The sequence below is a fragment of the Pseudomonas sp. R4-84 genome (assembly GCF_054130985.1).
Map to the genome: position 1 here is coordinate 849,700 of NZ_CP096390.1, position 55,973 is coordinate 905,672.

49 protein-coding genes, 4 tRNA genes and 1 pseudogene (2 of these 54 only partly in view) are annotated in these 55,973 nt (G+C 61.0%); 23 read left to right on the top strand and 31 right to left on the bottom strand.

Features of this window, described 5'->3' with window-relative positions; translation table 11 throughout:
- The 5 genes and pseudogenes from M1D68_RS03935 to M1D68_RS03955 form a co-directional block, all read left to right on the top strand.
- A protein-coding gene (locus M1D68_RS03935; RefSeq protein ID WP_457969351.1) for a pilus assembly protein crosses the window boundary here: on the top strand, positions 1-1,053 show its 3' end. The gene continues 2,040 nt to the left of window position 1, outside the view; 1,053 of the gene's 3,093 nt are visible here — the last part of the coding sequence; the start codon falls outside the window, past its left edge; it ends in the stop codon at positions 1,051-1,053.
- Between the two features lie 10 nt (positions 1,054-1,063).
- The gene (locus M1D68_RS03940; protein WP_434562242.1) at positions 1,064-1,468 is read left to right on the top strand and encodes a type IV pilin protein; all 405 of its coding nucleotides are present in this window, start codon (positions 1,064-1,066) and stop codon (positions 1,466-1,468) included.
- Positions 1,469-1,524: 56 nt separating this feature from the next.
- Positions 1,525-2,625 (top strand): glycine oxidase ThiO, encoded by a 1,101-nt coding sequence (thiO, locus tag M1D68_RS03945; RefSeq protein WP_457969353.1) that lies wholly within the window; start codon positions 1,525-1,527, stop codon positions 2,623-2,625.
- A gap of 186 nt (positions 2,626-2,811) precedes the next feature.
- Positions 2,812-2,910: pseudogene (locus tag M1D68_RS03950) on the top strand (nucleoid-structuring protein H-NS); the annotation flags it as partial.
- 788 nt (positions 2,911-3,698) lie between these two features.
- Positions 3,699-3,767 carry a hypothetical protein gene (locus M1D68_RS03955; RefSeq protein WP_457970681.1) on the top strand — a complete coding sequence of 23 codons (69 nt, stop codon included), beginning with the start codon at positions 3,699-3,701 and terminating at the stop codon, positions 3,765-3,767.
- 185 nt (positions 3,768-3,952) lie between these two features.
- Here M1D68_RS03955 and M1D68_RS03960 read toward each other — a convergent pair whose 3' ends face one another.
- From M1D68_RS03960 to M1D68_RS03975, 4 genes are all read right to left on the bottom strand, one after another.
- Positions 3,953-5,230, bottom strand: coding sequence for a sigma-54-dependent transcriptional regulator (locus tag M1D68_RS03960; protein WP_434611518.1), 1,278 nt, complete (start codon positions 5,228-5,230; stop codon positions 3,953-3,955).
- Between the two features lie 65 nt (positions 5,231-5,295).
- Complete coding sequence (locus M1D68_RS03965; protein WP_434562248.1) at positions 5,296-6,885, bottom strand: two-component system sensor histidine kinase NtrB; 1,590 nt, start codon at positions 6,883-6,885, stop codon at positions 5,296-5,298.
- Complete coding sequence (locus M1D68_RS03970; RefSeq protein ID WP_434562250.1) at positions 6,875-7,108, bottom strand: PP0621 family protein; 234 nt, start codon at positions 7,106-7,108, stop codon at positions 6,875-6,877. Before M1D68_RS03970 ends, M1D68_RS03965 begins: the two co-directional genes overlap by 11 nt.
- A 122-nt stretch (positions 7,109-7,230) precedes the next feature.
- Positions 7,231-8,247 carry an outer membrane protein assembly factor BamD gene (locus M1D68_RS03975; RefSeq protein ID WP_420767628.1) on the bottom strand — a complete coding sequence of 339 codons (1,017 nt, stop codon included), beginning with the start codon at positions 8,245-8,247 and terminating at the stop codon, positions 7,231-7,233.
- Between the two features lie 150 nt (positions 8,248-8,397).
- Between M1D68_RS03975 and rluD the strand changes: the two genes are divergently transcribed.
- The 8 genes from rluD (at position 8,398) to M1D68_RS04015 (ending at position 15,283) form a co-directional block, all read left to right on the top strand.
- Positions 8,398-9,360 carry a 23S rRNA pseudouridine(1911/1915/1917) synthase RluD gene (gene rluD, locus M1D68_RS03980; protein ID WP_420767627.1) on the top strand — a complete coding sequence of 321 codons (963 nt, stop codon included), beginning with the start codon at positions 8,398-8,400 and terminating at the stop codon, positions 9,358-9,360.
- Positions 9,357-10,082: a peptidoglycan editing factor PgeF gene (gene pgeF, locus M1D68_RS03985; protein WP_457969356.1), complete on the top strand. Its 726-nt coding sequence runs from the start codon at positions 9,357-9,359 to the stop codon at positions 10,080-10,082. Before rluD ends, pgeF begins: the two co-directional genes overlap by 4 nt.
- Positions 10,083-10,212: 130 nt before the next feature.
- Positions 10,213-12,777 (top strand): ATP-dependent chaperone ClpB, encoded by a 2,565-nt coding sequence (gene clpB / locus M1D68_RS03990; protein WP_420767625.1) that lies wholly within the window; start codon positions 10,213-10,215, stop codon positions 12,775-12,777.
- A 315-nt stretch (positions 12,778-13,092) separates the two neighbouring features.
- Positions 13,093-13,168, top strand: a tRNA-Asn gene (locus M1D68_RS03995).
- A gap of 7 nt (positions 13,169-13,175) precedes the next feature.
- Positions 13,176-13,252: transfer RNA gene (locus M1D68_RS04000), tRNA-Pro, on the top strand.
- A 5-nt stretch (positions 13,253-13,257) separates the two neighbouring features.
- Positions 13,258-13,333 (top strand) — tRNA-Lys (locus tag M1D68_RS04005).
- A gap of 94 nt (positions 13,334-13,427) precedes the next feature.
- Positions 13,428-13,504 (top strand) — tRNA-Pro (locus M1D68_RS04010).
- Between the two features lie 153 nt (positions 13,505-13,657).
- A complete protein-coding gene (locus M1D68_RS04015; protein ID WP_457969358.1) occupies positions 13,658-15,283 on the top strand; it encodes a methyl-accepting chemotaxis protein in 1,626 nt (541 codons plus the stop codon).
- A gap of 60 nt (positions 15,284-15,343) precedes the next feature.
- Here M1D68_RS04015 and M1D68_RS04020 read toward each other — a convergent pair whose 3' ends face one another.
- The 3 genes from M1D68_RS04020 to M1D68_RS04030 all read right to left on the bottom strand — a co-directional run bounded on the left by M1D68_RS04020 (position 15,344) and on the right by M1D68_RS04030 (position 17,600).
- Positions 15,344-16,642, bottom strand: coding sequence for an NAD(P)/FAD-dependent oxidoreductase (locus M1D68_RS04020; RefSeq protein WP_420767624.1), 1,299 nt, complete (start codon positions 16,640-16,642; stop codon positions 15,344-15,346).
- A gap of 69 nt (positions 16,643-16,711) precedes the next feature.
- Positions 16,712-16,885: a DUF3094 family protein gene (locus tag M1D68_RS04025; protein WP_039593877.1), complete on the bottom strand. Its 174-nt coding sequence runs from the start codon at positions 16,883-16,885 to the stop codon at positions 16,712-16,714.
- Positions 16,886-16,973: 88 nt separating this feature from the next.
- A complete protein-coding gene (locus M1D68_RS04030; protein ID WP_030140261.1) occupies positions 16,974-17,600 on the bottom strand; it encodes a DUF1780 domain-containing protein in 627 nt (208 codons plus the stop codon).
- Between the two features lie 144 nt (positions 17,601-17,744).
- On the opposite strand from M1D68_RS04030, the gene M1D68_RS04035 reads away from it, so the two are divergent.
- On the top strand, positions 17,745-18,431 hold the full coding sequence (locus M1D68_RS04035) for an energy-coupling factor ABC transporter permease (protein WP_420767623.1): 687 nt from the start codon (positions 17,745-17,747) through the stop codon (positions 18,429-18,431).
- Positions 18,432-18,440: 9 nt separating this feature from the next.
- On the opposite strand, the gene yacG is transcribed toward M1D68_RS04035, so the two are convergent.
- From yacG to pilB, 5 genes are read right to left on the bottom strand one after another with little or no spacing between them, the layout of a single operon-like run.
- Entirely contained in the window at positions 18,441-18,647 is a 207-nt protein-coding gene (gene yacG, locus M1D68_RS04040) for a DNA gyrase inhibitor YacG (RefSeq protein ID WP_030140256.1), read from the bottom strand.
- The gene (coaE, locus tag M1D68_RS04045) at positions 18,644-19,267 is read right to left on the bottom strand and encodes a dephospho-CoA kinase (RefSeq protein ID WP_434675395.1); all 624 of its coding nucleotides are present in this window, start codon (positions 19,265-19,267) and stop codon (positions 18,644-18,646) included. Before coaE ends, yacG begins: the two co-directional genes overlap by 4 nt.
- Entirely contained in the window at positions 19,267-20,136 is an 870-nt protein-coding gene (locus M1D68_RS04050) for a prepilin peptidase (protein WP_457969362.1), read from the bottom strand. The genes coaE and M1D68_RS04050 overlap by 1 nt, the downstream gene beginning before the upstream one ends.
- Position 20,137: 1 nt before the next feature.
- Entirely contained in the window at positions 20,138-21,355 is a 1,218-nt protein-coding gene (locus tag M1D68_RS04055) for a type II secretion system F family protein (protein WP_420767620.1), read from the bottom strand.
- 2 nt (positions 21,356-21,357) lie between these two features.
- Positions 21,358-23,058 carry a type IV-A pilus assembly ATPase PilB gene (gene pilB / locus M1D68_RS04060; RefSeq protein WP_434649994.1) on the bottom strand — a complete coding sequence of 567 codons (1,701 nt, stop codon included), beginning with the start codon at positions 23,056-23,058 and terminating at the stop codon, positions 21,358-21,360.
- Positions 23,059-23,283: 225 nt separating this feature from the next.
- Between pilB and M1D68_RS04065 the strand changes: the two genes are divergently transcribed.
- Positions 23,284-23,715 (top strand): pilin, encoded by a 432-nt coding sequence (locus M1D68_RS04065; RefSeq protein ID WP_420767618.1) that lies wholly within the window; start codon positions 23,284-23,286, stop codon positions 23,713-23,715.
- A gap of 306 nt (positions 23,716-24,021) precedes the next feature.
- The gene (locus tag M1D68_RS04070) at positions 24,022-24,375 is read left to right on the top strand and encodes a BON domain-containing protein (RefSeq protein ID WP_420767617.1); all 354 of its coding nucleotides are present in this window, start codon (positions 24,022-24,024) and stop codon (positions 24,373-24,375) included.
- 317 nt (positions 24,376-24,692) lie between these two features.
- Here M1D68_RS04070 and M1D68_RS04075 read toward each other — a convergent pair whose 3' ends face one another.
- From M1D68_RS04075 to dksA, 15 genes are all read right to left on the bottom strand, one after another.
- The gene (locus M1D68_RS04075) at positions 24,693-24,992 is read right to left on the bottom strand and encodes a DUF2845 domain-containing protein (RefSeq protein WP_420767616.1); all 300 of its coding nucleotides are present in this window, start codon (positions 24,990-24,992) and stop codon (positions 24,693-24,695) included.
- 1 nt (position 24,993) lies between these two features.
- Positions 24,994-27,927 (bottom strand): DUF748 domain-containing protein, encoded by a 2,934-nt coding sequence (locus M1D68_RS04080; RefSeq protein ID WP_457969365.1) that lies wholly within the window; start codon positions 27,925-27,927, stop codon positions 24,994-24,996.
- A 118-nt stretch (positions 27,928-28,045) separates the two neighbouring features.
- Positions 28,046-29,062 carry a class I SAM-dependent rRNA methyltransferase gene (locus tag M1D68_RS04085; protein ID WP_434562260.1) on the bottom strand — a complete coding sequence of 339 codons (1,017 nt, stop codon included), beginning with the start codon at positions 29,060-29,062 and terminating at the stop codon, positions 28,046-28,048.
- Positions 29,063-29,278: 216 nt separating this feature from the next.
- Positions 29,279-31,216 (bottom strand): acetate--CoA ligase, encoded by a 1,938-nt coding sequence (acs, locus tag M1D68_RS04090; protein WP_434609514.1) that lies wholly within the window; start codon positions 31,214-31,216, stop codon positions 29,279-29,281.
- A 191-nt stretch (positions 31,217-31,407) separates the two neighbouring features.
- Positions 31,408-33,072 (bottom strand): glucose-6-phosphate isomerase, encoded by a 1,665-nt coding sequence (gene pgi, locus M1D68_RS04095; protein ID WP_457969367.1) that lies wholly within the window; start codon positions 33,070-33,072, stop codon positions 31,408-31,410.
- 283 nt (positions 33,073-33,355) lie between these two features.
- The gene (panD, locus tag M1D68_RS04100) at positions 33,356-33,736 is read right to left on the bottom strand and encodes an aspartate 1-decarboxylase (RefSeq protein ID WP_003228271.1); all 381 of its coding nucleotides are present in this window, start codon (positions 33,734-33,736) and stop codon (positions 33,356-33,358) included.
- A gap of 214 nt (positions 33,737-33,950) precedes the next feature.
- Positions 33,951-34,811 (bottom strand): pantoate--beta-alanine ligase, encoded by an 861-nt coding sequence (panC, locus tag M1D68_RS04105; RefSeq protein WP_434562266.1) that lies wholly within the window; start codon positions 34,809-34,811, stop codon positions 33,951-33,953.
- Positions 34,808-35,608, bottom strand: a complete 801-nt coding sequence (gene panB, locus M1D68_RS04110; protein WP_420767610.1) for a 3-methyl-2-oxobutanoate hydroxymethyltransferase — start codon at positions 35,606-35,608, stop codon at positions 34,808-34,810. The genes panC and panB overlap by 4 nt, the downstream gene beginning before the upstream one ends.
- A 328-nt stretch (positions 35,609-35,936) precedes the next feature.
- On the bottom strand, positions 35,937-36,422 hold the full coding sequence (gene folK, locus M1D68_RS04115) for a 2-amino-4-hydroxy-6-hydroxymethyldihydropteridine diphosphokinase (protein ID WP_434675390.1): 486 nt from the start codon (positions 36,420-36,422) through the stop codon (positions 35,937-35,939).
- Positions 36,423-36,425: 3 nt separating this feature from the next.
- Complete coding sequence (locus M1D68_RS04120; protein WP_457969370.1) at positions 36,426-37,823, bottom strand: polynucleotide adenylyltransferase PcnB; 1,398 nt, start codon at positions 37,821-37,823, stop codon at positions 36,426-36,428.
- 715 nt (positions 37,824-38,538) lie between these two features.
- The gene (locus M1D68_RS04125) at positions 38,539-39,972 is read right to left on the bottom strand and encodes a sigma-54-dependent transcriptional regulator (RefSeq protein WP_457969371.1); all 1,434 of its coding nucleotides are present in this window, start codon (positions 39,970-39,972) and stop codon (positions 38,539-38,541) included.
- A 22-nt stretch (positions 39,973-39,994) separates the two neighbouring features.
- Positions 39,995-42,949, bottom strand: a complete 2,955-nt coding sequence (locus M1D68_RS04130) for a sensor histidine kinase (RefSeq protein WP_457969372.1) — start codon at positions 42,947-42,949, stop codon at positions 39,995-39,997.
- Positions 42,933-43,109 carry a hypothetical protein gene (locus M1D68_RS04135; RefSeq protein ID WP_003176118.1) on the bottom strand — a complete coding sequence of 59 codons (177 nt, stop codon included), beginning with the start codon at positions 43,107-43,109 and terminating at the stop codon, positions 42,933-42,935. The genes M1D68_RS04130 and M1D68_RS04135 overlap by 17 nt, the downstream gene beginning before the upstream one ends.
- A 77-nt stretch (positions 43,110-43,186) precedes the next feature.
- Complete coding sequence (gene gluQRS / locus M1D68_RS04140) at positions 43,187-44,068, bottom strand: tRNA glutamyl-Q(34) synthetase GluQRS (RefSeq protein ID WP_457969380.1); 882 nt, start codon at positions 44,066-44,068, stop codon at positions 43,187-43,189.
- Positions 44,069-44,296: 228 nt separating this feature from the next.
- A complete protein-coding gene (dksA, locus tag M1D68_RS04145) occupies positions 44,297-44,740 on the bottom strand; it encodes an RNA polymerase-binding protein DksA (RefSeq protein ID WP_420767603.1) in 444 nt (147 codons plus the stop codon).
- A gap of 333 nt (positions 44,741-45,073) precedes the next feature.
- On the opposite strand from dksA, the gene M1D68_RS04150 reads away from it, so the two are divergent.
- Positions 45,074-46,246 carry a pyridoxal phosphate-dependent aminotransferase gene (locus tag M1D68_RS04150; RefSeq protein WP_457969382.1) on the top strand — a complete coding sequence of 391 codons (1,173 nt, stop codon included), beginning with the start codon at positions 45,074-45,076 and terminating at the stop codon, positions 46,244-46,246.
- Positions 46,246-47,004, top strand: coding sequence for a DNA/RNA nuclease SfsA (gene sfsA, locus M1D68_RS04155; RefSeq protein ID WP_445571309.1), 759 nt, complete (start codon positions 46,246-46,248; stop codon positions 47,002-47,004). Before M1D68_RS04150 ends, sfsA begins: the two co-directional genes overlap by 1 nt.
- On the opposite strand, the gene M1D68_RS04160 is transcribed toward sfsA, so the two are convergent.
- A complete protein-coding gene (locus M1D68_RS04160; RefSeq protein WP_457969383.1) occupies positions 46,960-47,277 on the bottom strand; it encodes a Rieske (2Fe-2S) protein in 318 nt (105 codons plus the stop codon). The genes sfsA and M1D68_RS04160 overlap by 45 nt on opposite strands.
- A 169-nt stretch (positions 47,278-47,446) precedes the next feature.
- Here M1D68_RS04160 and M1D68_RS04165 point away from each other — a divergent pair, with 169 nt between their 5' ends.
- The 4 genes from M1D68_RS04165 to M1D68_RS04180 are packed head-to-tail and all read left to right on the top strand — an operon-like array spanning position 47,447 to position 50,987.
- The gene (locus M1D68_RS04165) at positions 47,447-48,316 is read left to right on the top strand and encodes a heme/hemin ABC transporter substrate-binding protein (protein WP_420767599.1); all 870 of its coding nucleotides are present in this window, start codon (positions 47,447-47,449) and stop codon (positions 48,314-48,316) included.
- A gap of 50 nt (positions 48,317-48,366) precedes the next feature.
- Entirely contained in the window at positions 48,367-49,350 is a 984-nt protein-coding gene (locus M1D68_RS04170) for a FecCD family ABC transporter permease (protein ID WP_420767662.1), read from the top strand.
- Positions 49,350-50,117: a heme ABC transporter ATP-binding protein gene (locus M1D68_RS04175; RefSeq protein WP_434701211.1), complete on the top strand. Its 768-nt coding sequence runs from the start codon at positions 49,350-49,352 to the stop codon at positions 50,115-50,117. The genes M1D68_RS04170 and M1D68_RS04175 overlap by 1 nt, the downstream gene beginning before the upstream one ends.
- A gap of 21 nt (positions 50,118-50,138) precedes the next feature.
- Positions 50,139-50,987, top strand: a complete 849-nt coding sequence (locus M1D68_RS04180; protein WP_457969386.1) for a ChaN family lipoprotein — start codon at positions 50,139-50,141, stop codon at positions 50,985-50,987.
- 220 nt (positions 50,988-51,207) lie between these two features.
- On the opposite strand, the gene M1D68_RS04185 is transcribed toward M1D68_RS04180, so the two are convergent.
- The 3 genes from M1D68_RS04185 to M1D68_RS04195 all read right to left on the bottom strand — a co-directional run bounded on the left by M1D68_RS04185 (position 51,208) and on the right by M1D68_RS04195 (position 53,679).
- Complete coding sequence (locus M1D68_RS04185) at positions 51,208-51,480, bottom strand: TfoX/Sxy family protein (RefSeq protein ID WP_420767596.1); 273 nt, start codon at positions 51,478-51,480, stop codon at positions 51,208-51,210.
- 210 nt (positions 51,481-51,690) lie between these two features.
- Positions 51,691-52,032: a pentapeptide repeat-containing protein gene (locus tag M1D68_RS04190; RefSeq protein ID WP_420767595.1), complete on the bottom strand. Its 342-nt coding sequence runs from the start codon at positions 52,030-52,032 to the stop codon at positions 51,691-51,693.
- A 90-nt stretch (positions 52,033-52,122) separates the two neighbouring features.
- A complete protein-coding gene (locus M1D68_RS04195; protein WP_457969388.1) occupies positions 52,123-53,679 on the bottom strand; it encodes a bifunctional aminoglycoside phosphotransferase/ATP-binding protein in 1,557 nt (518 codons plus the stop codon).
- A 116-nt stretch (positions 53,680-53,795) separates the two neighbouring features.
- Between M1D68_RS04195 and mrcB the strand changes: the two genes are divergently transcribed.
- A protein-coding gene (gene mrcB / locus M1D68_RS04200) for a penicillin-binding protein 1B (RefSeq protein ID WP_420767593.1) crosses the window boundary here: on the top strand, positions 53,796-55,973 show its 5' portion. 141 nt of this gene lie beyond the right edge of the window; the window shows 2,178 of its 2,319 coding nt (coding positions 1-2,178); its start codon is at positions 53,796-53,798; its stop codon lies beyond the right edge, outside the window.

Consider the following 55,973-nt stretch of genomic DNA (forward strand, 5'->3'; position numbering starts at 1 on the left):
AGCGCGCCGACGGTCGCCAACACAGCGCACCCCTTCAATGACCTGGGCTACGCCTACGCACGCCCCGAAGTGGCGCGGTTGGCGGATGGCCGTTGGGCCGCGTTTATCTCCAATGGTTACGGCAGCAACACCGGTGTGGCCGCGCTGTACGTGGTGGATATTCGCGACGGTTCGCTGATCCGGAAAATCATCGTCAACAGCAGCGAAACCAATAACGGGCTGTCGTCGGTCAAGCTTCGGGTCAATTCCCAGAATGTGGTTCAGGCCGCCTATGGCGGTGACCTGAGAGGGCGGATGTGGAAGTTCGACCTCAGTGGTGCCTCACCGAACACCTGGGGCCTGGCATTCGCCGGTCAGCCATTGTTCACCGCCCCCGGCGGGACGACCCAACCGATTACCGCCCAACCTTTGCTGGCGGAAAACCCCCAGGGCGGCATTCAGGTGTTTTTCGGCACGGGCAAATTCAACGAGTCCGTGGACAAGCTCAACAAGGATCTGCAGGGGTTCTATTCAATCTGGGACGCCACTGGCGGCACGGGGCAGATCGCCGTCTCGAGCCTGCAAGCCCAGTCAATCACGGGTATCTTTTCCGGCGCTACGGGGCAGTTCATAACGACCAGCGAGACCGACGTGGCCTATCCCACGAAGAAAGGCTGGTATCTGCCGCTGACATACAACAATGCGCTCACTGGCGAGCGTGTCATCAATCCGGCCAACCTGGTACTTGGTCGCGTTGTCTTCACCACGGCCGCCGTGGACACCACCGACCCATGCGCCAGCTTCGGTACCGGCAAATTGATCGAAGTGGATGCGTTCAACGGTAAGATGCTCAACTATGCGGTACTCGATACCAATAACGATGGTTCGCTCAACAGCCTCGACACGATTTCCGCCGGCGTGGTGTTCACGGGCGGGATCCCGACCCTAAGCGCGGTGGTCAGTGCCAACGGGGCTACTAATATGATCGTGAACGACTCCGGTGGTGGTATCACCGATCTGCTGGGCAAAGCCGTCGGCGGCAGCCGCCGCATCATGTGGCGACAAATACAGTGAGAGGCAAGGCATGCACAGATCCAACCGAGGTTTCACCTTGATCGAAATCATGATTGTCATCGCGATCATCGGTATCGTGATCACCATCGGCTATCCGAGCCTGACCGAATACATTAAAAAGGCCCGGCGTACCGAGATTGCCTCGCTGTTGTCGGAGCAGGCGCAGATCCTCGAGCGTCACTACTCGAAGAACAACGTCTATTCCAACGCGACCGGCCTGAGCACTGGGAATGACTTCTACACCATTATCCCTACGACCTTGACGGACCAGACCTTCACGTTGACGGCCGCGCGCAGGAGCGGCTCGTCCATGGCCGCGGACAAGTGCGGTGATTTCACGATCAACAACACGGGCAAGCGGGACATCACGAACGCCGCTGCCGGGGTGACCGTCAAGGACTGCTGGGGCCGCTGAGTTTTCTATTGATGGGCGCGGCGTTGCGCCCTTTGTCTAATGAGTCGAAACAGAACATGACCAGGCAACAGCAAGTGGTGATCGTCGGCGGTGGGGTGATTGGCCTGCTGACCGCATTCAATCTGGCCTGTGAGGGGCAGCGCGTCGTGCTGCTGGATCGCTCCGGCGTTGGGCAGGAGTCATCCTGGGCGGGTGGCGGTATCGTTTCGCCGTTGTACCCGTGGCGTTATAGCCCGGCGGTCACCGCGCTGGCCCATTGGTCACAGGATTTTTATCCACAGCTGGGCGAGCGCTTGTTTGCCGCCACCGGGATTGATCCACAGGTGCATGTCACCGGGCTGTATTGGCTGGACCTCGATGACCAGGACGAAGCGCTGGCCTGGGCCGAGCGGGAAGGGCGTCCGTTGCGCGCCGTGGATATCTCGGCGGTTCACGACGCCGTGCCGGTGCTGGGTTCAGGGTTTTCCCGGGCGATCTACATGGCCGACGTGGCTAACGTGCGTAATCCCCGGCTGGTGAAATCCCTCAAGGCTGCGTTGGCAGCGCTGCCCAACGTCACGCTCCATGAGCACTGCGAAGTCCGGGGATTCATACGCGACGGTGAGCGCGTGGTGGGAGTGGACAGCTCGGCTGGAGCGATTCGCGGCGATCAAGTGGTATTGGCGGCTGGCGCCTGGAGTGGCGAGCTGCTCAAGACATTGGGCTTGAAGTTACCGGTCGAACCGGTGAAGGGGCAGATGATCCTGTACAAATGCGCGGAGGATTTTTTGTCGAGCATGGTCCTGGCCAAGGGGCGCTACGCGATTCCACGTCGTGATGGGCACATCTTGGTTGGCAGTACGCTGGAGCGTGAGGGCTTTGACAAGACGCCGACCGATGCCGCGCTGGAGAGCCTCAAGGCTTCGGCGGTGGCGCTTATTCCTGAGCTTGCCGATGCCGAGGTGGTTGGGCACTGGGCGGGGTTGCGGCCTGGGTCGCCGAAAGGGATTCCCTATATTGGCGAAGTGCCAGGGTTTGCGGGGCTTTGGTTGAACTGTGGGCATTATCGCAATGGGCTGGTGCTGGCGCCGGCTTCGTGTCGGTTGTTTGTGGATTTGATGTTGGGGCGCGAGCCGGTGGTTGATCCTGTGCCTTATGCGCCGGCTGGGCGGTTGTAGTTGTGATCGGGTACATATCCATATCTGCGGTAATGGCTGCTTAGGGTTCCGCCCTTACGGCGGGTCACTTTTTTCAGACGCCAAAAAAGTAACCAAAAAGGCTTTGCCCCACCACTCGGTGCCTCGCCTAGGCTCGGCATGCCTTCACTCCGGCCTTGCGCAGCGGGCCGCCGCGAAGGGCCATCCATGGCCCAGCGCGGCTACCTCGGCATCCATGCCGAGGTGCCCACTGCGCAAGGCCTGCGTTCAGCCATCGTGGTTAACGGGGCGCCTCAGATCAAAATCAAAATCAACGGCAGTCACACTCCAATCCAAATTGTGGGATTTGCGGTGGCCCACAAATCTGTAGATCGTCATCAAGCTAATGCGGGTCCGTCCGCTGTTGCTGTTGCTGTTGCTGTTGCTGTTGCTGTTGCTGTTGCTGTTGCTGTTGCTGTTGCTGTTGCTGTTGCTGTTGCTGTTGCTGCTGCTGTTGCTCTGCTTTTGATTTTGATCTATACGCCCCGTTAAACCACGCTGGCCGAACGCAGGCATTGTGTAGTGGGCATTCCGGCATGGATGCCGGGATAGCCGCGCTGGGCCATGGATGGCCCTTCGCGGCGGGCCCACGGAGCAATGCCGGAGTGAGGGAACACCTCGCCTAGGCGAGGTGCCGAGTGGTGGGGCAAAAGCGCTTTGGTTACTTTCGCGCTTTTCGAAAGTGACCCGCCGTAAGGGCGGAACCCTAGGTAGCCGTTACCGCAAAAATGGATATATCCACTGCCCTCAGCCAACGAGCCTTTGTGGGAATGGTCGGCCAACCGCCTGACCCAAGCCGAATTATCCGACAAGGTCTGGCGGTTGCCGGGTGGGAAGAACTCTCGCTAACCTATTTCCGTCGCTGCCAATTCAGCGTCCGGGCGTCGCGGCCCGCTAACTTGGTAATCCATTCCTCTTTGGAGTACCGCAATGTATGACAAGCCTTCTTCACCTTCAGAAAACAATAAAGCCTCTCCTGACGCCAGCCTTAACCCAGAAGGGCTCGATGAAGCCACCAAGCGCACCATCGACAAATCGCCCTGGGCGTAAAGCAACTGATTGAACTGGGTGAATTGCTCGCCAATCGAGTGCTGGACGAGCAGGTGCCGGTTATCGGACGGTAGACGGCGCCTATGCGGTAATCACAACCCATGTGGCGAGGGAGCTTGCTCCCGCTGGGCAGCGCAGCAGCCCCAACAGCAACGACTCGGTCCGCCTGATACAGCGAGGTGCCAGATTAGGGCTGCGTTGCAGCCCAGCGGGAGCAAGCTCCCTCGCCACGGGATGAGCATGAACCCCAAGCTTTGAGCTAATCCAACCCCAACTTCTTCAACCGATATCGCATCGATCGAAACGACAACTTCAATCGTTGTGCCGCCGCCGTGCGATTCCAGCGGGTTTCCTCCAGCGCCTGGAGGATGACCTTGCGTTCAACGTCTTCGAGGTAGTCTTCAAGGTTGTCGACCCGCACCAGGTCGGCATTGGCCACGTCGCCACCCGCGTAGCTCTCGGCAAGGCGCAGGTCATCGGCCTCGATCTGATGGTGTTCGCAAAGGGTATAGGCCCTTTCCAGCATGTTTTCCAATTCCCGCACGTTGCCCGGAAAGCGATAGTTGCGCAGAGCCTCGAGTGCTTGTGGGTGCAGCTTCGCCACAGGGTTGCCAGTGCTGGCGGCCAGGCGCTGGAGCATGTGGTTGGCCAGCGGTTCGATGTCTTCACGGCGTTCGCGCAGGGGCGGGACGCGCAGTTCGATGACGTTCAGTCGGTAGTACAAATCCTGGCGAAAGCGCCCGGCGGCGACTTCAGCGTCCAGGTCTTTATGGGTGGCACAGAGGATTCGTACGTCCACCACTTCTTCCTGCTGGCCTCCGACGGCGCGAACGGCTTTCTCCTGGATGGCGCGCAAGAGTTTGACCTGCATCGCCAGCGGCAGGTCGGCCACTTCATCGAGGAACAGCGTTCCACCGTGCGCGGCCTGGAACAGTCCGGGTTTGTCTTCGATGGCGCCGGTAAAGCTGCCTTTTCGATGGCCGAAAAACTCGCTTTCCATTAGCTCATTGGGAATCGCCCCACAATTGACAGGCACGAAGTGCTGACTGGCACGGGGCCCTTGCTCGTGGATCAGGCGGGCGACCAGTTCCTTGCCGCAACCCGATTCGCCGCTGATGTACACCGGCGCCTGGCTGCGGGCCAGTTTTTCGATGTGCTTGCGCACGCTGCGCATCGGTGGCGAGTCGCCCAATAGACAGCGTTCGACGGTGGCGGCGGGCGGGATGCCGGCTGAAAGGCGCAGGGCGCTGCCGACCAGTTCCCGCAGGCGAGTCAGGTCCACGGGCTTGGTCAGGAAATCGAAGGCGCCGGCCTTGAGGGCGTCGATGGCGACGTCCAGGCTGCCGTAGGCGGTGATCATCGCCACGGGCAGTTGGGGATAACGTTGCTGGATATGTTTCACAAGTTCCAGGCCGGTGCCATCGGGCAGGCGCATGTCGGTCAGGCACAGGTCGAAGGCTTCGCCCGCCAGGGCGGATTGCGCCTCGGCCAGGTTCTTGGCGCTGCGGGTGTCGAGTTTCATCCTTCCCAGGGTCATTTCCAGGAGTTCGCGGATGTCCGGCTCGTCATCGACGACCAGGATTCGTTGCCGTGAGCGTGTATTCAAATCTGTTTCCGTCCGTGAGCAAAGGTGATGCGAAAGCAGCCGCCGCCTTGGCGTGGTTTGAAGTCTAGGCGGGCCTGGTTGCTTTCGCACAGCTCACGGGACAGATAGAGCCCAAGGCCAGTGCCCTGGTTGCTGGTGGTGAAGAACGGTTCGAACAGGTGTGTCTGCTGGTCAGGTGTCACGCCGGGGCCGTTGTCGCGGATGTCCAGTGTCGCCAGTTGACTGCGGGGATCGATGAATAGCTCCAGCCACGCCTCGGCCTGTTCATGGGCCATTGCGCTGTGGCGCCAGGCGTTGCGCAGCAGGTTATCCAGCACCTGGGCCAGCTGGCCGGGGTCCATCAGGGTGATGTAGTCGCCTGGAGCGATGTCCAGGTGCAACTGTTGGTGTTGCGCGGCGCTTTCCCTGGCCTGTTGGACGAATTGCTCCAACCAGGTGCGTAGATCCAGGCGTTGGGGCGCGGTTTGCTGGCGGCGTGACAGCTGCAGGACATTCTCGATGACGCGATTCATACGTTGGGAGTGATCTTGAATAATCTGCGTCAGACGCCGGTCCGCGTCGTTCAGTTCCTCGGACTCGCGCAGCAATTGCGCAGCGTGGCTGATCGCTCCCAGCGGGTTGCGGATTTCATGGGCGATACCGGCGGTGAGGCGACCGAGGGAAGCCAACTTCAGTTGCTGGGCGTGTTGGGCCACCTGGGCCAGATCTTCGAGAAATACCAGGATCTGCTGCTGATCCTGCGATCCCAGGGCGATAAAGCTTGGCTGCAACGTCAGGCCGCTGCCGCTGATGGTCAGGCTTTGCGGCCGCAGGCTGGGGTTGTTCAGCCATAGTTGCAGTCGTTCGACCAGGGCGCTCGATGAATCGTCGATTCGCTGGCCGATCAGGTCATGCATGCCCAGCAGGTTCAAGGCGCTTTCATTGGCCAGTTGAACCCTGCGTTGACGATCCAGGACCAGGATGCCGGTGCGCATGCGTTGCAGGATCAATGCGTTGAGCGCTTCGAGGCTGAGCACTTCGCTGGCCCTTTGCTCGGCGAGGATCTCGCTCGCTTCCAGTCGTCGGGTCAGGCGCTGCACGAGCAACGCGGCGGCAAAGCACAAGGCGCCCAGGGTGCCCGCCTGCAAATAACTGCTGGGCCGGCTCGAATCGCTGAGGCCGAGCACGAAAGTCGAGCCGACGATTCCGAGGGTGGCCACAGCGGCGAGCAGAAGGCCGATTCGGCCGCGCAGCAAGGTGTTGCCGATCGCCACCGACACTATGATCAGGTTGCCGATGGCGCTGGGGGCGCCGCCCGCGACGAAGAACAGCCACGACAGCAGCAATATGTCGGTCAATGCCAGGCCAAACAGTCGCGCGGGGTGGCGAGTGTTCTCCAGGAACACTACCAGCAGGATGTTCAATATCAGGTATAACCAACTGCCACTGCGTAGCAGGTCGTCGTTGGCGAACTCCAGCAGGCGGTTGTCCATGTTGCTGGAGATCAACAGCACCAGGGTGATGCCGATGCTGAGGCGGTACAGGTGATAAAGACGCAGCAGGCGCTGCGCCTGTTTGACGCGAGGGCGTTCGTCCTTAGCGATCACGAGTGCCCGGGCCTTGCTCGAGATGAGCCTGGCTGCAGTACCATTGTTGCTGGAGCTCCAGCGCCCGGTCCCGTGGCAAGTGAACGCCGCAATGGGCGCAGCGAACCATCGGCGGCGCGTCCTGCTCCCGGGGCGCGTTGGACGCGGAGGAGGCACCCTTGAACTTGCGCCACAGCCATATCGCGGCGGCAATCAGTACGATCCAAAACAATAGACGAAGCATGGTGGGCGACTTTTTGGCTAGAGATCAGGCAGTTTAGCCAAGGACAGGAACGGCGCACAGCGCAATAAAACCCAGGCACAAAAAAGGAGACTCGCGAGTCTCCTTTTTCATCGGGCCGTGTGTCAGTCGAACAGGCCGAAGGTCATGTAGCTGAACCAGGAGCGGTCGCTGGACTCGCTTTCAGGCTCTGGCTCTTCGATCACGTCGCCATTTTCATCCTTTGGCTTGAGCTCGTTCGGAATGGCTTCCTTGGCATCCTGGAACTGACGCTGTACGTCCTGGTTGGCGCGGGTTTCGCCCGGTGGCAGCGGAGGACGGGACTCGATCAGGCCAAGGGTCGCCTTGCTCAGCCACGAACGGTTGTCGGCTTCGTCGACGCGTGGGGTGAATTGGCCGTCGACCAGGGAAGGGTGGTCGGGGTAGTTCAGCTTCAGGGTTTCCAGGCTGGTGGCCGCAAGTTCGTCCAAGTGCAGGCGCTGGTAGGCTTCGGTCATCACCGCCAGGCCGTCGCCGACCGATGGGGTTTCCTGGAAGTTTTCCACCACGTATCGGCCACGGTTGGCGGCGGCGACGTAGGCCTGGCGAGTCAGGTAGTAATCAGCCACGTGGATTTCGTAGGACGCCAGCAGGTTGCGCAGGTAGATCATGCGCTGCTTGGCGTCGGGCGAATAACGGCTGTTGGGGAAGCGGCTGGTCAGCTGGGCGAACTCGTTGTAGGAGTCGCGCGCGGCGCCCGGGTCACGCTTGGTCATGTCCAGCGGCAGGAAGCGCGCCAGCAGTCCGACGTCCTGGTCGAAGGAGGTCAGGCCCTTGAGGTAGTAAGCGTAATCGACGTTCGGGTGCTGCGGGTGCAGACGAATGAAGCGCTCGGCGGCGGACTTGGCAGCTTCCGGCTCGGCGTTCTTGTAGTTGGCGTAGATCAGCTCCAACTGCGCCTGGTCGGCGTAGCGACCGAACGGATACCGCGACTCCAGCGCCTTCAGCTTGGCGGTGGCGCTGGTGTAGCTGTTGTTATCCAGGTCGTTCTGCGCCTGTTGGTACAGTTCGACTTCGCTCAGGTTTTCGTCTACGACTTCCTTCGACGAGCAAGCAGCAGTCAATGCGAGGATGGCGATCAGCAGCAGGTGTTTCACTTGCATGGCGGCTTGCGTCCCTATGACGGCCGCTGTCTTGGGCGGGGCCGTCCTGTTATGATGAGCGCCCCGTTGAAAGCCTCGGGGCAAAAGACGCCGTATTTAACCACAAGCGCGCAGCCGAAACCAAAGGCTGTGCCGACGCCCAGTCCGAGCATGTCCGATAAAATAGAACTTCGCGCAGAGGTGCCGTCCGAATTGGGCGGCCAACGCCTCGATCAAGTCGCCGCCCAACTCTTCGCCGAGCACTCGCGCTCGCGCCTTTCCGCCTGGATCAAGGACGGCCGCCTGACGGTGGACGGAGCGGTGATCCGCCCGCGCGACATCGTCCATGGCGGTGCCGTCCTCGAGCTGACCGCCGAGCAGGAGGCCCAGGGAGAATGGGTCGCCCAGGACATTGCCCTGGACATCGTCTATGAAGACGACGATATCCTGGTGATCAACAAACCTGCGGGCCTGGTGGTCCACCCGGCGGCCGGTCATGCCGACGGCACGTTGCTCAACGCCTTGCTGCACCACGTGCCGGGCATCATCAATGTGCCGCGCGCCGGTATCGTCCATCGCCTGGACAAGGACACCACCGGTCTGATGGTGGTCGCCAAGACCATCCAGGCGCAGACGCAACTGGTGACACAGCTGCAAAGCCGGAGCGTCAGCCGCATCTATGAGTGCATCGTGATCGGGGTGGTCACCGCCGGTGGCAAGATCAACGCGCCGATCGGCCGTCACGGCCAGCAGCGCCAGCGCATGGCCGTGATGGAAGGCGGAAAACAGGCCGTCAGCCACTACCGCGTGCTTGAACGCTTCCGTTCCCACACCCACGTGCGGGTCAAGCTGGAAACCGGCCGGACCCACCAGATCCGCGTGCACATGGCTCACATCAATTTCCCATTGGTGGGCGACCCGGCCTATGGCGGTCGTTTCCGCATTCCACCGGCTGCCAGCCAGACCATGGTGGAATCGCTGAAGAATTTCCCTCGACAGGCGCTGCACGCGCGCTTCCTTGAGCTCGATCACCCGACGACCGGCAAGCGCATGAGCTGGGAATCGCCGCTGCCGGATGATTTTGTCTGGCTTTTGACGTTGCTCAAGCAGGACCGCGAGGCGTTCATCGGATGAATGACTGGCTGCTCCCCGACTGGCCCGCGCCTGCCCGGGTCAAAGCCTGCGTCACCACCCGCGAAGGCGGCGTCAGCCTGGCGCCGTTCGACAGCCTCAACCTGGGCGACCATGTCGGCGACGACCCTGCGGACGTCGCTGAAAATCGTCGCCGCCTCACCGACCGATTCGCGATCACTCCAACCTGGCTGCAGCAAGTCCACGGTATTGACGTGGTCGAGGCTGATCCGACCCAGGTGGTTACCGCTGATGCGAGCTGGAGCGCCACGCCGGGTGTCGCTTGCACGGCAATGACGGCCGATTGCCTGCCGGTGTTGTTCTGCAACCGCGCCGCAACCCATGTCGCGGCGGCCCATGCCGGGTGGCGCGGATTGGCGAACGGTGTGCTGGAAGCCACCCACGATAGCCTTGCCATGCCCGCGGATGAAATCCTTGCCTGGCTCGGCCCGGCCATCGGTCCGCAAGCGTTCGAAGTCGGGCCGGAAGTGCGCGAAGCCTTTATTGCGCAACTGGCCGACGCAGAGCGAGCCTTCGTACCCAGCCACAACACTGGCAAGTTCCTGGCTGATATCTACGCGCTGGCGCGCCTGCGTCTGGCGGCACGGGGCGTTACCGCCGTGTACGGTGGCGGCTTGTGCACCGTGACCGACCCACGCTTCTTTTCCTATCGCCGCAACGCGCGCACCGGTCGCTTCGCTTCCTTGATCTGGCTCGAACGCTAGACTCTCCTGATCTGTATCAACAGTGCGCTGCTTGAATCTTCCAGAATCGGCCACATCTATAGCGGTATCTGGCAGGTTTCTTCATTCAGGATGTTTTTTAGGTCCGGCCTGCTCAATAGGAAGGTGACCCATGCGTATTGACCGTTTAACCAGCAAATTACAATTGGCCTTGTCCGACGCCCAGTCCTTGGCCGTCGGGCTGGACCATCCCAGTATCGAACCGGCGCATTTGATGCAGGCCATGCTCGAACAGCAGGGCGGCTCGATCAAGCCGCTGCTGATGCAAGTGGGCTTTGACGTCAACAGCCTGCGCAAGGAACTGGCCAAAGAACTCGACCAGTTGCCCAAGATCCAGAATCCGACCGGTGATGTAAACATGTCCCAGGATCTGGCGCGGCTGCTCAACCAGGCCGACCGCCTGGCCCAGCAGAAGGGCGACCAGTTCATTTCCAGCGAACTGGTGTTGCTCGCCGCGATGGACGAGAACAGCAAGCTTGGCAAGTTGCTGCTCGGTCAGGGCGTGAGCAAGAAAGCCTTGGAAAACGCCATCAACAACCTGCGCGGGGGCGATGCGGTCAACGACCCGAACCACGAGGAAGCGCGCCAAGCCCTGGATAAATACACCGTCGACCTGACCAAGCGCGCCGAAGAAGGCAAGCTCGACCCGGTGATCGGCCGTGACGATGAAATCCGTCGAACCATCCAGGTCCTGCAACGGCGCACGAAGAACAACCCGGTCCTGATCGGTGAGCCCGGCGTGGGTAAGACCGCCATCGCCGAAGGCTTGGCCCAGCGCATCATCAACGGCGAAGTGCCGGACGGGCTGAAGGGCAAGCGCCTGCTGTCTCTGGACATGGGGGCGCTGATCGCTGGCGCCAAGTATCGCGGTGAATTCGAAGAACGGCTCAAGGCCCTGCTCAATGAACTGTCGAAGCAGGAAGGCCAGATCATTCTATTCATCGATGAATTGCATACCATGGTCGGCGCCGGCAAGGGCGAAGGCTCGATGGACGCCGGCAACATGCTCAAGCCTGCGCTGGCCCGTGGTGAGCTGCATTGCGTCGGTGCGACCACGCTCAACGAATACCGCCAATACATCGAGAAAGACGCGGCGCTTGAGCGGCGATTCCAGAAAGTGCTGGTGGATGAGCCCAGCGAAGAAGACACCATCGCCATCTTGCGCGGCCTGAAGGAGCGCTATGAGGTCCACCACAAAGTGGCCATCACCGATGGCGCGATCATCGCGGCGGCCAAGCTCAGCCATCGCTATATCACCGACCGTCAGTTGCCGGACAAGGCCATCGACCTGATCGACGAGGCCGCCAGCCGTATCCGCATGGAAATCGACTCCAAGCCCGAAGTGCTGGATCGGTTGGAGCGACGCTTGATTCAACTCAAGGTCGAGTCCCAGGCGCTGAAAAAAGAAAGCGACGAAGCGGCGAAGAAACGTCTGGAAAGGTTGCAGGAAGAAATCGTTCGTCACGAGCGCGAATATTCCGATCTCGAAGAGATCTGGAATTCGGAAAAAGCTGAAGTCCAGGGTTCGGCGCAGATCCAGCAAAAGATCGAACAATCCCGCCAGGAGCTGGAAGCGGCTCGCCGCAAAGGTGACCTCAACCGCATGGCCGAGCTGCAGTACGGGGTCATCCCGGACCTGGAGCGCAGCCTGCAGATGGTCGACCAACACGGCAAAAGCGAAAACCAGCTGCTGCGCAGCAAGGTCACCGAGGAAGAAATCGCCGAAGTGGTGTCCAAGTGGACCGGCATTCCGGTCTCGAAGATGCTCGAAGGCGAGCGCGACAAGCTGCTGAAGATGGAAAGCCTGTTGCACCAGCGTGTGATCGGCCAGGAAGAAGCGGTGGTGGCGGTGTCCAACGCCGTGCGCCGGTCCCGTGCCGGGTTGTCGGACCCCAACCGTCCGAGCGGCTCGTTCATGTTCCTCGGCCCGACCGGTGTGGGTAAAACCGAGCTGTGCAAGGCGCTGGCCGAGTTCCTCTTCGATACCGAGGAAGCCATGGTGCGCATCGACATGTCCGAATTCATGGAGAAGCACTCCGTGGCCCGCTTGATCGGCGCGCCGCCGGGCTATGTTGGATATGAAGAGGGCGGTTACCTGACCGAGGCCGTGCGTCGCAAGCCGTACTCGGTGATATTGCTCGATGAGGTCGAGAAAGCGCACCCGGATGTCTTTAACATCCTGCTGCAAGTGCTGGAGGACGGTCGCCTGACCGACAGTCATGGGCGCACGGTGGACTTCCGCAACACGGTGATCGTGATGACCTCCAACCTGGGCTCGACGCAGATTCAGGAGTTGGTCGGCGATCGCGAGGCGCAACGTGCCGCAGTGATGGATGCGATCTCTACGCACTTCCGGCCGGAGTTCATCAACCGTGTCGACGAAGTGGTGATCTTCGAGCCGTTGGCCCGGGATCAGATCGCCGGCATCACCGAGATCCAGCTGGGTCGCCTGCGCAGCCGCCTCACCGAGCGCGAGTTGAAGCTGCAACTGAGCGACGAGGCGTTGGACAAGCTGATCGCGGTGGGTTACGACCCGGTCTATGGCGCGCGGCCGCTCAAGCGAGCGATCCAGCGCTGGATCGAAAACCCGTTGGCGCAGTTGATTCTGTCCGGGCGGTTCATGCCGGGCGAAACCGTGACCGGTACCGTGGAAAACGACGAAATCGTCTTCAACTGAAGGCCGGCATCGCCGGATATTGGAATGGCCTTGCATTGCGAGGCCATTTTTTTCATCAGGCCGTTGAACTCAAAGGAAAAGACTTGTAAAGTGCGCCCCGCAGTACGTCACCCCAAGGGCGACTTCTCTTTGGGAAGGAACCTAAAATAAGTTGCAAATCATTGTCTTGAAAGCAATTTAAGGGGTTGACAGAGGTTACGAAGATTGTAGAATAGCGCGCCTCAGACACACGAACGCAGCGATGCTGACGGGTAGAAGAGGTTGAAGCTGGCTTCAATGTTGTAGCTTCAAATAGCAGTAACTTGAAATATCAGTTCCGTGATAGCTCAGTCGGTAGAGCAAATGACTGTTAATCATTGGGTCCCAGGTTCGAGTCCTGGTCACGGAGCCATTTCAATCGGGGTATAGCGCAGTCCGGTAGCGCGCCTGCTTTGGGAGCAGGATGTCAGGAGTTCGAATCCCCTTACCCCGACCATATTTGGGTCGTTAGCTCAGTTGGTAGAGCAGTTGGCTTTTAACCAATTGGTCGTAGGTTCGAATCCCACACGACCCACCATTTTTGAAACCAGTTCGCTGGAATCGAATCTTAAGATCAGAGGCCAAAAGCGCTGATCGAGGAAGGCGACTTGCGAAGGTCGCCTTTTTTTTACCGGGGTATAGCGCAGTCCGGTAGCGCGCCTGCTTTGGGAGCAGGATGTCAGGAGTTCGAATCCCCTTACCCCGACCATATTAAGAATCCCCGTATCGAAAGATACGGGGATTTTTTTTGCCTGCGGAAAAGCCGATGACTTCAAGTCGTCGTACAACCTGCCGATAACCCGCCAACAGGGCAAGCATCGATCGCCCACCTTCAGGCCAACAACAAGAAAAGGCGCCCGACATGTTCCTTCGCCAACTGAATATTGCCCGCCGCGCCGCGCTGGGTTTTGCCTTGATCGCCGTCCTGGTGGCGCTGCTCGGGGTCTTTGCGCTGGGACAGATGTCGAGCATTCGCGACAGTGAGGTCGCGGTGGAAACCCAGTGGTTGCCCAGCATCCGTGGCGGAGACGAGATCCGTGAATTGATGCTGCGCATTCGCACCATTTCCCTGCGCATGGCCTTGGACCAGGACCCGAAAAACATTGCGGTGTATCGCGGCCAGATGGATACCCGGGATAAAGAACTGAGCGAAAAAATCGCCAGTTACGACAAATTGGTCGTCACGCCGGAAGGCAAGGCGCTTTACGACCAGTTCAAACAGACTTTCGCCGCCTATCGCTCGGGTATCGCCCAGTCGTTTACCTTGGCGGAGCAGGGGCGTCGGGATGAGCTGATCAAGTTGTTGCTGGTGGACATGAAAACCGTGGTGGACGGTTCGGGCAAACAGCTCAATGATCTGGCGGAATTATTCTCCAAGCAGGTGTCGATCGAGAGCCAGAAGTCCCAGGAGCACTACGTCAATTCCCGCATGATCGTCAGCCTGTTCATTGTGCTTGCCGCCCTGGCTACGGTGGCCCTGGCCATGTTGCTCACGCGCAGCATCGTCAAGCCCCTGGGCGAGGCGCTGAATGCTGCGCAGAGCGTAGCCCGGGGTGACCTGACCCGGCCGATCGAGACCCATGGCAACGATGAAGTCAGCCGTTTGCTCATGGCGCTGGCGGCCATGCAGCAGAATCTGCGTGAGACGTTGCAGGGCATCAGCGGCTCGGCCGCGCAACTGGCCACGGCAGCCGATGAGCTGAACGCCGTCACGCTCGACAGTACCCACAGCCTGCAGCAGCAGAACAACGAAATTGAACAGGCTGCCACTGCCGTCACCGAGATGAGCACCGCCGTGGAGGAAGTCGCGCGCAACGCCGTTTCAACCTCCGACGCCACCCGCCAATCCAGCGAATCGGCGACGTTGGGGCAGGAGCGGGTCAGCGACACCGTCGACGCCATCAGCGCGCTCGCCAAGGATGTTCAGGTTACCGGCGGCCTGGTGCAGTCACTGGCCAGCCAATCCCAGGATATCGGCAAAGTGCTGGATGTGATTCGGGCCATTGCCGAGCAGACCAACTTGCTGGCCCTTAACGCGGCCATTGAAGCGGCCCGGGCGGGAGAGAGCGGGCGGGGGTTTGCGGTGGTTGCCGACGAGGTGCGGGCGCTGGCGTATCGCACGCAGCAATCGACCCAGGAGATCGAGCAGATGGTCCAGGGCATGCGCAGCGGTGCCACCCAGGCGCTGGATTCCATGCAAGCCAGTTCCAGCCGTGCGGCGAGCACCCTCGCGATGGCGGAGCGGGCAGGGGAAGCGCTGCAAACCATTACAGCATCGGTCAGCGAGATCCATGAGCGCAACCTGGTCATCGCCAGTGCCGCCGAAGAACAGGCGCAAGTGGCTCGCGAGGTCGATCGCAACCTGGTGAATATTCGCGATTTGTCCGTGCGCTCGGCTTCCGGCGCGGATCAGACCAGTGCCTCCAGCCATGAATTGTCGCAGCTTGCAAACTCGCTGCGCACGATGGTGCAGCGGTTTCAGGTTTGATTGACGACTAAGTGCTGGACGGGCGGTGTTCCCACGCGAAGCGTGGGAACGATCGTCATGTCAGTGCAGTTTCAACCGTGGCTCGGTCCCACGCCCGATCTTGCTACCCAGCATCAGCATCGCGGTACGGAACATCCCGTACAGCGCCATCTGGTGCATGCGGTACAACGACACATAGAACATCCGCGCCAGCCAGCCTTCAAGCATCACGCTGCCGGTCAGGTTGCCCATCAGGTTACCCACCGCCGAAAAGCGCGACAGCGAGATCAGCGAGCCGTAGTCAGTGTATTTGTATTCAGGCAAGGCCTTGCCCTCGATCCGCAACTTCAGCGATTTAGCCAGCAGCGAGGCTTGCTGATGCGCTGCCTGGGCGCGGGGTGGGACGTTGCGGTCGCTGTCCGGTTGCGGGCAGGCGGCGCAGTCGCCGAAGGCAAAGATGTTGTCGTCGCGAGTGGTCTGGAGTGTCGGCAGCACCTGCAGCTGGTTGATCCGGTTGGTCTCCAGTCCGTCGATGTCCTTGAGGAATTCTGGCGCGCGGATCCCGGCGGCCCAGACTTTCAGGCTCGCGTCGATCACTTTGCCGTCCGCCGTAATCAAGCTGTCGGCAGTCACCTGGCTGACGGAGGCGTTGGTCATGACATTCACCCCAAGTTTTTCCAGGGTTTTGTGCACTGGCCCGCCGATCCGCTCTGGCAGTGCCGGCAAGACCCGTGGGCCCGCCTCGATCAGGGTGATGTGCATGTTCTCCGGTTTGATCCGGTCCAGGCCGTAGGCATGCAGTTCGTGGGCGGCGTTGTGCAGCTCGGCCGCCAGTTCAACGCCGGTCGCACCGGCGCCGACGATCGCAACGCTGATGCGCTCGATGGTATCGGTCTGCCCGGCGTGAGCGCGCAGGTAGTGGTGAAGCAACTGCTGGTGGAAGCGCTCGGCCTGCTTGCGGGTATCGAGGAACAGGCAATGCTGCGCCGCGCCCTCGGTGCCGAAATCGTTGGTGGTGCTGCCCACCGCGATCACCAGCGTGTCGTAGCCCAGCTCCCGGGCTGGCAACAGCTCGACGCCCGCCTCGTCATAGGTGGCGGCCAGTTGGATTCTCTTGTTCTCGCGATCCAGGCCGCTCATGCGCCCGAGCTGGAACTCGAAGTGGTTCCATTTCGCCTGGGCCACATAGTTGAGTTCGTCTTCGGAGGAGTTGAGGGAGCCGGCCGCTACTTCGTGGAGCAACGGTTTCCAGATGTGGGTCAGGTTCGCGTCGACCAGCATCACACTGGCCGTGCCACGCTTGCCCAGGGTCTTACCCAGACGGGTAGCCAACTCCAGACCGCCGGCGCCGCCGCCAACGATGACAATACGATGAGTCATGGGGATATCTCGCAAGGCTAAAGGAATTCGGTGCCGTTACCTGCGCGAGCGTCAATGACAAATAGCGGCTCATAGCGTCAGGTAACTGATCAATCGGCTCAACAGGCCCAGGCCAATCGTGATGGCCAGTACCACCACCAGGAGCATCCACGGCCGGAAAGGCCGGCGCTCGACTCGGTGCTGGGACAGTTGCAGGTACTCTTCGACATGCTTCTGGTCATCTGGGTTCAGGCGGCTGGTCATAAAGGCCTCGTCAGGTAGACGTTGCGGAATGTGAAGACGTTACAGTGTCTGGCTATCCGGCGTATACAGCCCTGAGACGACAAGCGAATCACAGGCTGATCCCCACGTCGAAGACAATGCTGCGGCCCAGATTGCCTCGCAGGAAGTCCGGCGCATCGGGGTGGGCGAACAGCACCCGGGCGAACGTCGGCCCCACCAGCGACAGCGAGCGCCAGCCCTGGCGCAGGTATTCGGTCGGCGGTGGGAAGTGGCTGTTGAGGTCCAGGACTTCGCGCTTGAGGCTGGCGAACGCGATGATGTCCAGTTCGCCCAGGTCCATGCCACGCTCGGTGTAGTTATGGGCTTTCTTGCGTAGGGTCGGTGCCAATCTCATCAGAAACTCATTGGCGGGAATTCGTCGGGGCTTGGCCTCGCGCCGCACCAGTTGGCTCAGTGAGAAGGCACTACGACGACGCTGCAGTTCATCTCGCCATTCGTCATTGAGACGACGGCCCTCGTCGAGCACAAAAAATACTTCGAAATTGGCGTCGCGAAATAGCACATCCGGCGGCTCTCCGGCCGGAGCGAATTCGTCGGCGCGATAAGGCACGTTGAGCCCTTGTAACAGGCGCTGGCAGACCCACCGCTCACGCTCCCATTTGCGGGCGTTGGAGAGAAAGGCGTTGGCCTGCTCGGCCGCGATGGTCAGCAGGCGTAAATAATCGGAATCATCCATGAACCCAAGCTTAGCGTTCAATTGCTACAAGCCCAAAGCGTTGCGTTGATTAATGGCGTCCCGTGGGGAGGTGTAGACTGCCAGCTTGAATCTCGGGGCGACCACGGGGTCTGTGTTGCACGGGCATGCCAAAGGAGTAGATCGATGATCGGAGCCGAATTGCTCTCGTCGCAGACCTTGGTGGCCGGCTGGCTGATCTATGTGCCGGCGCTGGCCTGGGCGGTGGCGCGTGCTCCGTGGGTCGAGCTGTTTACCGACGGTCGTCGCCAGCATCTGTTGTTCGGCACGGTGTTCGCGCTGTTCATGTTGTGGCTGGTGCGACGAGACTTCGACACGGGCGTTTCGTATCACTTCATCGGCCTGACCGCCGTGACTCTGCTGTTGGACTGGCCGCTGGCGATCCTTGGTGGCTTGTGCGCGCAGCTCGCGCTGGTGCTGCTGGGCCGTCAGGACATGATGGCGGTCGGCATCAACGGCGCGCTGTTGGTTCTCCTGCCAGTGCTGATCACTGAGTGTTGCGCGATCCTGGTGGAGCGTGCCCAGCCGCGCAACCTGTTTGTGTATATCTTCTGCTCGGGGTTCCTGGCTGCCGCGCTTTCGGCACTGGTCTGCCTGCTGCTGGGGCTGGGCCTGCTCTGGCATGACGGCATATTTGCCATGCCCTACTGGCTGGGGGATTTCATCGGCTACCTCTGGCTGATCATTTTTCCCGAGGCTTTCATCAACGGCATGGTGGTCAGCGCGTTGGTAGTGTTCAGCCCCGAATGGCTGGAGACTTTCAACCGCACGCGCTACCTGTCGGCACCCTGGAACGACGACGACAAGCCTTGATTGCGCCGTTTAATGGTGGGAACGAGGGTTGAAGTCTTCGCTGAACAACTCATCCTCGGCATCCGGTGCCACGGGGATCTTGTGTTCTTCCGACGCCCAGGCGCCCAGGTCGATCAGCTTGCAGCGATCTGAGCAGAATGGCCGGAATTTACTTTCAGGGGTCCACTCGACCGGGGCGCCACAGGTTGGGCAATCGACGATGGGGGGTTGGCTCATGGTTGGCCTCCACGCAAGGTAAGGTAAAAGTGATGCAGGCGCTCGACCTCGCTGTGCAGCCAGGTGAGATCGCGGTCGTTGACCACCACATCGTCGGCATGGTCCAGGCGGTCCTGACGGCTGGATTGGGCCTTGAGGATCGCCTGGACCTGCTGTTCGCTGGTCTGGTCGCGCTGCAAGGTGCGTTCGATCTGCAGTTGTTCAGGCGCGTCGATCACCAGGATCCGCTGGGTCATTGCGTATTGTCCCGACTCGATCAACAGCGGTGACACCAGGATCGCGTAGGGCGATTGGGCCTGCCCCAGATGATGGGCAATTTCCTCGGCAATCAGCGGGTGCAGCAGCTTTTCCAGCCAACGACGCTCATCGGCATTCTCGAAGATCAGCGTGCGCAGCGCCGAGCGATCCAGCGCGCCGTCTGCCTGCAACACGCCAGGGCCGAAGTGCTCGGCAATGCTTGCCAGTGCCGGGCGTCCGGGTTCGACCACCCAGCGCGCCGCATGATCGGCATCGATCGCGTGCACGCCCAGGTCGATGAAGTGCTGGGCGGCCGCGCTCTTGCCGCTGCCGATGCCGCCGGTCAGGCCGAGAATCCAGGGTTTTTTCGCAGGGCTGTTCATTAGAAACCGACTGACTGCCAATAGAAGTCGGTTATTTGACCACCCCAGAGCAGCGCAATCCAGCCGGCGATGGCCAGATAGGGGCCGAAGGGGATTTGTGTCGAGGCCGGCGCGTCCCGCATGCGCAGCACAATAATGCCGACGACGGCGCCCACCAGCGAGGACAGCAACAGCGTCAGCGGCAAGATTTGCCAGCCCCCCCAGGCGCCCAGCATCGCCAGCAACTTGAAGTCGCCGTAGCCCATGCCTTCCTTGCCGGTGATCAGTTTGAAGACCCAGAACACCGACCACAGCGCCAGATAACCCGCCACCGCGCCCCACAATGCCTGGTTCAGCGAGACGAACAGCTCGAAGCTGTTGACGATCAGCCCCAGCCACAACAACGGCAGTACGAGGGTATCGGGCAGCAGCTGATGCTCGGCGTCGATCAGGCTCATGGACAGCAGGCCCCAGCTCAGCACCATCGCCATCGCGGCGTGCCAGCCGAAGCCGAAATGCCAGGCAACGAAAGCCGACAGCGCGCCGCAGGCCAGTTCGGTCAGTGGGTAGCGCTTGCCGATGGGCGCGGCGCAACTCGAACAACGGCCGCGCAACATGAGGTAGCTCAGCAGCGGAATATTTTCCCACGCCCGGATACGGTGGCCGCAATGAGGGCATTGGGAATGAGGCAGCATCAGGTTGTAGACCGGGCCAGGGGCTTGCGTCGGCAGGCCCAGCAGGTCCTGGGCTTGCAGGCGCCATTCACGGTCGAGCATCTTGGGCAGGCGCCACACCAGCACATTGAGAAAGCTGCCGACGATCAGCCCGAGCAGCAATGCGGTCAGCACGAAAGCCAAGGGGTAAAGCACGAAGAATTCGCTCAGGGGCATGTCAGATCGCAGAGCCGAGTTGGAAGATGGGCATGTACATGGCAACCACAAGGCCACCGACCACCACCCCCAGGATTACCATGATGAAGGGTTCCATCAGGCTGGTGAGGTTGTCCACCAGATTATCCACCTCGGCTTCATAAAAACTCGCCACCTTGTCGAGCATGTCATCCAGCGCGCCTGATTCTTCGCCGATGGCGGTCATCTGAATCGCCAGGTTCGGGAAAACGCCGGAAGCGCGCATTGAAAAATTCAACTGCATGCCGGTCGAGACATCCTGCCGGATGCGTTGTACCGCGCGCTTGAACACTACGTTGCCGGTAGCGCCCGACACGGAATCGAGGGCTTCGACCAATGGTACGCCGGCCGCAAAGGTCGTCGACAACGTACGGGCGTAGCGAGCCACGGCGGACTTGTACATCAAGGTGCCGATCAAGGGCAGCTTGAGCAGCCATTTGTCTCGCCAGTCACGAAATGCCTGGGAACGCTTGAGCGCATATTTCACGCCGAAGAACCCACCCACCAGCCCACCCAGCAACATCCACCACCACTCTTGCAAGAACTCCGACAAGCCGATGACCATCAGCGTGAAGGCCGGCAGCTTTGCGCCAAAGCCTGCGAATACCGACTCGAACTGCGGCACGACCTTGATCAGCAGGATGCTTGTGACCACGGCGGCAACGGCGATCACCGCGGCAGGATAGGTCATGGCTTTCTTGATCTTGGCCTTGAGGGCCTCGCTTTTTTCCTTGTAGGTCGCGACGCGGTCCAGCAGCGTGTCCAGGGCACCGGCCTGCTCACCGGCATCTACCAGGTTGCAGTACAACTCGTCGAAATACTGGGGGCATTTGCGCAGCGAGGCGGCGAAACTGTTACCGGCGGCGACCTCCTGCTTCACCTCGTCCACCAACTTGCGCATATTCGGGTTGTCGAAGCCCTCGCCAATGATGTCGAACGCCTGCAACAGCGGCACCCCGGCCTTGAGCATCGTCGCCATCTGGCGGGTGAACAGGGCGATGTCCAACGGCTTGATGCGCTTGCCCTTGCTGAATATCGAGGTGGACTTTTTGCGAACCTTGCCCGGGTTGATGCCCTGCTTGCGCAACTGTGCCTTGACCAGTGCCGGGCTTTGGCCGGTCAGTTCGCCGGACATTTTCGTGCCTTTGCGGTCTTTGCCTTCCCACGTGTAGACGTCGGTTTTTACTGCCTTGACCGCCATGTTCAATCCTTGGTGACCCGGTTGATTTCTTCGAGGCTGGTGATGCCTTGCATCACTTTGAACAGCCCCGAGGTGCGCAAGTCGTTAAAGCCGTCCTTGCGCATCTGCAGGTCGATTTCCAGGGAGTTGCCCTCGGCCATGATCAATCGTTGCAGCTCTGGCGTGTTCTTCACCACTTCGTATACCCCCACGCGACCTTTGTAACCGCTGTTGCACTGTTCGCAACCGACCGGCTCATAGATCGTGAATGAGCCGATGCGTTCCCGGGGGAAACCCTCTTTGAGCAGGGTTTCCTCGGGAATCTCGATGGCTCTCTTACACTGTGCGCACAGCTTGCGCGCCAGGCGCTGGGCGATGATCAGGTGGACCGCCGTGGCAATGTTGAAGCCGGGGATGCCCATGTTCTGCAGGCGGATCAGTGTTTCGGCGGCGCTGTTGGTGTGTAGGGTGGACAGCACCAGGTGCCCGGTCTGGGCGGCCTTGATGGCGATTTCGGCGGTTTCCAGGTCACGGATCTCGCCGACCATGATCACGTCCGGGTCCTGACGCAGGAACGAGCGCAGGGCATGGGCGAAATCCAAGCCCTGGCGCGGGTTCACGTTGACCTGGTTGATGCCTTCCATATTGATTTCCACCGGGTCCTCCGCCGTGGAGATATTGATATCCACGGTGTTGAGGATGTTCAGGCCGGTGTAGAGCGACACGGTCTTGCCCGAGCCGGTCGGCCCGGTCACCAGGATCAACCCTTGTGGTTGCTTCAAGGCTGTCATGTACAGGTCTTTCTGTTCCGGCTCATAGCCCAGGGCATCGATGCCCATTTGCGCGCTGGAGGGATCGAGGATCCGGATCACCACTTTTTCCCCCCACAGCGTGGGCAGGGTATTGACCCGGAAGTCGATGGACTTGGTCTTCGACAGGCGCATCTTCAGCCGACCGTCCTGGGGTTTGCGTCGCTCGGAAATGTCCAGGCTCGCCATGACTTTCAAGCGCGCGGCAATGCGGTTGGCTAGCTGGATGGGAGGCTTGGCGACCTCCCGCAGCATGCCGTCGGTACGCACCCGCACCCGGTAGGTTTTCTCATAAGGCTCGAAGTGCAGGTCGGAAGAGCCGCCCTTGATCGCGTCCAGCAGCATCTTGTTGACGAAACGTACGACCGGCGCATCGTCGCCGTCCTGCCCCGCGATAGTGTCCTGCTTGCGGTCGTCGATCGACTCGATGTCCAGGCCGTCGAGATCGACGTCGGCCATGCCCTCCAGGCCGGTGCTGCTGGATTCGAAGAATTTTTCGATGGCATCGCTGAGCTTGTCGTCTTCCACCAGGATGGCTTCGGTGGTCAGGCCGGTGCTGAACTGGATGTCGTTGATGGCTTGGTGATTGGTGGGGTCGGAAATGCCCACATAGAGCTTGTTGCCGCGCCGCCACAGCGGCAGTACGTGATGCTGGCGCACCAGTTTTTCGCTGACCAGGCCGGCGGGCTGGTTGTCTTTGTCTAGGCTGTTGAGGTCCAGCAGGGCGATACCAAAATGCTCGGAGGCGATTTCCGCCACCTGGCGGCTCTGGATCAGTTTGTTTTGCACCAGGTAGCTGACCAGGGGCACTCGGTTGCGCTGGGCCTGTTGAAAAGCCTGCTGCGCGCTTTGTTCGGTGATCAGTTCAGCCAACACCAATTGCTTGGCCAGGCCGCTGAGGGCGATGTCATTCATGGGGATACCGGACGCGGACTGTTCATGATTTATAGCCTAGTCAAGCATCGGTGGCTGACCAGCGAGCAGAGGTGACAAAAAGCGTCAGATAGTGCGGCTGTTGGGGTAGGACGTTGATCTCATGCGGCAGGGAAAGCCTGGGCTGGCGGGGCTTCCAGGGTTGGCATGTGCCCTGCAATGACCGTTTCAGGTCATGAGATTTCGACTCATGCACGGGAGATGTCTATGAATAAGCAAAAGGGTTTTACACTGATCGAGCTGCTGATCGTGGTGGCGATCATTGGGATCCTGGCGACGTTTGCGTTGCCGCAGTACTCGAAGTACCAGGCGCGGGCGAAGGTGACGGTCGGGCTGGCGGAAGCTTCTTCATTGAAGGTGCCGGTTGAAGACCTTCTGAATAAAGGTACAACGCCAACCGCTGCCAACACGGGCGTACCGGCGTCGAGCAATAACTGCACGATGACCATTGGGGGTGACGCGGCCGCTGGGACGGCCAGCATCACTTGCACTATCAAAGAGGCACCTGCCTCCATCATAGGCAAGACGATCATTCTCAGCCGTGCCGGGACAGGTGCCTGGACATGTACTTCTAACGTTGCGGAAGAGTTCTTGCCTGCGGGCGGTTGCACAGCAGCGGCTGGCGCGGCAGCGGGTTGACAGTTGTTGCGAGACTAACCAAAGCCCCGCATCAGCGGGGCTTTGTCATTTAGCGGGGGTAAATCTCCAATATCGAAATAACCTCGGTAATTCATGAGCTTAGCAATCCGGCAAAACCCGCATGTTGCATGTACCAAATCCCTCAGTCATGCAATTTGCATGATTATGAAAATAACCGCTTCGCTTAACTTATTGATTTATAACGACTTTCACGTTGTTTCAAAACTGGCACAGCCTTCGCACTACTCCTGACAACCTGCCGCGATGCAATTTCGGCAGTTTCTGAGAAAAACAGGAGTTACTCGTATGAAGAAGTTCGCTATCACTGCCGCTGCTGCCACTGCACTGACCCTGACCATGGCTAGCGCTTTCGCCGAGACCACTCAAGCAACTCAGGCCCCGATGATGCTGGCTGCGGGCGAAGTGACAGAGGCTAAGGAAGACGTTTCCGATACCTGGATCACCACCAAGGTCAAGGCCGACCTGGTGACCGAGAAAGGCATTCCAGGCTCCGACATCAAGGTTGAAACCAACAAGGGCGTCGTGTCCCTGTCTTCGACCGCTGTGTTGAGCGATGCCCAGAAAGACACCGCCGTCGCGATCGCCAAGAAAATCAAAGGCGTACGTGATGTGTCGGCCGATGGCCTGAAATCCGAGTAAGGCAAGGCTTCTCGCCTGGACGGGAGAAGGCGCGGCAAGCGGGCTGTGTTTTACGCTTGCCGATGCTTTGGAGTTCATGCGAAAGGCCACATGGAAGTGGCCATTACAGGCCCCCGGCATTCGTGCCGGGGGCCTGTTCTATTTTGGGAGGGAGAGAATGTGAGCCAGTCAGGGAAACCGGGTAGTCCCTTTCGCGAGCAGGCTCGCTCCCACATTTGATCGCATTCTTCCAGAAACAACCCGGCCCCTGTGGGAGCGAGCCTGCTCGCGAAGGCGTAGGCACTGTCGCTGCAGATACCCTGGAATAGCCCAACCAATCACCGCCCACGCTTGCTGGTAATCTCCACCAGCCGATTCCTCTCGAAGCGCAAGTACTGGTACATCCCGCTACGGGGTCCGTAAGTCCATTCCTCCACCGGATACTCCTCCCGGCGGTTGACGCTGCGTTTGTAGCCCAGATCATCACGCGCTGCAGGCTGTCCACATTTTTGCAGCACCTCGCTCGTACGATCACCGATGCTGATCAAATGGCTGCCACAGCGCAACGTATTGGCGGCTGTGGCCTGGCCGGCTGCCAATAGCAGCAGACTCAGGCTGAATCCGTACCAATACTTCATTTCACTCCGCATCCAGATGCATTGGCGTAATGACGGTGCCGTCCTTTTCGGCCTGGCCCAGGCTGGCGTCAATGAAGTACACGCGGTCATCGGCCAGCTTGCCCTTGTCCACGAGGAAATCCTTGATGCTGCTGGCCCGCTCCTGGCCCAGTTCGCGCAACAGTACATCACTGCCGCTCCAGAACTTGATGACGCCTTCACGGAGCTTGTCGATGCGGGCCTGTTTGTCCAGTTGCGTCCATTCAGCCGGTGGCTGGGTCTTCAGGCGGGTGCGGTAGATACCTTCCAGCAGCGGGGCTTTTTCGTCTTCCGGTACTTGCAGCAGGGAAGCCTTGGCCGGGACTTTATCGCCCCGGCGCTGCAGTATCTTGTAGTAGTTGTACTGATATTCGCGTTCCAGGCGCTGGGCGGCGAGCAGTGGGCCGTCGCTGCTCTGGGCGGCGGTACCCTCGATCTCCAGGCGCAGTTCCGGACGTTTGCCCAAGGCCTCGGACAACTTCAACAACACGCTTTCGTTGTCCTGGCTCAGGTCGCTTGAGCCGGGGGCGAACGCCACGCTGCCCAAGTCTTCCGAACCGCCGCCGGCCACCAGCCCGCCGATGAGCTTGAACGGTGCCTGGGCAGCGCGGACCACCAGGTTGCGCAGGGTTTGCCAGACGATTGGCATCACGCTGAACTGCGGGTCGTTGAGGTTGCCGGAGACAGGCAGTTCAATGGAGATCCTGTCTTCGGAGTCCTTGAGCAGGGCGACGGCCAGCTTCAGCGGCAGGCTCACGGCGTCCGGGCTGTCGACCTTTTCGCCCAATTGCAATTGCTCGACCACGACTTTGTTGTCGGCCTGGAGCTGGCCCTTGGTGATCCGGTAATGCAGGTCGAGGTTGAGCCGGCCCTTGCGGATGCGATAGCCGGCGAACTTGCCGGAGTAGGGCGTCAGGGTCGTCAACTCGACCCGCTTGAAACTGGTGGCGATATCGAGACTGGCCATCGGGTCGAAGGGGTTGACCGCGCCCTTTATGGTCACCGGTGCGTAGCGGTCGACCTTGCCTTTTACGTCCACGGTGGCGGGCTTGGCCTGGCGGCTGTCGATGGTGCCGATCTCTCCGTTGAGCTGCTGGATGGCCGTGGCGAAGTTCGGCGTCAGGCTGAAGTCGGCAAAATTGGCCGAACCGTCATTGATCGCAATGGCTCCGACGTGAATGCCCAGCGGCTTTTCCTTCGATGCCGGTTTGGCCCCGCTGTTCTTGGCCGTGCCGTCGGCGGGTTGCGGGATCAACAGATCGTCGACGTTGGTGGTGCGATCGTCATTGATCATGAACCGCGCGTAGGGTTGGAGCAGATTGACCTTGGCGATCGACAGGCTGTCGCCATGCTGGTAGTTGAGGCCCTGGAGTTCAAGGCGTTGCCATTTGAGGAAGTCGCGGGTCTTGAGCGTATCGAGGGTGTGCAACTGGTCGACCTGGGCGCGGCCGGTGACGGCCAATGCCAACGGCTCGGTGCTCTTGAGATCCACCACCAGGTCGCTGCCGAGCATCCCGGAGCGTAGCTCCAGGCGAATGAACGGGTTGATGTAGGCCTGGGCGACTCGCAGGTCGATGTCCTGGGTCTTGACGTTGAGCTTCGCGGTGACCGGGTTGAGGTTGACCACGCCGTCGGCGAGTACCTTGCCCTGCTTGCCCAGCCCGGTATCCAGCTTCAGGTTGAAGGGCGAGCCGTTGAGGGTGTCGTAGTTTTGCAGGTCGAGGTTCAGTGGGCCAACCTCCAAGGCTACGGGCGGCTGTGCCTGACGGTCGGCCAGGTGCACCTGGTAATCGCGCAACTGCACGTCTTTGAGCAGCACTTGCCACGGTTTGCTGGGTGCTGTCGGCTCAGGCTTGGGCGAGTCGGCGGCTGCCGGGGCCGAGGCGGGTTCGGCCTTGACCTGCGGTTTGGCTGGCTGGCTGGCGAATAGCTTCTGCCAGTCCAATTGTCCGTCCGCTTCCCGAGCGGCCCAGGTTTCCAGCTTCTGACTGCGGATCTTGCCGACGATGACCTGCTGCTTCGCCAGGTCCACGGAGGTTTCGCTTACGTCCAGGCGCTCCAGCCGTGCCAATGGACGGCCGTCAGGCGCCTTCATGGCGAACGGCGCGACGCTGACCGCTGCGTTGCTGAGCAGCAATTGCGTGCCCTGGGCGAGGTTGAGCTTGTAGTCGGTGCTGAGGTTCAGCACGCCGTTTTCCAACACCAGGGGCACCGCGTCACGCACGTAGGGCCACCAGGCTTTCATCTGTCCATCGGTAATTTTCAGTGTGCCCTCGGAGGCAATTGGCGCGAGCCTGAAATTGCCCGTCCAGTCGATCTGCCCACCCTCGGGGCCCGCGGCCACCAATGTCATGTCTGCACTGTCGTCGGGCAGGGTGCTGAGGTTTTTCAGCTCGAAATCGAGGGCGTCGTACAGGAACTCGATGGGCTCGCTGGGGCGCAAGTCCTGGAAATGCACGTAGCCGCCGGCAAGCCTGACCCGATCCACCCGCAGGGGAAACGGCTTGGCATCCGGATCGGCCGGGGTCGGCTCGCTGGGTGGCAGTTTGAACAGGCCCAGCAGGTTCAATTGGCCGTCCTTGGCGAACAACACTTCGGTCTTGGGCTTGTCCAGTTCGATGTCCGCCAGGTGCAGGGCGCCCGTCCACAGGCTGTCGACTTGCAGGTTGGCGTAGAGGCGTTCGAAGCCGACCTGCTCCTTGCCCGGCTCGCCGACGATCAGGCCCCACAAGGTCAATTCAAGGCTGAAGGGATTGAGTTCGATACGCTGGATCTGGGCCGGCACCGTGGCGTGGGCGGCCAGTTGCTGATTGACGATGCGCAGGGCGATGCCCGGCAAGATCAGGAAACCCATCAGGCTGTAGAGGGCCAGTGCGGTCAACAGGGCGCCGAAAGCGCGAATCAATCCTTTGGGCATGTGTGGCTTCGTCTGGTATGAATCGGAGTGCCTTGGAGTATGGCATGCGTTTACGGTTCCGAAGCCACTGTGTTTTATGAGATTTGTCCGTTTTTTTGGTGGGATCGCTGAGGCGTGCTCAGAATTGAAGAATCAGCGTTTTGAGCGGTGGCTGCTGGTCCCGCGACGGGAAATCGTCGCCGGGCGCCAGCACGCTCCACTCGCGGACCGGGCGACCAGCCTTTTGCGCACAACGCAGGACTTGTTCACGCCAGTCCTCCATGGGCACTTTCGCCAGGTTGTTGCAGCAGATCAGCACCCCATCGTCGGCGGTAGCGAGCAGCGCCGGCTTGAGCAGGCTCTGGTAGTCGCGCAATAAATCGACGGTGCCGAATGCGCTCTTGGCCCACGCGGGTGGGTCGAGGAGCACCAGATCGTACTGGCGCTGTTCCAGGCGCACGTAACTCGGAAGTTTCTGTCCGCGCCGTTGGCTAACGGGCAGGCCGGCCAGCTGGCGGATCGCTGGAAAATAATCCGATTGCACGAATTCCATCGTCGGCAGCTCGGGATTGAGCAGGCCATTCTCGCGGCCCACCGCCAGATTACCTTCGGCAAAATCTAGGTTGCAGACCTCCCGCGCCCCGCCGGCCGCCGCGCTGAGCCCTACACCACAGGTATAGGCAAACAGGTTGAGCACGCTTTTGTTCCGGCTGTGCGCCTTGACCCAGCCGCGGGCGTTGCGCAAGTCGAGAAACAACAACGGATCCTGCCCGGCATGGCGGCCGCGGACGCGGTAGTTCAAACCCCACTCATGCCCGACGAGGTCTTGCAGGGCGGCCTCATCGGCCTGGTAGACGCTGTCCTGACGGTCGATACGCGAATTGCCCCGGGAGCGGTCGTTATAGACCAGCAGGGTGTCGAGGTTCAGGTGTTCATTGACGATGCCGTGCAGCTGCAGCAAGGGTTCCAGTTCCAGCGACTGATGGAAACTCTGCACCAGCAGTTGCGGGCCATAGCGGTCGACGGTGAGGCCCGGCGCGCCTTCCTGGCTGCCGTGGAACAGGCGATAGCAATCGGTGCCTTGCTGGTGCAGTTGGTCGAGCAGGGCCTGGCGCTGGTCGAGGGCGGCGCGCAGCGCCAGATTCAAGGAAGACATGCCGGGCGCGCCTTAGAGAAATGAGGCGCGGGAGTTTAGCAGTTATGGATACTCGGGTATTGTCTGCAGATTTGCGTCAGGCAGCGCTTTTTGTGGCGAGGGAGCTTGCTCCCGCTGGGGTGCGAAGCGCCCCCTTTTTTCAAAGGGGCGATAGCGATTGCGTCTGCTGCGCAGCCGAGCGGGAGCAAGCTCCCTCGCCACGGGGTTTATGTTGCCTCAGCGGTTCAGGCGTTTGTCGATCAAACCCTCCACCACGCTTGGGTCGGCCAGGGTCGAGGTGTCACCCAGGCTGTCGAGCTCGTTGCAGGCGATCTTGCGCAGGATCCTGCGCATGATCTTGCCTGACCGGGTCTTCGGCAGCGCCGGCGCCCACTGGATCAGCTCCGGCTTGGCGAAACTGCCGATTTCCTTGCTGACATGGGCCAGCAGCTCTTGCTTCAACGCGTCGTTGGCCTCGACGCCGTCCATTGGCGTGACAAACGCATAGATGCCCTGGCCCTTGAGGTCGTGGGGATAACCAACGACGGCCGCCTCGGCGATGTTGTCGTGCAACACCAGCGCGCTTTCCACTTCGGCGGTGCCGATGCGGTGGCCCGAGACGTTGATGACGTCGTCGATACGTCCGGTGATCCAGTAGTCGCCGTCTTCGTCGCGGCGGGCGCCGTCGCCGGTGAAGTAATAGCCGGGGTAGGGTTTGAAGTACGTATCGACCATGCGTTGATGGTCACCGTAGACGCTACGAATCTGTGCCGGCCAGCTGGATTTGATCGCCAGCACGCCACTGCCCGGCCCGCTGATCTCCTTGCCGGTCTCATCCAGCAGCACCGGCTGCACGCCGAACATCGGCCGAGTGGCGCAGCCCGGCTTGAGCCTTGGCGCGCTCACCAAGGGGCTGAGCATGATGCCGCCGGTTTCGGTCTGCCACCAGGTATCGACAATCGGGCAGCGCTGCTCGCCGACGACGTTGAAGTACCATTCCCACGCCTCGGGGTTGATTGGCTCACCGACGCTGCCGAGCAAACGCAGGCTCTTGCGAGACGTGTCCTGCAAGGGGGCGGCACCTTCGCGCATCAGGGCGCGCAGGGCGGTCGGCGCGGTGTAGAAGATATTGACCTGGTGTTTGTCGATTACCTGCCAGAACCGCGAACTGCTCGGGTAGCTCGGCACGCCTTCGAAGATCAGCGTGGTGGCGCCGTTGGCCAGCGGGCCGTAGACAATGTAGCTGTGGCCGGTGACCCAGCCGACGTCGGCGGTGCACCAGAACACTTCGTTGTCGCGGTAGTCCAGCACGTACTTGAAAGTCATCGCGGCTTGCAGCAGATAGCCGCCGGTGGTGTGCAGCACGCCCTTGGGCTTGCCGGTGCTGCCGGACGTATAGAGGATGAACAGAGGGTCTTCAGCGTCCATCGGCTCGGGCGGGCAATCGTCGCTCACTTCATGGGTGGCCTGGTGATACCAGAGATCACGGCCTTCGACCCAATCCACCTCGCCCTGGGTGCGCTCGACCACCAGCACAGTGCTGACGTTCGGGCAGCTTTGCAGCGCCTTGTCGACATTACGCTTGAGGGGTATGAAGCGCCCACCGCGTACGCCTTCGTCGGCGGTGATGACGGTGCGGCAGTCGGCGTCGAGGATCCGGTCGCGCAGTGAATCCGGCGAGAATCCACCGAACACCACCGAATGCACCGCACCGATGCGGGTGCAGGCGAGCATGGCGTACGCCGCCTCCGGGATCATCGGCATGTAGATACATACCCGGTCGCCTTTCTTCACCCCACGGCTTTTCAACACATTGGCCAGTCGGCAAACGTGGTGATGAAGTTTGCTGTAGGTAATTTGTGCCGATTCGGCAGGGTTGTCGCCTTCCCAGATGATCGCTGTCTGATCGCCTCGGGCTTCCAGGTGACGGTCAATGCAGTTGGCGCTGACGTTCAGCTTGGCGCCGGTGAACCAACTGGCTTCGCCACTCCTGAGGTCGTAGCGCTGGACGGTCTGCCACGGCGTCATCCAGTCGAGAAAGCGCGTGGCCTGCTCGGCCCAGAAGGCGCTGGGGTGTTCGATGGATTCCTTGTAGAGCCGCTTGTACTCGTCTTGACTCAGTTGCGCAGCCCGGCGGACGGCATCGGCTTGGGGGTACTGGCTGATATCGAACATGACGGTTCCTTATTCTTGTTTTGCGACAAGATATAAAGATGCGCCCAGTGGCCGTAGGGTTCAAGTCACCCATAAGCAACTGTGGGAGCGAGCCTGCTCGCGAATGCGGTGTGTCAGTCAACTTAGGTGTGAACTGATCGACCGCTATCGCGAGCAGGCTCGCTCCCACGAAGGCAATGCAAAACCTGGGATCAGCCGCGATGACGCCCGCGGAAATAATTGATCAGGCCTTGGGTCGAGGCGTCTTCGGCCGCGCTTTCCTCGCTGCCCACCAGACGGTTGTAGACGCCTTTGCCCAGTTCCTTGCCCAATTCCACGCCCCACTGGTCGAAGGCGTTGATGCCCCAGACCACGCTTTGTACGAAGACCTTGTGTTCATACAGCGCGACCAGCGCACCGAGACGGCGCGGGCTGATGCGTTCCACCACCAGGGTGTTGCTCGGACGGTTGCCCGGGATCACCTTGTGGGCGGCCAGTTTCTGTACGTCTGCTTCGCTGACGCCTTTTTCACGTAGCTCGGCCTCGGCTTCGGCGCGGGTCTTGCCGAGCATCAGTGCCTGGCTCTGTGACAAGCAGTTGGCGTACAGCCACTGGTGATGGTCGGAAACCGGGTTGAAGCTGACGATCGGCACGATGAAGTCGGCCGGGATGAATTGGGTGCCCTGGTGCAGCAACTGATGGTAAGCGTGCTGGCCGTTGGCGCCGACGCCGCCCCAGATCACCGGGCCAGTGTCGGTGGACACCGGCGTGCCGTCCTGGCGGACGCTCTTGCCGTTGGACTCCATGTCCAGCTGTTGCAAATGCTTGGTGATGTTGCGCAGGTAGTGGTCGTACGGCAGGATCGCGTGGCTCTGCGCACCCCAGAAGTTGCCGTACCACACGCCCAGCAATGCCAACAGCACCGGCATGTTCTGTTCGAACGGCGCACTCTGGAAATGCTGGTCCATGGAATAGGCGCCGGACAGCAATTCCTTGAAGTTCGACATGCCGATGGCCAGGGCGATCGGCAGGCCGATGGCTGACCACAGCGAGTAACGCCCGCCGACCCAATCCCACATCGGAAAGATGTTTTCTTCGCGGATGCCGAAGGCCACGGCGGCGGCGTTGTTGCTCGACACCGCGATGAAGTGGCGATACAGCTCCGCTTCCGAACCGCCTTGGGCCAGGTACCAAGCACGTGCAGCTTGGGCGTTTTTCAGGGTTTCGAGGGTGTTGAAGGATTTCGACGAGACAATGAACAACGTGGTCTCGGCGCGCAGTTTCATCGTCAGCTCGTGGAACTCGCTGCCGTCGATGTTCGCTAGGTAATGGCAGCGAACGCCCTTATGCGTATAGGACAACAACGCTTCGGATACCAGCTGTGGGCCGAGGAAGGAGCCACCGATACCGATGTTCACCACGTCGGTGATCGGCTTCTCGGTGTAACCGCGCCACAGGCCGTCGTGAATGCGGCCCACCAGGTCGGTGATCTGGTTCAGCACTTTATGCACGTCTGGCATCACGTTGACGCCATTGACCAGCAACTTGTCGCCGACCGGGCGACGCAAGGCGGTGTGCAGGGCGGGGCGGTTTTCCGAGGCGTTGACGATCTCTCCTTCGAACAGCGCCTTGATCGCGCCCTGGAGGTCGACTTCGTCCGCCAGGCCCACCAGCAGGTCGCGGGTCTGGGCGTTGATCAGGTTCTTCGAATAGTCGAGAAACAGGCCGCAGCTCGACAGGGTGAATTGGTTGAAACGCTGCGGATCGGCATTGAACGCTTCGCGCATGCTGAAATCCTGCATGGCTTTGCGGTGGTCATTCAGCGCTTGCCAGGCGGGCAGAGCGGTCACGTCTTGAGGAGTTCGGTAATACGCCATCGCTGCGGGTTTCCTTTTTACTTGAACGACCTTTGTACACGAAAAATTCCGGCGCGGCTCGAAGCGGGCTTCCGGATAACTGCACCGACACGATCACCAGGCGCAGGGCGACTACAGTAAACCTCGCGTTGCGATCTGTCTTGACTTTGTCTGACAGTTTCCCGGTACTTTTTTATACAGCGGGGGATGGAAGGGGCCGACAGACGGAACGCGGAGGATCCTGATGAACCACTGTGGGAGCGAGCTCGCTCCCACACAAGTATGGTGATGCAGAGGGTTTCGGTCAGGCGACCTGAACCGGAATGGCGTTGCTGGTATGGCTCAGTTCGTTGCCCGGCGCCATGTAGAGCATGCGAGGCTTGAAATTGAGCAGCTCGGCTTCGCTGTAGTGGGCGTAGGCGCAGATGATGACGCGATCGCCCACCTTGGCCTTGTGCGCGGCGGCGCCGTTGACTGAAATCATCCGCGAGCCTTCTTCGCCACGAATCGCGTAGGTGGTGAAGCGCTCGCCGTTATCGACGTTGTAGATCTGGATCTGTTCGTATTCACGGATGCCCGACAGGTCCAGCCATTCACCGTCAATGGCGCAGGAGCCTTCGTAATCGAGCACGGCGTGAGTGACTTCGGCGCGGTGCAACTTGGCCTTGAGCATGATGGCGTGCATGGGTGTTTCCTCTGGTCGGGTCCAAACGGCGGGCAGTTTGCCCGAAGGCTTTGGGAGCGGCAATACGGCTGGAATTTGCAAATGCAGTCTGTTGAATACCACATCCCCCCGTGGGAGCGAGCCTGCTCGAGATAGCGGTGTGCCAGTCAAAGTCGATATCAACTGATCTACCGTTATCGCGAGCAGGCTCGCTCCCACATTCGGACTGAGGTGTTCAGGCGGGCGCGTCGAGATCCAGGTGCAGGTTGTCGATCAACCGTGTGGTGCCCAGGAAAGCAGCGGCCAGGATCACCAGGTCGCGGTCCTCGCTCACGGCCGGACGCAAGGTCTTGGCGTGACGGATTTCCAGGTAGTCGGGGCGCAGGCCCGCGGCTTCGAGTTGCTTGAGCTGCTCATCGATCAACGCCGGATAATCCCGTTGCCCCTGCTGGATAGCTTGAGCGATCTGGCTCAGGACGCGATAGACCACGGGCGCGACGGCGCGCTGCTCGGGGCTGAGGAAGCCGTTGCGCGACGACAGCGCCAGGCCGTCCTCGGCGCGGACGGTTGGCTCACCGATAATCTGGATCGGCATGTTCAGGTCATGGACCAATGCGCGGATCACCGCCAATTGCTGGAAATCTTTCTGGCCGAACACTGCCAGGTCCGGCTGGACCATATTGAACAGTTTGCTCACCACGGTCGCCACACCCTCGAAATGCCCCGGACGGCTGGCTCCGCACAATCCTTCGGACAACTGCGGGACGCTGACCCGGGTCTGCCCGGCCATGCCATCGGGATACATTTCCTCGACACCGGGTGCGAACAGCAGATGACAACCGGCCTGAAGCAGTTTTTCCTGGTCAGCGGCGAGGGTGCGGGGATATTTGTCCAGATCCTCGCCAGCGCCAAATTGCAGCGGGTTGACGAAAATACTTGCCACGACGAAATCGGCTCGTTGCGAGGCTTTGGTCACCAGGGCCATGTGGCCGCTGTGCAGGTTGCCCATAGTCGGCACGAAAGCGATGCGCTTGCCCTCGCCGCGGGCGCGGGCCACTGCGGCGCGGAGTTCGCGTACGGTCTTGACGGTGTTCATGCGGAGAATCCGTGCTCAGCGCCGGGAAAGGACGCAGCCTTCACTTCGGCAACATAGGCCTGCAGGGCTGCCTGGATAGAGGGTTGCCCAGCCATGAAGTTTTTCACGAATTTCGGCACGCGACCGGTGATCGACAGCCCGAGCATGTCGTGGAGCACCAGCACCTGGCCGTCGGTGGCGTTGCCGGCGCCGATGCCGATCACCGGGATGCTCACTGCCTGGGTGATTTCCTGGGCCAGTTCGCTGGGCACGCATTCGAGCAACAGCATGGCGGCCCCGGCCTGTTCCAGCGCGATTGCATCGGCACGCATCTGCCGCGCCTGGTTTTCACTGCGACCCTGGACCTTGTAACCCCCCAGGATATTCACCGCCTGGGGGGTGAGGCCCAGGTGTGCGCATACCGGGATACCACGCTCGGCCAGCAAGCGGATCGAATCGGCCAGCCACAACGCGCCTTCGATCTTGACCATGTGCGCGCCGGCCTGCATCAGCAGGGCGCTGTTGGTCATGGTTTGTTCGAGGGTGGCATAGGCCATGAAGGGCAGGTCGGCGAGGATCAGCGCATCGGTGTTACCGCGTTTGACGGCGGCCACATGGTAGGCCATGTCGGCGGTTGTCACCGGCAAGGTGCTGTCATGACCTTGCAGCACCATGCCGAGGGAGTCGCCCACCAGCAACACTTCAACTCCGGCCTCGTTGCAGGCATTGGCGAAGGTGGCGTCATAGCAGGTCAGCATGGTGATCTTCTCACCTTTCTGCTTGAGACCTTGCAGCGTGGTCAGGGTAATAGCTGGCATGAAAAAGTCCTCATTAGGCGCTCCAATACAGGCGCACCTTCTATGCGCGGTGCTTGTAAGGCCTGGATTGCACCCATTAGCGCCGCGTTGGCGGCGACGGGACGCCTATAGTCGTGAGGAGTACCGGGGAAGTCAATTGGATGTGTTACCGCCGGGTGTTACCGGGGTTACTGATGCGTTTCAGCGCAGGGGCGTGTTTCGAATCTGACTGCCGGGTCCCGGATCCTTGGGAGCGAGCTTGCTCGCGATAGCGCTGTGTCAGTTACAGGTGGGGCAACTGATCCACCGCCATCGCGAGCAAGCTCGCTCCCACAGGGGATGGTCTTCGTCAGATAAGAGGCAAGCGTTCCAGGCCGGCGAATGGGCACGCCGCAAGCAGGTCCTTGAGACGGCGTCCGTCAGCGAGGCGCAGGTCGGCGGGCGCCAGCTCTGCCAGGGGATAGAGCACGAAGGCCCGGGCCTGCATATGGTAATGAGGAACCTTGAGACGGGGTTCGTCGATCAGGCGATCGCCGAACAGCAGGATATCCAGGTCCAGCGTCCGCGGGCCCCAGCGCTCCAGGCGTTCACGCCCTTGATCGGTTTCGATGGCTTGCAGCGCATCGAGCAGATCCAGCGGTGCGAGGCTGCTCTCCAGCGCCGCCACGGCGTTGGTGTAGCGTGGCTGGCCAGGAAGCAGCGAGTCGCTTTGATAAAACGCCGAGACGCCTGCCAATCGTGTCTCGGGCAGTCGCGCCAGCGCTTCGACGGCGCTGCGCAGTTGTCCTGCGGGTTCGGCCAGGTTGCTGCCCATGCCGATGTAGATGCGTTCCATCGCTTACTCGCCCGAGGCGCTCGGTACACCCGCGCGCTTGCGCTTGGCACCGCTGCTGCGTCGGCGCTTGCGCGGGCCGCCGGTGCCGTCGTCCTTGCCGCTGAGGTCACGGATCATGTCGCGGCGTTCGCTGTCGTTGGCGTCCTGGTAATCGGTCCACCATTCGCCCAGGCCGTCGGTCTGCTCGCCCGCGCTTTCGCGCAGTAGCAGGAAGTCGTAGCCGGCGCGGAAACGCGGGTTGTCCAGCAGCAGGTCGGCACGTTTGCCGCTGCGGCGGGGGAGGCGTTCCTGCATGTCCCAGATTTCGCGAATCGGCATCGTGAAACGTTTTGGAATGGCGATGCGCTGGCACTGTTCGGCGATCAGCTCGTGGGCGGCTTCCTGCATCGCCGGGATCGGCGGCATGCCGCGCTCTTGCAAGCGCAAGACGCGGGCGGGGAGGGCCGGCCAGAGCAAAGCGGCGAACAGGAACGCCGGAGTTACCGGTTTGTTCTGCTTGATGCGCAGGTCGGTGTTGATCAGCGCTTCGCTGATCAGTGTGTGGGTGTAGGTCGGGTTGTATTCCAGCGCCTCGGCACTGGCTGGGAACAGCGGGTCGAACAATTGCAGGTCGACGAGCATCTCGAAGGTGTCTGCGGCGTTGCCTGAAAGGAACAGCTTGAGCACTTCTTCGAACAGGCGAGCCGAAGGAATTTCCCTGAGCATGGGGGCCAGGTCGCGGATAGGCGCGGCGCTGTGTTTCTCGATACCGAAATCCAGTTTGGCGGCGAAACGCACGGCCCGCAGCATTCGCACCGGGTCTTCCTGGTACCGCTGCTTGGGATCGCCGATCAGGCGGATGAGCCGATTGCGGATGTCGTGTACGCCGTTGGCGTAATCGAGGATGCGTTCGCTGACCGGATCGTAATACAAGGCGTTGATGGTGAAGTCGCGGCGTTGCGCGTCTTCTTCCAGCGTGCCGTAGACGTTGTCGCGCAGGATGCGTCCGCTTTCGTTGCGAGAAGACTGGTTGCTGTCTTCGTCTTCGTCATTCTGCGGATGGTTGGCGCGAAAAGTCGCCACTTCAATGATTTCGCGGCCAAAGTGGATATGCACCAGCTTGAAGCGACGCCCGATGATCCGTGCGTTACGGAACTCAGCCCGTATCTGCTCTGGCGTGGCGCTGGTGGCGACGTCGAAATCCTTGGGGGTGATGTTCAACAGCATGTCACGCACGCACCCGCCGACCAGGTAGGCCTGGTAGCCGGCGTTCTGCAGGCGTTCGACGATGTTCACCGCGTAACGGCTGAATTGGGCCTTTTGCAACGAATGCTGGCCGCTATTGAGCACTTCAGGCGTGCTGCGTATGTGTTGCGTACGACGCAAGGGAGAACGGAATGACTGGAACAGCTTCTTCAGCATGGGATGCACTGTTTGAAGGAATATTCGGCCAAAAACCAAGAATGACCGCATGATGGGCGGGGATTCTAGCATTTAGTCGAGGGATGGTGTAGGACGCAGGCGTTTTGTGTTGCAAGCGTTGAGCGACAGGCTTGTAGGATGCGGGAAGGCTGAACGACAGAAACCACAAGGGGAGCCGAAGCTCCCCCAGAATTAGTTGCGTGCTCTTTTTTTATTATTGATTTCGGGCTTCTTGTTTTTGTTGAGCGCCCATATCACGAGGTCTTCCCTTCGTGACCCTCCCAATCGGGAGCCAAGAGCAAACGGATTGCTTTGGTCGCTGTGTTGCAGTGATCAATCGATCCAACCAGTTCAGGCACCTGTCTTGAGACAGTTTTTATTGTTCTCGGCCTGGTTGTGGGGCAAGCCCCAAATACAACGCCTCTCCAAAAGAATCAGTTAGCTGCGCCTCTCGCCGTCTTGTTTTTATTGTGCGTGAGTCGATTCGTCTTATTTTTATTGTCTTGTGCATTGCTTGTTGTTGTTCTTGTACCAAAGCTATAGCAGGGTGCGTGCCAACTTTTGCAAGGCCCAGGAAAGACGGGGGTTCTATGCTTATTCCGGTTTGCTCGGGGCAAAAAAAAGCCGGGATTTCGTTACCGTAAACCCCGGCTTTTGTTACGTGAAAAAGCTGAGGTAACAGTTTTTTCACATCCAGCGATGTTACCTGGGCACCTCAGCTTTCGCTGGTGGCCCCGGTCTTGCGCCGTGGAATACCCAGGCGCTGCCGGCGTTCCCACAGGCATTTGCGGCTCACGCCCAGCTTGCGTGCCAGCTCCGTCTCGGTCATGTGGTCCTGGTGCTCGAGGACGAAGTGCTGGAAGTAGTCTTCCAGCGACAGGTCCTCGGTGGGCTCGTGGCTGGTGTTGTTCGCGCCGTTTTGCTGCGGTGCGAGCCCGATGAACTCCTCATCGTCCAGGTCGCCCACCTCGATATCGATGCCCAGCAGGTCGGCGGAAATTTCCGGGCTCTCGCACAGGATCACCGCGCGCTCCACGGCATTCTCCAGTTCGCGTACGTTACCCGGCCAGGCGTAGTGACGAATGGCCTGCTCGGCGTCCGGGGCAAACTTGAGGTCGGTGCGGTTGACACGCGCACTCTGGCGGGCCAGGAAGGCATTGGCGATTTCATTGACGTCCGCGCCACGCTCGCGCAGCGGCGGCAGCTTGAGCGCGATCACGTGCAGGCGGTAATACAAGTCCTCACGGAACTGGCCGATCTTCGCCAGGCTCTTGAGGTCCCGGTGGGTCGCCGCGATGAGGCGCACATCGACTTTCTGCGATTGCACGGAGCCCACCCGGCGGATCTCGCCTTCCTGAAGCACGCGCAGCAACCGCGCCTGGGCTTCCAGAGGAAGTTCGCCAATTTCATCGAGAAATAACGTGCCGCCGTCCGCTGCTTCAACAAGACCGGCGCGCCCGGCGCTGGCGCCCGTGAATGCGCCTTTTTCGTGGCCGAACAATTCGGACTCGATCAGGCTTTCCGGGATGGCTGCGCAGTTCACCGAGATCATCGGGGCCTTCGCCCGGCGGGACAGGTTGTGCAGCGCCCTGGCCACCAGTTCCTTGCCGGTGCCGGACTCGCCCTGGATCAGCACATTGGAGTCGGTCGGCGCCACTTTACGGATCTTGCCGTAGAGGTCCTGCATCGGAGGGCAAGAGCCGATGATGCCGATTTCGCCGTTGCTGTTGCTTGCGCCCACCTTACCGGACGCCGCGGCCTTACCGTTCGTCGCTTCCGCTGGATGGCTGCTCGCCGTCTGTCGATCACGCAGGATCCGGGCCACGGCCTGGAGCATCTCGTCGTGGTCGAATGGCTTGGCGATGTAGTCGACCGCGCCCATTTTCATGGAATCGACCGCCGAGCGCAGGCTGGCGTAGCTGGTCATGATCAGTACGGGCGTGCCCTGGCCGAGCTTGATCAGCTCGGTGCCGGGTGCGCCGGGCAGGCGCAGGTCGCTGACGATCAGGTCAAAGGTTGGAATACTGAAGCGTTCTTGTGCTTCCTGCACGGAACCGGCTTCGCTGACCTGGTACTGGTTGCGTTCCAGCAGGCGGCGCAAGGCGGAGCGGATGATTGTTTCGTCTTCGACGATCAAAATGTGCGGCATTGATTCGATTCTCTCGACGGTCTCAGTTCACAGCGGACGTCGCTTCGACATGACGCGGCAAGGTCACCCGAATACGGGTGCCGCGTTGGCCTTGAACATCGGCCGGGCTGTCGATGGTGATTTGTCCATAATGCTCTTCAACGATGGAATAGACCAGTGCGAGGCCCAGACCGGTGCCTTCGCCAGGATCCTTGGTGGTGAAGAAGGGTTCGAACAATCGGTCCATGATGTTCTGTGGAATACCGCTGCCTTCGTCTTCGACGATCAGGTCGACGGTATGTTCGAAAGCTTCGCTCTTGACCCGTACCGCGCTGCCGGCCGGCGAGGCGTCGCGCGCGTTGGAGAGCAGATTGATCAGCACCTGGGCGAGCCGTTGGGGGTCGCCGTCGACCCAGTGTTCGGGGTCGCACAGGTTGAAGAACTGGACTTCGAAGTTGCGCCGGTTGAGCGCCAGCAGGCCGATGGCGTCCTGGGCCACTTCGGCCAGGCACACCGGCTCGTCGTTGTGCTGATGACCGCCGGCGTGGGCGAAACTCATCAACGACTGGACGATGCGCGATACGCGCTTGGTCTGTTCGAGAATCTGGCCGCTGATTTCCGTCAGCTCGCCATCGTCCTCGCGCTCTTCGCGCAGGTTCTGCGCCAGGCAGGCGATGCCGGTGATCGGATTGCCGATTTCATGGGCCACCCCGGCGGCCAAGCGACCGATGCTTGCCAGGCGCTCGGAGTGGACCAGCTTGTCTTCGAGCATCTGCGTGTCGGTCAGGTCTTCCACCAGCAGCACCAGGCCGCTGTTGCCCGGCGCCAAAGGCTCGTCGATCGCTGCCTTGTGCAGGTTCAGCCAGCGGGTCTGTCCGTCCAGGGCCAGGTGTTGTTTGTGCAGATGCTCGTCCGGCAGGTCGATGAAGCCTTGCAGCAAGCCTTTCCACGGCTCGCCCAACGTGCTCAGGCGTGAACCGACCACCCGCTGCGCGGCAATCCCGGTCAGTTCTTCCATGGCCTTGTTCCACATGAGGATCTCCTGGTCCTTGGCCAGGGAGCACACGCCCATCGGCAGTTCCTGCAGGGTCTGGCGATGGTAACGGCGCAAGGCATCCAGCTCGGCGGCCAGGCCGGTGAGGCGCGAGTGGTAATCCTCCAGGCGGCTCTCGATGAAGTGGATGTCTTCGGTGACATAGTTCTCGCCGCCGGCCTTGTAGGGCAGGAACGTTTCGACCATGTCCTGGGCCACGCTGGGGCCCATCAGGCCGGACAGGTTGGCTTCGATCCGATCCCGCAACCGACGCAAGGCGTATGGACGGCGTTCGTCGAATGGCAGGTAAAGGTCGCGCAGGGCCTGTTCGACTTCCTTTTGCGCGGCCTTGGCGCCAAGAGGCTTGGCCAGTTGAGTGGCAAATTCCTGGGGCGAGGCAGCGTGCAGTTCACGGCGCTGCGGCCGGCGCACGTTATCCACAGCGCAGGCTTCGGCGGCACTGGCTTCTTCGCTGCTGGCATTGGTGAACAGCGAGATCAGGGTAAACATCAGCACGTTTGCCGCCAGCGAGGCGATGGCTGCCATGTGCCAGCTGGTGTCGTCGAGCACGTAGATCATGTTCAACAGCGGAATATAGAAACCCTGCAGGTTGCCCAGCAGCGGCAGCAGCATGGCGACCAGCCAGACCACGATCCCCGCCAGCAGGCCGGCGATAAAGCCGCGGCGGTTGGCGGTCGGCCAATACAACACTGACAGGACGCCGGGCAGGAATTGCAGGGTCGCAACGAACGCGACGATGCCCAGGTTGGCCAGGTCCTGTCCGTCGCCCAGCATCAGATAGAAACCGTAGCCGGCCATGATGATCGCGACGATCAATGCGCGACGGGTCCATTTCAGCCAACGATAGATGTTTCCCTCGGCTGGAGGCTGGTAGAGCGGCAGTACCAAGTGGTTGAGAGCCATGCCCGACAGTGCCAGGGTGGTCACGATGATCAGGCCACTGGCCGCTGACAGGCCGCCGACATACGCCAGCAGCGCCAAGGCTTCGTTGTTGGCGGCGATGCCGATGCCGAGGGTGAAATATTCCGGGTTGGTGCTGGCGCCCAGTTTCAAGCCGGCCCACAGGATCAGCGGCACGGCCAGGCTCATCAACAGCAGGAACAGCGGCAAGCCCCAGCTCGCGCTGACCAGCGAGCGCGGGTTGAGGTTCTCGGTGAAGGTCATGTGGTACATGTGCGGCATGACGATCGCCGAGGCGAAGAACACCAGCAGCAGCGTGCGCCACGGGCCTTCCTGGAGCGGCGTATGCAGCGCGGCGAGGGCGGTCTGGTTCTGCAACAGCCAGATCTCGAGCTGCTGCGGGCCATCGAATACGCCATACAAGGCATAGAGGCCGACGCCGCCGATGGCGACCAGCTTGATCACCGATTCGAAGGCGATCGCGAACACCAGGCCTTCATGTTTTTCCCGCGTGGCGATGTGCCGCGAGCCAAAGAAAATCGTGAACAGGATAATCAGGACGCAGAAGCTCAGCGCCACCCGGTGCTGCACCGGTTCGTGGGTCAGAATGCTGATGGAGTCGGCGACCGCCTGCATTTGAAGCGCCAGCAATGGCAGCACGCCGACCAGCATGAAGATGGTGGTCAGCGCACCGGCCCAGGTGCTGCGGAATCGAAAGGCGAACAGGTCGGCCAACGAAGACAATTGATAGGTGCGGGTGATTTTCAGGATCGGATAGAGCAGCACCGGCGCCAGCAGAAAGGCGCCGGACACCCCGAGGTAACTGGACAGGAAGCCATAGCCGTATTGGTACGCAAGGCCGACCGTGCCATAAAACGCCCACGCACTGGCGTAGACGCCCAACGAGAGGGTGTAGGTCAGCGGGTGGCGAATGATTGCCCGGGGGATCATGCCTCGTTCACTGATCCAAGCCACGCCGAACAGCACCGCCAGATAGGCGGCGCTGATCAGGATCATCTGGGTCAGGCTAAAGCTCATCGGCATCTTTTTGGCTCTGCAGGATGAAGGTCACGACGATCAGGATCAGCCAGAGCAGATAGGGCCGATACCAGGCACCCGTGGCATCGATCCACCAATCCATGATGGCTGGGGAGAACAGGTAAATCCCCACTACCAGGAGCAGGACCAAGCGATAGATGTACATCCCGGCCTCTCTTTTTTATGCACGTGCCCGAAAACGTGCGGCGATGGTAACGGATAGGCGGCAGGCTGCAAGGGCCGTCACTGTATTTGCGCTTCGGGCAGGGACAGTGTGCGTGGGATCTTTCCCACATCCCAGTGGCGAATGCCCCAGGCCAGCAACTCCCGTGGGCTGGCATCGACCAACTCCGATGCCGGTTGCTGGCCCAGTGCGCGCAGCGCTCTCAACAGCAGAGGCGTTGCCTGATCGGCCGTCAAGGGTGGTGAACGATAGGATTTGCCGAGTTTGTGCCCGTCCGGCTGGGTAATCAGTGGCACGTGCAGATAGCGCGGTTGTGGCAACCCAAGCAGTTCTTGCAGGTATAGCTGGCGCGGCGTGGAATCCAGCAGGTCGGCGCCTCGGACTATATCGGTGACACCCTGCCAGGCGTCGTCCAGGACCACTGCCAATTGGTAGGCATACAGCCCGTCGCGGCGACGAATCACAAAGTCGCCGGCCTCGCGGCGCAGGTGCTGGCGGAATTCGCCTTGGACCCGATCGACGAAATGGTATTCAAGTTCGGGGACGCGCAGGCGGATGGCGGCGTCTTCGGTGTTGTGACCTGCGTTGCGGCACAGTCCCGGATAAATGCCCTGATAGGGTTCCAGTTGCTTGCGCGAACAGGTGCAGGCGTAGGCGAGGCCTTGATTGAACAAGCGATCGATGACCTGCTGGTAGGCGGCGTGGCGGTCGCTCTGGCGCACCATTTCACCATCCCATTCGAACCCGTAGCTTTCCAGCGCCTTGAGAATTGCCGCCTGCGCGCCGGGCTCTTCCCGGGGCGGGTCGAGGTCTTCCATGCGCAACAACCAGCGTCCGCCCACGGCCCGGGCGTCGAGGTACGACGCCAGGGCGGCGACCAGCGAGCCGAAATGCAAGTGGCCGCTGGGGGTGGGGGCGAAGCGTCCGGTGTAGTCAGTCATAGAGCGAATTTTACGGGGTCCGGGCGAAAGGAGTGCAAATCTTGATGACGGAGCATGATTCCCTGTAGGAGCGAGCCTGCTCGCGAAAGCGGTGTGGCTGTCACATCAATGTTGGCTGGACGAACGCATTCGCGAGCAGGCTCGCTCCCACAAGAACTGAGGGCATGGGAGCCTCGCAAACAAAAAACGGAGCGTATGAACGCTCCGTTTCGATGACAGCCCCGGCGATTACTTGCCGACCTGTTTTTCCTTGATTTCCGCGAGGGTCTTGCAGTCGACGCACATGTCGGCGGTCGGACGTGCCTCCAGTCGCTTGACGCCTATTTCGACGCCGCAGGACTCGCACCAGCCGTATTCTTCGTCTTCGATCAGTTGCAGCGTCTTGTCGATTTTCTTGATCAGCTTGCGTTCACGGTCGCGAGCGCGCAGTTCAAGGCTGAATTCTTCTTCCTGGCTGGCACGGTCGGCCGGGTCGGGGAAGTTCGCAGCGTCGTCCTTCATATGGTCAACCGTGCGGTCGACTTCCTGCATCAAGTCCTGTTTCCACTTGTTCAGGATCTTGGTGAAGTGCGCGCGCATGGGGGCGCCCATGTACTCTTCGCCCTCTTTCGCGACATACGGCTCAAACCCGCTGAGCGACTGATTTTGATTCTGCTTTGCTTGGGTGGGCATGAATGGACCGCCTCTACTCTTGTAATCCACTACGCAGGATTGCTCCATCACCGACACCTGCCGGCCCTGCGGCTGCAAGCGGGCGAACTTACCAGATCAAATCAGCCTGCGCTACTCCCGGTTGTCGAGCCTGGCGCGGCTGGGGCCCGTAAAACATGATCGGGTCCGGTTCGGTGGTGTTGCAAACCTGCTCAATGCTTGATTTTAGTCAAGTCTGGGTTTAACGCTGGAGTCATTTCCAGCTAGCGCTAGGACCGTTTTAGATTTGCGCTCGTTCCCGCACCCGTTCCCGAGTTGGGTAGAATCGGTTCTTTTTTCGTGAAGGACGGCCCAATGGCCCAGCCCTACAGCGCACGCAGCCGTGCCATCGAACCATTCCATGTCATGGCGCTGCTGGCGCGCGCCAACGAACTGCAGGCCGCCGGGAACGATGTCATTCACCTGGAAATCGGCGAGCCGGACTTCACCACCGCCGAGCCGATCATCCAGGCCGGCCAGGCTGCCCTGGCCGCCGGCAAGACCCGCTACACCGCGGCCCGGGGCATTCCCGAGCTGCGCGAAGCCATCGCCGGTTTCTACGCGCAGCGCTACGGCGTGGAGATCGATCCCCGGCGCGTCCTGGTTACTCCGGGTGGCTCCGGCGCGTTGTTGCTGGCCAGTGCTCTGCTGGTGGACCCTGGTAAACATTGGCTATTGGCCGACCCAGGCTATCCCTGCAACCGTCATTTCCTGCGGCTGATCGAAGGCGCGGCACAATTGGTGCCCGTGGGGCCGGACGTGCGTTATCAGTTGACGCCGGACCTGGTGGATCGCCATTGGGACCAGGACAGCGTCGGTGCCCTGGTGGCTTCCCCGGCCAACCCGACCGGGACGATTCTCAGCCGGGATGAATTGGCGGGATTGTCCAAGGCGATCAAGGCCCACAACGGGCACCTGGTCGTCGACGAGATCTATCACGGCCTGACCTACGGCACCGACGCCGCCAGCGTGCTGGAGGTCGATGACGATGCGTTCGTCCTTAATAGCTTTTCCAAATATTTCGGCATGACCGGCTGGCGGCTGGGCTGGCTGGTGGCGCCTTCAGCGGCCGTCGCTGAGTTGGAAAAGCTCGCGCAAAACCTCTACATCAGTGCGCCAAGCATGGCCCAGTACGCGGCCTTGGCCTGTTTCGAGCCGGTGACCATTGCGATTTTCGAACAACGGCGCGCCGAGTTCGCGCTGCGTCGTGACTTTCTCCTGCCAGCGTTGCGTGAGCTGGGGTTCGGCATCGCAGTGGAGCCCCAAGGGGCGTTCTACCTTTATGCCGATATCAGCGCTTTCGGCGCAGATGCCTTCGCGTTCTGCCAGCACTTCCTGGAAACCGAACACGTGGCGTTCACGCCGGGGCTCGATTTCGGTCGTCATCAGGCCGGTCATCACGTGCGTTTCGCCTACACCCAAAGCCTGCCGCGGCTGCAAGAAGCGGTGGAGCGAATTGAACGCGGACTGCGGAGCTGGCAAGGCTGATGCTCTTTTCCCCTGCCTTGGAAGAAGGACGGTTGATTCGACGTTACAAACGTTTTCTCGCCGATATCGAGACCGTTCATGGCGAACTGTTGACAATTCATTGTCCCAACACCGGCTCGATGCTCAATTGCATGGCCGAGGGCGCGCGCGTCTGGTTCAGTCGCTCCAACGACCCCAAACGCAAGTTGCCGGGCACTTGGGAAATAGGCGAAACCCCTCAGGGGCGCTTGGCCTGTATCAACACCGCGCGGGCCAATGGGTTGATCGAGGAAGCGCTGCGCGCCGGTGTCATCAGTGAGCTGAACGGGTTCATAGGGCTCAAGCGGGAAGTGGCCTATGGCGTCGAGAACAGCCGCATCGATTTTCGGCTCGACTACGCGGATCGCAGCTCGGCCTGGGTCGAGGTGAAAAGCGTCACGCTGGGTTTCGACGGGACGAATGTCGCGGCGTTTCCCGATGCGGTAACCCTGCGTGGCGCCAAGCATCTGCGAGAGCTGGCTTGCCTGGCGCGGGAGGGCGTGCGCGCGGTGCAGTTGTATTGCGTGAACCTGAGCGGGATCGATGCGGTGCGGCCGGCGCACGAAATCGACCCGGTGTACGCCGCGGCGTTGCACGAGGCCGTGGCCGCCGGGGTGGAAGTGTTGGCATATGGCGCCACGCTGACGCCGGAGCAGATGTGGGTCGATCGTCCGCTGCCGGTGTTGCTTGAGCCACTACAGCTCGACCCAAATGCCTTGATCGTCCTCCCGGCTATCTAGCGCCGCGAGGAACTGTCCGGCGCAAGGGCCGGCGACGCACTCACCGCTTTCGATCAGGAACAGCGCGCCGTGGGTCGCGCACTGGATGAGGCTGGCGCTGGTATCGAGAAACTGGTCGGGTTGCCATTCCAGCGGCACGCCGCGGTGCGGGCAGCGGTTGAGATAGACATACGCCTGGCCTGCGCGCCGCACGGCCAGGACCTTGCGCCCATTCATGTCGAAACCGCGACTGCTGCTTTCAGGCAGCTCGGCGGTGCTACAAAGAAATTTCATGTGAGTCTCTAGGTGTCATAAGGACGGGCTCGTTGAAGGCTATGTTGTCGAGTGCCATGCTTGACGGTCAAATGAAAACAATTATCAAATGGCGCCTCCTTCGCAGGTGGTGTCGAGGATACTTGTCCAAGCCCGACCCTGTGGAAAACTTCTTCGAGGAAGCTGCCCGATGCGCCTGAATGTCCGCGTTGCTGCGCTCTGTATCGTCTTGCTGGCCTGCCAGGGAGCGTTGGCGGCCGATCTTGCGCAGCGCTGGGTAAGCGCCGGCGGCGCCTTGTCCGAGTGGGTCGGCGCGCTGGGTGGTGAATCGAAACTGGTGGGCGTGGACACGACCAGCCAGCATCCCGAATCGCTGCGAGCGTTGCCCAGTATCGGTTATCAGCGGCAGCTATCGGCGGAGGGCGTGCTGAGCTTGCGTCCGCAAATCCTGGTGGGTACCGAAGAAATGGGGCCGCCTCCGGTTTTGGCGCAGATTCGCAACGCCGGGGTGCAGGTCGAACTGTTCTCTGCGGCGCCAAGCCTGGCGGCGCTCCAGGACAATCTGCGTCACCTGGGTCAGTTGTTGGGAGCCGAGTCCAGGGCTAGAGAATTGTTCGAGGATTATCAACAGAGTCTTTCCCGACATAGCGTTAGGGTGGATGAAGCCCGGCTCAAGCAAAAGGCGCCTGGTGTATTGCTGTTGGTGGGCAGCGCCGGCGGCAAGCCGCTGGTCGCGGGCAAGGACACCGCCGCTGATTGGCTACTGCAACAGGCCGGCGGCCACAACCTGGCGACCCACAGCGGTTACAAACCGTTCTCCGTTGAAACCCTGGCCAGCCTGAACCCTGAAGTGCTGGTCTTCGCCGATCGTGCCTTGCGCGGTGAAGAGGCGCGCGCGGCGTTGTTCAAGGAAAATCCGATCCTGTCCTCGACGCGCGCCGCCAGAGACGGGCGCGTCATGGAGCTGGACCCAACGTTGCTGGTGGGCGGACTAAGCCCACGTTTGCCGCAAAGCCTGGTGAAGCTGACCAATGCGTTCTATCCGGCCCAGGTGCCATGACGGCGCTGGTCAAGCCGCGCACGTTGTTTATTGGGCTGGGCCTGCTGTGTCTGCTGGCGACCTGGCTGTCCCTGGCGTTGGGGCCGGTGAGCTTGCCCTTATTCGATACCTTGCGGGCCGCCCTGCGCCTGTTGGGTCTGCCGGTGGCCGCCGACGGCCTGGAGCAGGCGGAGCTGATCCTTGGCCAGATTCGTCTGCCGCGCACGTTGCTGGGACTGATGGTGGGGGGAGTGTTGGCGCTGTCTGGCGTGGCGATGCAAGGATTGTTTCGTAACCCGCTGGCCGACCCGGGGTTGGTGGGCGTGTCCAGTGGCGCGGCGTTGGGTGCCGCGTTTGCCATCGTCGCCGGCTCGGCGCTGGGCGGGGTGCCCGAAGCGTTGGGACCCTACGTGTTGTCGTTGTGTGCGTTTCTCGGCGGGCTTGGAGTCACGGCGCTGGTCTATCGCCTCGGCCGGCGCAACGGCCAGACGCATGTCGCCACCATGCTCTTGGCTGGCATTGCCTTGACCGCGCTCTCCGGTTCCGCGGTCGGCTTGTTCACTTACCTGGCGGACGATGCGACCTTGCGCACCCTGACGTTCTGGAACCTGGGGAGCCTAAACGGTGCCAGCTACGGGCGGTTGTGGCCGTTGTTGCTGGTCAGCGTCGGCGTCGCGATCTGGCTGCCGCGTCGCGCCCGGGCGCTTAACGCCTTGCTGCTCGGCGAATCGGAAGCCGCCCATCTGGGCATCGACGTCGAACGGCTCAAGCGAGAGTTGGTGTTCTGCACCGCCTTGGGCGTCGGGGCTGCCGTCGCGGCGGCGGGCATGATCGGCTTTGTCGGGCTGGTGGTGCCGCACCTGGTACGGTTGATGGCGGGGCCGGACCACCGCGTCCTGTTGCCGGCATCGGTGCTGGCGGGGGCGAGCCTGTTGCTGCTCGCCGATTTGGTCGCGCGTCTGGCGCTGGCCCCGGCTGAGCTGCCGATCGGCATCGTCACGGCCTTCATCGGCGCGCCGTTTTTCCTTTATCTTTTGTTGCGGGGGCGCGCCTGATGTTGCGAGCGCAGAACCTGTACATTCGCCGGGGCCACAAAACCGTATTGGCGGATATTGATCTGCAGCTCACTCCGGGCGAAGTGCTGGGTGTGCTGGGTCCCAATGGGGCGGGCAAAAGTACGCTGCTCGCCGGTTTGTGTGGAGAAATGCGTCCGGCACAGGGAGAGGTCTGGCTCGATGATCGGCCACTGGCCCAGTGGGAAGGCAGCGAGCGCGCCCGTCGCCTGGCGGTATTGCCGCAGACCTCGACCCTGGATTTCGCATTCCGTGTTGAAGAAGTCGTCGGCCTCGGGCGGCTGCCCCACCAGAGCGGCCGGATACGTGACGGGCAAATTGTCGAATTGGCGCTGCGGGCTGCGGACGCCGCACATTTGCAAGGTCGCAATTACCTGAGCTTGTCCGGCGGTGAGCGACAGCGGGTCCATCTGGCCCGGGTACTGGCGCAATTGTGGCCGGGCGAGGCGGGACAGATCCTGCTGCTGGACGAACCCACTTCCATGCTCGATCCGCTGCATCAGCACACCATTCTGCAAGCGGTGCGTGAATTTTCCGGTCGTGGCGCGGCGGTGCTGGTGATCCTGCATGACCTGAACCTGGCGGCGCGTTACTGTGATCGCCTGTTGCTGCTGGCGTCCGGCAGGTCGGTGGCCCTGGATTCGCCCCAGCAAGTGCTGCGCCCGGAGCCCCTCAAGGCGGTGTTTGGCCTGGACGTGCTGGTGCAGTCCCATCCGGAGCGCGGCCATCCGTTGATCATTGCCCGCTGAGTCTGGCTGGAGAATACCGATATGCGCTTGATCCTGATGCTGGCATTGGCTGTGTTGACGGCCTGTCAAAGTGTCGAGCCCCCTCCGCTTGGTGGACGGATTCGTGATTTGCACACCGGCCAATCGATCACGGCCCAGGCATTGGTCAAGCGTTTGGCGGGTGCCCAGCGAGTCGTGGTTGGAGAGCAACATGACAATCGCGATCACCATGAATTGCAGCGTTGGCTGCTCCAGGCCTTGGCCGAGCGACGGGCCCAAGGCAGCCTGTTACTGGAGATGTTGACGCCCCAGCAACAACCACGGGTCGACGCGGTTCGCCAGTTGTCTGCCTTGCCAAGGGATCTGCCCGGCGCGTTGGACTGGTCGCCAGGTTGGGACTGGAGCCTCTACGGGCCCATGGTCGAGTTCGCCCTGATGCAATCCTATCCCGTGCTGGCGGCCAATCTGGACAGCGCGCAGATCCAACGGATTTATCGTCAAGCGCCTGTGATGCAGGGAGTTCTTTCCAATTCGGATGCTGTGAAGGGCGTGCTGCTGGAGCAGATCCGTGAGTCCCACTGCGGACTCCTGCCAGAGTCGCAAATGCCCGCGATGCTGGCTGTGCAGCAGCAGCGTGACCGGCGCATGGCCGAACGATTGCTTGAGGCTCCCGCGCCGGCGTTGTTGTTCGCAGGCGCCTGGCATGGCCGCAAGGACGTTGGCGTGCCGCTGCATGCGCTGGATCTGGGGGCCCACGATGGGCCGTCGGTGCTGATGTTGGCTGAAGAGGGCAGCAATGTGACACCGGCCATGGCGGATTACGTGTGGTACACCCCGGCAATGCCGCCGCAGGATTACTGCGCGCAAATGCGTTCAGGCGACGCGAAGTGATTCTCCAGGCAAAAAAAGACCCGGCAAAAGCCGGGTCAAATAACCGTGATTAGCCTGATGAGGAGATATCTGAGAGTCCGAACCAAGGGCTTTTCAAATATCGACCAGTCTCGCGACCGGATGTGGTAATCATAGCGATTCTCATTACCAAGTCAAACATTCTTTCCCGATTGCCCGAAGTTTCTTGGCGTGAGCGGGTCGGACGCGAGAAAAAATGGTTTCAGGCTTTGTGCCGCGCCGAAATGGCATCCAACTGTTTGTTGAGGGCTTCCTTGCGTTCCGGGGGGATATCGTTCCAATGCATGTCCATCAGCGCGCCTTCGATGGCATACAGCAGCACTTTGGAAGCGCGAAACCCGCGAGTGCGTACGGCGCGATAGGCGTCTACCGCGCCGAGCCGGCGCAGATCCGAGGCGCTGTGGATGCCCACGGCGTGCAGCCACTGGGCTGATGTCTTGCCCAGATTCTTCAGGTGTTGCAGTTCATCATTCATCGAGCCTCCTTGCGACGGCCGACTGGTGCAGTGGGCAAGCTTTTCAGGAGTGTAGCGTTCAGCAGGAAAAGCGTGATTCTTTGATCGGAATCGACGCAAAAGCTTCTAATGCATTACGCACGATGGTTGAGGAAACAAGGAAATGCGCATCGTCCAGCGCAGGCAGGGGCGCTGGAGAGTGATGGTGCCGCAACCACGGGTGCCGTCGTTTCAGCGGGTGCGATAGCGCAGGCGAGTGCCGAAATTCATCGACATCAGGATCTCGTCGGCAGATAGCTCGGGTGGAAAGTAGGTGCCGGAGATCTGCGCATGAGCCAGGCTCGCGCCTTCCAGTGACGACTTGCGAAAATCGATGCCGCGCAAATCGGTGGAACGGAAGTAGGCATCCGTGAAATCCACGTCGTCGGCGTTCAGTTCCCGCAGGTCGAGGCCACGAAAATCGCCGCCGCGCATGTCGATAGGACCTTGAGGTCGTTCGGCGTTAAACCCGGCGACGTCATCTTTGCGCAACAAGGCATAAAGCGGGGTATCGAGAAGCTTTGGGTGGCTCATGGCATATCACCTGATGGTTTTATGGCGCCAGTATAGTGCCACTATTTGGCGGCCGTGAAGCCGGGCGTCGCTTCACGGCCGAAATAGTTTCTACAGGCCCGGCAAGCGTTGGCGGATCTGCGCCACCACGACATCCAGCGTGCCGCTTTCGTTGGTTTGAACCCGTTTGCTGCAAAGGATTTCTGCCGGCGTCAGTGCTTCCCGGCTCGCCTGCTGGGCGGCGATGACGGTCAGGTTGGCATCGGAAGGATCCTTCTGGTCGGCTTGGCGCTGGGCGAGCCGGCTCTCGATCACTGCTTGCGGCGCCTCGCAATCCAGAATCAGGAACGGCGCGCCCGTGCCTTCGGCAACCTTGGCCGCGGCGTCGCGCTGGTCATGCTTGAGGTAGGTGGCATCGATCACCACGGGGAACCCGGCGTGGAGGATCGCATCGGCGACCTCATGCAGCCGGGCGTACGTGGCGCTGCTGGCATCGCTGCTATAGATGCCGGCCTGTGGATCGTTCGGCACTTGCTGTTCACCGAACAGGCGCTTGCGTTCCACGTCCGAGCGCAGGCGAATCGCGCCAAGCGCTTCCACCAGGCGCATCGCTACGTGGCTTTTGCCAACGGCGGACACGCCGTGGGTGATGGCCAGGAAGCGCGAAGGAATCGTGCTGTAGCTTTCCGCCAGGTTGGCGTAGTTGCGGTATTGACGCAGGGTCGTGGCGCGCTGCACCGGATCGGCTTCGGCGGGCATGCTGAACAGCGCGACCTTGGCGCGGACCAGGGCACGATAGGCCTTGTAGAAGTTCAGCAATTCCAGGCCATCGTAATCGCCGGTCAGCTCCAGGTATTGGCTGACGAAGCGTCGCGCCAGGGACTTGAGGCCGCGGTCTTCAAGGTCCATCGCCAAGAACCCGGTGTCGGCGTAGACATCGGTGAAACGGAATGGCTCGTTGAATTCGATGCAGTCGAAGATCACCACTTTGCCGTCGATCACCGTGGCGTTGCCCAGATGGATGTCGCCGTGGCATTCGCGAATGAAACCGTCGGCCTTGCGTTGGGTAAACAACGGCTTGAGCCGCTCGAAGCTGGTTTCCGCCCAGGCCTGGAGAGCCTCGAGTTGCAGCAGGTCAGCCTTGTCGTTGAGGAATGGACGGATCTGTTCGAAATTCTGCCGCACCGGCGCCATGACGCTGTCTGGTGTGCCCGCCGCATTGTCGGCAGGCACTTTTGGCGTGGTGAGGTGGAACTGGGCGATCTGCGCGGCCATTTCATCGATGTGCGCGGTGGTCAGTTCGCCATTGGCCTGCAGCGTGCTGAGCAGTTCACTCTGGGGGAACTGGCGCATTTTCAAGGCGTATTCGATAGCCGGGCCGTCCCCGCCCAGTTGTGGCGCTTGGGCACTGCCAGTGATCGGCAAGACTTCCAGGTAAAGGTCCTGGGTCAGGCGTTGGTTCAGGCGCAGTTCTTCGCCGCAGAAATGCTTGCGTGCGTCGAGGCTGGTGAAGTCGAGGAAGCCGAAATTGACCGGTTTCTTGAATTTGTAAGCGTAGGGGCCGGTGAGCAACACCCAGGAGATGTGGGTTTCGATGACCTGGAACCCTTCGATGGGATGCGGGTAGAGGGCTGGGTTTTGCAGGGCAGCGATCAGTGATTGGCTCACGGGCGATCCTTCAGAGACTGGAAAATTCAAGGCGGTCATTATGGCCGCAAGCGGCGCTAACGCAAACCTTGGCGGACTCATGTTGAACCTCGACAAAGTGCGTATAATCCGCCGCCATGACTCGTACCCGATCCCCCCGCACCCCCAAGAAACCACCCGCCAGCCGCCTGCGGCCCTGGTTGGGCTGGGCCCTTAAACTGAGCCTGGTAGGCCTTGTCGTGCTTGCCGGTTTTGCCGTCTACCTCGATGCCATCGTCCAGGAGAAGTTCTCCGGCAAGCGCTGGACCATCCCGGCCAAGGTCTACGCACGGCCGTTGGAGCTGTTCGTCGGACAAAAGCTGAGCAAGGATGATTTCCTCACTGAGCTCGATGCCTTGGGTTATCGCCGCGAAAGCGTCGCCAATGGTCCCGGGGCGGCGTCGGTGAACGGCAATACCATCGACCTCAACACCCGCGGTTTCCAGTTCTATGAAGGCATGGAGCAGGCGCAACCGGTGCGGGTGCGGTTTTCCGGCGACTATGTAGCCGCGCTGACCGGTGCCAACAATGCCAAGCTGTCCGTGGTGCGTCTTGAGCCGCTGTTGATTGGCGGCCTATACCCCAAGAACCTCGAAGACCGGATCCTGATCAAGATCGACCAGGTGCCACCGTTCCTGCTCGATACGCTGATTGCCGTCGAGGACCGTGATTTCTACCATCACTTCGGCGTCTCGCCCAAGTCGATCGCCCGTGCCGTCTGGGTCAATACTTCTTCGGGGCACATGCGCCAGGGCGGCAGTACCTTGACCCAGCAGTTGGTCAAGAACTTCTACCTGACCAACGAGCGCAGCCTGACCCGCAAGTTGACCGAAGCCATGATGGCGTTGCTGCTGGAGCTGCACTACGACAAGCAGGAGATCCTGGAGGCGTACCTCAACGAGGTCTTCGTCGGGCAAGACGGCCAGCGCGCGGTGCACGGTTTCGGCCTGGCCAGCCAGTTCTTTTTCAGCCAGCCACTGTCCGAACTCAAGCTGCACCAGGTGGCGTTGTTGGTGGGCATGGTCAAGGGGCCGTCTTCCTACAACCCGCGTCGTAATCCGGAGCGTGCGCTTGAGCGGCGCAACCTGGTGCTCGATCTGTTGCAGCAGCAGGGCGTGGCAACGGCCGAACAAGTCGAGGCGGCGAAAAAGATGCCGCTGGGCGTGACCAAGCGTGGCAGCTTGGCGGACAGCTCGTTCCCTGGCTTCATGGACCTGGTCAAGCGTCAACTGCGAGAAGACTACCGCGACGAAGACTTAACCGAAGAAGGCCTGCGGATCTTCACCAGTTTCGACCCGATCCTGCAGATGAAGGCCGAGGCCTCGGTCAATGACACTTTCAAGCGACTGGCGGGGCGCAAGGGTTCCGACGAAGTCGAAGCGGCTATGGTGGTGACCAACCCTGAAACCGGGGAAGTCCAGGCGATGATCGGCAGCCGCCAGGCCAGTTTCGCAGGATTCAACCGGGCGTTGGACGCGGTGCGACCGATCGGCTCGCTGATCAAACCGGCGGTTTATCTCACTGCGTTGGAAAAGCCAAGCCAGTACACGCTCACCAGTTGGCTGTCCGATGAGTCGTTCTCGGTCAAGGGCGCGGACGGGCAGGTCTGGACGCCGCAGAACTATGATCGTCGTCCCCACGGCACGGTGTTCCTGTACCAAGGCCTGGCGCATTCCTACAACCTATCGACGGCCCGCCTCGGGCTGGAAGTCGGCGTGCCGAATGTGCTCAAGACCTTGGCGCGCCTGGGAGTGAACCGCGAATTTCCGGCCTTCCCATCGATGCTGTTGGGCGCCGGTGGCCTGGCTCCGATCGAAGTGGCGGCCATGTACCAGACCCTTGCCAATGGTGGCTTCAACACACCGATGCGCGGGATCCGCAGCGTGTTGACCGCCGACGGCGAGCCGCTCAAGCGTTATCCGTTCCAGATTCAGCAACGCTTCGACCCGGCTTCTATTTATCTGATCCAGAGCGCCATGCAACGAGTCATGCGCGAAGGCACTGGCAGTTCGGTCTATAACGTACTCCCACGGACGTTGACCCTGGCGGGCAAGACCGGTACGAGTAACGATTCGCGCGACAGCTGGTTCGCCGGATTCAGCCAGGACTTGCTGGCGGTTGTCTGGCTTGGCCGTGACGACAATGGCAAGACGCCGTTCACTGGCGCCACCGGTGCGTTGCAGGTCTGGACCAGTTTCATGCGCAAGGCCGATCCGCTGCCTCTGGACATGCCGCAACCCGACAACATCGTCCAGGCCTGGGTCGATTCGCGCACT

Bases quoted from the DNA above. Each gene is read 5' to 3' on its own strand.
- M1D68_RS03940 (WP_434562242.1), top strand. From the start codon at position 1,064: ATGCACAGATCCAACCGAGGTTTCACCTTGATCGAAATCATGATTGTC.
- thiO (WP_457969353.1), top strand. From the start codon at position 1,525: ATGACCAGGCAACAGCAAGTGGTGATCGTCGGCGGTGGGGTGATTGGC.
- M1D68_RS03960 (WP_434611518.1), bottom strand. From the start codon at position 5,230: ATGACCCTGGGAAGGATGAAACTCGACACCCGCAGCGCCAAGAACCTG.
- M1D68_RS03970 (WP_434562250.1), bottom strand. From the start codon at position 7,108: ATGCTTCGTCTATTGTTTTGGATCGTACTGATTGCCGCCGCGATATGG.
- M1D68_RS03975 (WP_420767628.1), bottom strand. From the start codon at position 8,247: ATGCAAGTGAAACACCTGCTGCTGATCGCCATCCTCGCATTGACTGCT.
- rluD (WP_420767627.1), top strand. From the start codon at position 8,398: ATGTCCGATAAAATAGAACTTCGCGCAGAGGTGCCGTCCGAATTGGGC.
- pgeF (WP_457969356.1), top strand. From the start codon at position 9,357: ATGAATGACTGGCTGCTCCCCGACTGGCCCGCGCCTGCCCGGGTCAAA.
- clpB (WP_420767625.1), top strand. From the start codon at position 10,213: ATGCGTATTGACCGTTTAACCAGCAAATTACAATTGGCCTTGTCCGAC.
- M1D68_RS04015 (WP_457969358.1), top strand. From the start codon at position 13,658: ATGTTCCTTCGCCAACTGAATATTGCCCGCCGCGCCGCGCTGGGTTTT.
- M1D68_RS04020 (WP_420767624.1), bottom strand. From the start codon at position 16,642: ATGACTCATCGTATTGTCATCGTTGGCGGCGGCGCCGGCGGTCTGGAG.
- M1D68_RS04025 (WP_039593877.1), bottom strand. From the start codon at position 16,885: ATGACCAGCCGCCTGAACCCAGATGACCAGAAGCATGTCGAAGAGTAC.
- M1D68_RS04030 (WP_030140261.1), bottom strand. From the start codon at position 17,600: ATGGATGATTCCGATTATTTACGCCTGCTGACCATCGCGGCCGAGCAG.
- M1D68_RS04035 (WP_420767623.1), top strand. From the start codon at position 17,745: ATGATCGGAGCCGAATTGCTCTCGTCGCAGACCTTGGTGGCCGGCTGG.
- yacG (WP_030140256.1), bottom strand. From the start codon at position 18,647: ATGAGCCAACCCCCCATCGTCGATTGCCCAACCTGTGGCGCCCCGGTC.
- coaE (WP_434675395.1), bottom strand. From the start codon at position 19,267: ATGAACAGCCCTGCGAAAAAACCCTGGATTCTCGGCCTGACCGGCGGC.
- M1D68_RS04050 (WP_457969362.1), bottom strand. From the start codon at position 20,136: ATGCCCCTGAGCGAATTCTTCGTGCTTTACCCCTTGGCTTTCGTGCTG.
- M1D68_RS04055 (WP_420767620.1), bottom strand. From the start codon at position 21,355: ATGGCGGTCAAGGCAGTAAAAACCGACGTCTACACGTGGGAAGGCAAA.
- pilB (WP_434649994.1), bottom strand. From the start codon at position 23,058: ATGAATGACATCGCCCTCAGCGGCCTGGCCAAGCAATTGGTGTTGGCT.
- M1D68_RS04065 (WP_420767618.1), top strand. From the start codon at position 23,284: ATGAATAAGCAAAAGGGTTTTACACTGATCGAGCTGCTGATCGTGGTG.
- M1D68_RS04070 (WP_420767617.1), top strand. From the start codon at position 24,022: ATGAAGAAGTTCGCTATCACTGCCGCTGCTGCCACTGCACTGACCCTG.
- M1D68_RS04075 (WP_420767616.1), bottom strand. From the start codon at position 24,992: ATGAAGTATTGGTACGGATTCAGCCTGAGTCTGCTGCTATTGGCAGCC.
- M1D68_RS04080 (WP_457969365.1), bottom strand. From the start codon at position 27,927: ATGCCCAAAGGATTGATTCGCGCTTTCGGCGCCCTGTTGACCGCACTG.
- M1D68_RS04085 (WP_434562260.1), bottom strand. From the start codon at position 29,062: ATGTCTTCCTTGAATCTGGCGCTGCGCGCCGCCCTCGACCAGCGCCAG.
- acs (WP_434609514.1), bottom strand. From the start codon at position 31,216: ATGTTCGATATCAGCCAGTACCCCCAAGCCGATGCCGTCCGCCGGGCT.
- pgi (WP_457969367.1), bottom strand. From the start codon at position 33,072: ATGGCGTATTACCGAACTCCTCAAGACGTGACCGCTCTGCCCGCCTGG.
- panD (WP_003228271.1), bottom strand. From the start codon at position 33,736: ATGCACGCCATCATGCTCAAGGCCAAGTTGCACCGCGCCGAAGTCACT.
- panC (WP_434562266.1), bottom strand. From the start codon at position 34,811: ATGAACACCGTCAAGACCGTACGCGAACTCCGCGCCGCAGTGGCCCGC.
- panB (WP_420767610.1), bottom strand. From the start codon at position 35,608: ATGCCAGCTATTACCCTGACCACGCTGCAAGGTCTCAAGCAGAAAGGT.
- folK (WP_434675390.1), bottom strand. From the start codon at position 36,422: ATGGAACGCATCTACATCGGCATGGGCAGCAACCTGGCCGAACCCGCA.
- M1D68_RS04120 (WP_457969370.1), bottom strand. From the start codon at position 37,823: ATGCTGAAGAAGCTGTTCCAGTCATTCCGTTCTCCCTTGCGTCGTACG.
- M1D68_RS04125 (WP_457969371.1), bottom strand. From the start codon at position 39,972: ATGCCGCACATTTTGATCGTCGAAGACGAAACAATCATCCGCTCCGCC.
- M1D68_RS04130 (WP_457969372.1), bottom strand. From the start codon at position 42,949: ATGCCGATGAGCTTTAGCCTGACCCAGATGATCCTGATCAGCGCCGCC.
- M1D68_RS04135 (WP_003176118.1), bottom strand. From the start codon at position 43,109: ATGTACATCTATCGCTTGGTCCTGCTCCTGGTAGTGGGGATTTACCTG.
- gluQRS (WP_457969380.1), bottom strand. From the start codon at position 44,068: ATGACTGACTACACCGGACGCTTCGCCCCCACCCCCAGCGGCCACTTG.
- dksA (WP_420767603.1), bottom strand. From the start codon at position 44,740: ATGCCCACCCAAGCAAAGCAGAATCAAAATCAGTCGCTCAGCGGGTTT.
- M1D68_RS04150 (WP_457969382.1), top strand. From the start codon at position 45,074: ATGGCCCAGCCCTACAGCGCACGCAGCCGTGCCATCGAACCATTCCAT.
- sfsA (WP_445571309.1), top strand. From the start codon at position 46,246: ATGCTCTTTTCCCCTGCCTTGGAAGAAGGACGGTTGATTCGACGTTAC.
- M1D68_RS04160 (WP_457969383.1), bottom strand. From the start codon at position 47,277: ATGAAATTTCTTTGTAGCACCGCCGAGCTGCCTGAAAGCAGCAGTCGC.
- M1D68_RS04165 (WP_420767599.1), top strand. From the start codon at position 47,447: ATGCGCCTGAATGTCCGCGTTGCTGCGCTCTGTATCGTCTTGCTGGCC.
- M1D68_RS04175 (WP_434701211.1), top strand. From the start codon at position 49,350: ATGTTGCGAGCGCAGAACCTGTACATTCGCCGGGGCCACAAAACCGTA.
- M1D68_RS04180 (WP_457969386.1), top strand. From the start codon at position 50,139: ATGCGCTTGATCCTGATGCTGGCATTGGCTGTGTTGACGGCCTGTCAA.
- M1D68_RS04185 (WP_420767596.1), bottom strand. From the start codon at position 51,480: ATGAATGATGAACTGCAACACCTGAAGAATCTGGGCAAGACATCAGCC.
- M1D68_RS04190 (WP_420767595.1), bottom strand. From the start codon at position 52,032: ATGAGCCACCCAAAGCTTCTCGATACCCCGCTTTATGCCTTGTTGCGC.